The 41,686-nt window shown below is 67.4% G+C and carries 34 protein-coding genes and 1 tRNA gene (1 of these 35 running past the window's edge); 12 read left to right on the top strand and 23 right to left on the bottom strand.

The genetic code is table 11. From position 1 onward, the window contains the following. On the top strand, positions 1-2,141 hold a 2,141-nt coding region (locus tag A9977_RS04900; protein WP_183023766.1), incomplete at its 5' end, for a hypothetical protein. A gap of 75 nt (positions 2,142-2,216) precedes the next feature. Here A9977_RS04900 and A9977_RS04895 read toward each other — a convergent pair. The 3 genes from A9977_RS04895 to A9977_RS04885 all read right to left on the bottom strand — a co-directional run bounded on the left by A9977_RS04895 (position 2,217) and on the right by A9977_RS04885 (position 4,736). Beyond that, positions 2,217-2,792, bottom strand: a complete 576-nt coding sequence (locus A9977_RS04895; RefSeq protein WP_183023765.1) for a DUF2939 domain-containing protein — start codon at positions 2,790-2,792, stop codon at positions 2,217-2,219. Positions 2,793-2,869: 77 nt separating this feature from the next. Next, a complete protein-coding gene (locus A9977_RS04890) occupies positions 2,870-3,832 on the bottom strand; it encodes a tripartite tricarboxylate transporter substrate binding protein (protein WP_183023764.1) in 963 nt (320 codons plus the stop codon). Then, the gene (locus A9977_RS04885) at positions 3,816-4,736 is read right to left on the bottom strand and encodes a LysR family transcriptional regulator (RefSeq protein WP_183023769.1); all 921 of its coding nucleotides are present in this window, start codon (positions 4,734-4,736) and stop codon (positions 3,816-3,818) included. Before A9977_RS04885 ends, A9977_RS04890 begins: the two co-directional genes overlap by 17 nt. Positions 4,737-4,828: 92 nt before the next feature. Between A9977_RS04885 and A9977_RS04880 the strand changes: the two genes are divergently transcribed. The 8 genes from A9977_RS04880 (at position 4,829) to A9977_RS04845 (ending at position 18,301) form a co-directional block, all read left to right on the top strand. Beyond that, positions 4,829-6,268 carry a hypothetical protein gene (locus tag A9977_RS04880; RefSeq protein WP_259651819.1) on the top strand — a complete coding sequence of 480 codons (1,440 nt, stop codon included), beginning with the start codon at positions 4,829-4,831 and terminating at the stop codon, positions 6,266-6,268. Between the two features lie 40 nt (positions 6,269-6,308). Continuing rightward, on the top strand, positions 6,309-7,301 hold the full coding sequence (locus A9977_RS04875) for a tripartite tricarboxylate transporter substrate-binding protein (protein WP_183023763.1): 993 nt from the start codon (positions 6,309-6,311) through the stop codon (positions 7,299-7,301). 586 nt (positions 7,302-7,887) lie between these two features. Next, positions 7,888-11,172, top strand: a complete 3,285-nt coding sequence (locus A9977_RS04870; protein ID WP_405054667.1) for a hypothetical protein — start codon at positions 7,888-7,890, stop codon at positions 11,170-11,172. Between the two features lie 74 nt (positions 11,173-11,246). Continuing rightward, the gene (locus tag A9977_RS04865; protein WP_183023761.1) at positions 11,247-11,753 is read left to right on the top strand and encodes an OmpA family protein; all 507 of its coding nucleotides are present in this window, start codon (positions 11,247-11,249) and stop codon (positions 11,751-11,753) included. 31 nt (positions 11,754-11,784) lie between these two features. Then, entirely contained in the window at positions 11,785-13,503 is a 1,719-nt protein-coding gene (locus A9977_RS04860; protein WP_183023760.1) for a hypothetical protein, read from the top strand. A gap of 45 nt (positions 13,504-13,548) precedes the next feature. After that, the gene (locus A9977_RS04855) at positions 13,549-15,432 is read left to right on the top strand and encodes a peptidase domain-containing ABC transporter (RefSeq protein WP_183023759.1); all 1,884 of its coding nucleotides are present in this window, start codon (positions 13,549-13,551) and stop codon (positions 15,430-15,432) included. After that, entirely contained in the window at positions 15,429-16,766 is a 1,338-nt protein-coding gene (locus A9977_RS04850; protein ID WP_183023758.1) for an HlyD family type I secretion periplasmic adaptor subunit, read from the top strand. The genes A9977_RS04855 and A9977_RS04850 overlap by 4 nt, the downstream gene beginning before the upstream one ends. 8 nt (positions 16,767-16,774) lie before the next feature. Next, a complete protein-coding gene (locus tag A9977_RS04845; RefSeq protein WP_259651817.1) occupies positions 16,775-18,301 on the top strand; it encodes a TolC family protein in 1,527 nt (508 codons plus the stop codon). A 39-nt stretch (positions 18,302-18,340) separates the two neighbouring features. On the opposite strand, the gene A9977_RS04840 is transcribed toward A9977_RS04845, so the two are convergent. From A9977_RS04840 to A9977_RS04750, 19 genes are all read right to left on the bottom strand, one after another. After that, the gene (locus A9977_RS04840; protein ID WP_183023756.1) at positions 18,341-19,723 is read right to left on the bottom strand and encodes a sigma 54-interacting transcriptional regulator; all 1,383 of its coding nucleotides are present in this window, start codon (positions 19,721-19,723) and stop codon (positions 18,341-18,343) included. A gap of 42 nt (positions 19,724-19,765) precedes the next feature. Further along, entirely contained in the window at positions 19,766-21,985 is a 2,220-nt protein-coding gene (locus A9977_RS04835) for a TadG family pilus assembly protein (protein ID WP_183023755.1), read from the bottom strand. 14 nt (positions 21,986-21,999) lie between these two features. Continuing rightward, entirely contained in the window at positions 22,000-22,437 is a 438-nt protein-coding gene (locus A9977_RS04830) for a TadE/TadG family type IV pilus assembly protein (RefSeq protein WP_183023754.1), read from the bottom strand. After that, a complete protein-coding gene (locus A9977_RS04825; RefSeq protein WP_183023768.1) occupies positions 22,434-22,931 on the bottom strand; it encodes a TadE/TadG family type IV pilus assembly protein in 498 nt (165 codons plus the stop codon). Before A9977_RS04825 ends, A9977_RS04830 begins: the two co-directional genes overlap by 4 nt. Positions 22,932-22,957: 26 nt before the next feature. Beyond that, positions 22,958-23,296: a DUF3613 domain-containing protein gene (locus A9977_RS04820; protein ID WP_183023753.1), complete on the bottom strand. Its 339-nt coding sequence runs from the start codon at positions 23,294-23,296 to the stop codon at positions 22,958-22,960. After that, a complete protein-coding gene (locus tag A9977_RS04815; RefSeq protein WP_183023752.1) occupies positions 23,293-24,255 on the bottom strand; it encodes a lipopolysaccharide assembly protein LapB in 963 nt (320 codons plus the stop codon). The genes A9977_RS04820 and A9977_RS04815 overlap by 4 nt, the downstream gene beginning before the upstream one ends. Beyond that, positions 24,252-25,217: a type II secretion system F family protein gene (locus A9977_RS04810; protein ID WP_183023751.1), complete on the bottom strand. Its 966-nt coding sequence runs from the start codon at positions 25,215-25,217 to the stop codon at positions 24,252-24,254. Before A9977_RS04810 ends, A9977_RS04815 begins: the two co-directional genes overlap by 4 nt. Continuing rightward, complete coding sequence (locus A9977_RS04805) at positions 25,214-26,197, bottom strand: type II secretion system F family protein (RefSeq protein ID WP_183023750.1); 984 nt, start codon at positions 26,195-26,197, stop codon at positions 25,214-25,216. Before A9977_RS04805 ends, A9977_RS04810 begins: the two co-directional genes overlap by 4 nt. Next, a complete protein-coding gene (locus A9977_RS04800) occupies positions 26,184-27,497 on the bottom strand; it encodes a CpaF family protein (protein ID WP_183023749.1) in 1,314 nt (437 codons plus the stop codon). Before A9977_RS04800 ends, A9977_RS04805 begins: the two co-directional genes overlap by 14 nt. A gap of 2 nt (positions 27,498-27,499) precedes the next feature. Further along, on the bottom strand, positions 27,500-28,792 hold the full coding sequence (locus tag A9977_RS04795; protein ID WP_183023748.1) for a histidine kinase: 1,293 nt from the start codon (positions 28,790-28,792) through the stop codon (positions 27,500-27,502). 19 nt (positions 28,793-28,811) lie between these two features. Beyond that, on the bottom strand, positions 28,812-30,101 hold the full coding sequence (locus A9977_RS04790) for a type II and III secretion system protein family protein (protein ID WP_183023747.1): 1,290 nt from the start codon (positions 30,099-30,101) through the stop codon (positions 28,812-28,814). A gap of 50 nt (positions 30,102-30,151) precedes the next feature. Next, entirely contained in the window at positions 30,152-31,150 is a 999-nt protein-coding gene (cpaB, locus tag A9977_RS04785) for a Flp pilus assembly protein CpaB (protein WP_183023746.1), read from the bottom strand. Between the two features lie 69 nt (positions 31,151-31,219). Beyond that, positions 31,220-31,726, bottom strand: a complete 507-nt coding sequence (locus tag A9977_RS04780) for a prepilin peptidase (RefSeq protein WP_183023745.1) — start codon at positions 31,724-31,726, stop codon at positions 31,220-31,222. A 3-nt stretch (positions 31,727-31,729) separates the two neighbouring features. Then, complete coding sequence (locus A9977_RS04775; protein ID WP_183023744.1) at positions 31,730-31,906, bottom strand: Flp family type IVb pilin; 177 nt, start codon at positions 31,904-31,906, stop codon at positions 31,730-31,732. 395 nt (positions 31,907-32,301) lie between these two features. Continuing rightward, the gene (locus A9977_RS04770) at positions 32,302-33,666 is read right to left on the bottom strand and encodes a L,D-transpeptidase family protein (RefSeq protein ID WP_183023743.1); all 1,365 of its coding nucleotides are present in this window, start codon (positions 33,664-33,666) and stop codon (positions 32,302-32,304) included. 41 nt (positions 33,667-33,707) lie between these two features. Next, positions 33,708-34,859 (bottom strand): nuclear transport factor 2 family protein, encoded by a 1,152-nt coding sequence (locus A9977_RS04765; protein WP_183023742.1) that lies wholly within the window; start codon positions 34,857-34,859, stop codon positions 33,708-33,710. 148 nt (positions 34,860-35,007) lie between these two features. After that, positions 35,008-35,084: transfer RNA gene (locus A9977_RS04760), tRNA-Pro, on the bottom strand. A gap of 66 nt (positions 35,085-35,150) precedes the next feature. Continuing rightward, a complete protein-coding gene (locus tag A9977_RS04755) occupies positions 35,151-35,855 on the bottom strand; it encodes a glutathione binding-like protein (protein WP_183023741.1) in 705 nt (234 codons plus the stop codon). Positions 35,856-35,931: 76 nt separating this feature from the next. Continuing rightward, the gene (locus A9977_RS04750; protein ID WP_183023740.1) at positions 35,932-37,614 is read right to left on the bottom strand and encodes an FAD-dependent oxidoreductase; all 1,683 of its coding nucleotides are present in this window, start codon (positions 37,612-37,614) and stop codon (positions 35,932-35,934) included. A gap of 140 nt (positions 37,615-37,754) precedes the next feature. On the opposite strand from A9977_RS04750, the gene A9977_RS04745 reads away from it, so the two are divergent. The 3 genes from A9977_RS04745 to A9977_RS04735 are packed head-to-tail and all read left to right on the top strand — an operon-like array spanning position 37,755 to position 41,384. Further along, positions 37,755-38,627, top strand: coding sequence for a GNAT family N-acetyltransferase (locus A9977_RS04745; RefSeq protein ID WP_183023739.1), 873 nt, complete (start codon positions 37,755-37,757; stop codon positions 38,625-38,627). 42 nt (positions 38,628-38,669) lie between these two features. Continuing rightward, positions 38,670-40,907: a polyphosphate kinase 1 gene (ppk1, locus tag A9977_RS04740; RefSeq protein WP_405054666.1), complete on the top strand. Its 2,238-nt coding sequence runs from the start codon at positions 38,670-38,672 to the stop codon at positions 40,905-40,907. A gap of 15 nt (positions 40,908-40,922) precedes the next feature. Beyond that, on the top strand, positions 40,923-41,384 hold the full coding sequence (locus A9977_RS04735; protein ID WP_183023737.1) for a histidine phosphatase family protein: 462 nt from the start codon (positions 40,923-40,925) through the stop codon (positions 41,382-41,384). A 24-nt stretch (positions 41,385-41,408) separates the two neighbouring features. Here A9977_RS04735 and A9977_RS04730 read toward each other — a convergent pair whose 3' ends face one another. Beyond that, on the bottom strand, positions 41,409-41,686 hold the 3' end of the coding sequence (locus tag A9977_RS04730) for a Ppx/GppA phosphatase family protein (RefSeq protein ID WP_183023736.1). Its footprint extends 1,237 nt past the window's final position; the window shows 278 of its 1,515 coding nt (coding positions 1,238-1,515); its start codon lies off the right edge, out of view — the gene reads right to left on this strand; the stop codon is at positions 41,409-41,411.

The raw sequence follows: 41,686 nt of genomic DNA, 5'->3' as shown, positions 1-41,686 counted from the left end.
GGCAGAGCGGCACCTTCACGCTGAGCACGGCCAGCAGCATCGCCTACGGCACCGGCACGCGCTTCAACATCAAGCAGCTGGCCGCGGGCACCTACACCTGTGGGGACCAGCTGTTCGGCGACCCGGCACCGGGCGTGAACAAGTCCTGCTATCTGGTCGACGGCAGCACCACGACGCCGACCCCCACGCCGACCCCGACCCCGACGCCCACGCCCACGCCGAATCCCACGCCGACGCCGAACCCCGGCGTGATCGCGATCAGCGGCGACGTGATGGTCAACGGCGCGGTCTCCAACGCCGAGTACCAGGCGATGGCGCAGAAGATGGGCACCGACGATGCCATCGCGTACCGCTACGGCCCCTCCTCGGCCGACTACGGCACCGCCTCGCAGAGCGGCCTGCCGAGCTACGGCAAGCGCACCAGCCAGCCAATGAACATGGTGTCGATCCAGAACCCCAACGGCCAGGGCAACCGCGGTTGCGGCTGGACCGGCTGGTGCGGCAACTGGCAGGTCGGCGGAGCGCTCGAGTACGACCCGGGCGACTACAGCTCGAGCATCCTGAACTTCGGCTACATCCCCGACGCGACGCCCGACGCCAGCTTCTACAAGCGCTCGTATGCGGCCGGCCTCGGCTCGGTGCAGGCGATCAGCGTGGCGCACAACACGATGTCGGTCGAGCCCGAGGCGAGCTGGACGCGCTACAACGGCCCGTCGAACGACGGCGGCACGATCGATGCCGGTGTGGACATGTACCTCAAGAGCTTCTCGCTCCAGAAGCCGGTGGCGCTGGGCAAGTGCTATGGCCGCGGCGGCTGGTGCACCAACACGCTCGCGGTCTATGCCGACGGGCGGATCGTGGGCGTGGGCAGCAACACGGCGAGCAACCAGGTCAGCGCGCAGCTGCCGGCCGGCAAGGTGCCGACCGCGCTCACCGTCACCAACAGCGGCGAGTTCGCGCTGGTCACGGTCTGGGACACCGCCGCCATGCGCGGTCAGGTCGCCGTGCTGGCGCTGGGCGACGGTTGCCAGGGTTGCTCCATGGCCACCGAATCGCAGTGGTACGGCAACTGGGGCAACTGGAAGCGCTCCTACCCCGGCATGCCCGGTCTGGGCAACTACAACTTCATCAAGCTGATCGGCTTCGTCGACCTGCCGGACACCATGAAGGCGCCCACCGAGATCTCGGTCTCGACCGGTCTCGCGAACAACGACTACCAGCGCGTGCAACGCTACTGGGACACCGACCTGGACAACGCGAGCGTTCGCACGCGCTACTTCAGCGGTGACCTGTCGAGCGCCTATGCCCGCGCCGGCATGGCCGTGGTGATCTCCAAGTCGGAGAAGCGTGCCGCCTTCGTGGACCTGCGCCCGCTGTTCGCCTACTACAAGCAGCAGTACTTCGGCCAGGCGCAAGCCGGCTTCAACAGCATGATCGCCAACCGCGGCATGCAGGCCTCGCAGTGGCCCTACACCTTCGACGTCGCCTCGGGCCAGAAGCCCACGGTGGTCAAGGTGATGGACCTGGACAACCGTCCGACCGCCGTCAAGGTGTCGCTGACCGCGCCGTTCCGCGCCTTCATCGCCACGCAGGAGGGCAAGCTTCGGGTGTTCGACCTGGGTTCGGGCTACCTGAACCAGGCCTCGGGCGGAACGCCGTCGGACATCGTCGAGCGCTTCTCGGTGGCCGTGGGGCGCAACCCGACGGGCATCGCCTACGCCAAGGAGAAGGCCTCGGCCACCCCGGTGATCAAGGACATCTATCCCAACACCGTCGAGCGCGAGGTGATCGTGACCTCGCGCGGCGACCGCAAGGTCCAGTGGGTGCGTTTCGATTCGGGCATCACCTCGGGTTCGGTGGCGCGCACGCTGCAGGAGAGCCGCATGATCGATCCGATCTCGACCGAAGACACGGACAACCACGGCACCGAGAGCTACGTGGTGAGCGTGGCCGACTACGGCGGCAAGGGCATCCACAACTTCCTGTACGGCCCGATCACCTGGCACACCTACGCGGCGTCGAAGGCCTGCTCGGACGCCAAGGGCGGCTGCAAGCTGCTCAACAACGCAGCCTTCGAGTACGGCGGCACCTTCAAGCTGCCGGGCAAGCCCTTCCACGCGATGGGCGCCAACATCAACTGATGGCGTGAGAACAAGCGGTCGCTTCCGACGAGGCGACCGCCCAAAGCCCCTCGGGGCCCGGCGGCCGCTCCCTTTTCAGGGGAGCGGCCGCTGTGCATTCGGCGGCGGCTCGGGCAACTCGACGGCCGTGAGCTTCCACGACCACAGGCCCTGGCGCGTGAACACGAACGCGCCGGCGGCCGAAGCGCCCTCGGCGCGCAGCAGCGCCGTCGACAGGTTCCGGTAGCGCAGCGCATGGCGCCATGCGCTGCCCGGCCCGGCCGCTGGCGCCGCACGCAGCGCCGCCATGTCCACCGTCACCTTGCCTTGCGCGACCATGCGCATCAGGCTGGCCGGCGAGACGAAGCTGTCGACCATCTGACCCAGCAGGCCCACGGCCAGCATCTGGCCCAGGCCCGAGAGGCGGTCGTTCTTCCCGGCGGCGCCCATGGTCTGCGTCATCTCGTGCATCAGCTGCGCCTTGAGGTTTTCCGTCAACGCGGGAAGGTCGACGTGCGCGGAGAAGGCCGCGGCGTCCCGTGCCTCGGCGGCGGCGCGCAGGCGCTGGAGCGTCCAGTAGGGGCTGAGGTACAGCGCGGTGCCTGCCAGCACCACCGCCAGCGCGGCGGCCGTGCCGGCGATCCGGATGCGATTCTTCTCATGCTTCTTCAATGTCTTGCGCCTTGTGTGCCACCTTCGGGCGCTGGATCGTAACGTCCGGCGCGGACCGAAGCGGGCGCGAGGCGCGCCTACCGCCGCGCCTCGCGCGCCACCTGCTGCGCGAAGACCTGCGCGCTGCCTTCGAAGGGCAGGTTGCTCATGCTGCGCAGCCGGGTCTGGAGCGCGGGGGTTTCCAGCGCCGTGGCCACCGCGCGGTTCAGCCGCTCGGCCAGTGCCTCGGGCAGCTCGGGCGGTGCGAACAGGCCGAACAGCGAGTCGAGGTTTGCGTCCTCGTAGCCGAGCTCGGCCAAGGTGGGCGTGTCGGGCAGCACCTTGAGGCGCGCCGGTGCGCCCACCGCCAGCGCGACCAGCCGGCCCGCGGCGATGTCTTCCAGCTGCGCGCTGGCCACGTTGGTGGACAGCACCTCGAAGTGGCCCGCCAGCGCATCCAGCAGCTGCTGGCCGCCGCCCTTGTAGGGGATGTGCACGATCTCGGTCCGGCTGGCGCGGCGCACGCGGTCGAGCACCGCGTAGCCGGTCGTGCCTTCGCCGGTGGTGGCCCAGCGCACGCTGCCCGGCGACTGGCGCGCCCTGTCGACCATGCGCGCGAAGCCGTCGACGCCCAGGCTGCGCGTGCCGACGATCAGGATCGGCGTGCGCATGACGCCGGCCACCGGCACGGCCGCGCGCGACGCCACGCCGCGGCTTTGCGCGGCCTGGGCACGCAAGGCGATGGCGGTGGCGGCCACGAAGCACAGGCTGTAGCCGTCGGCGGGGCGCCGCACCAGCAGGTCGAGGGCCAGCGTGCCGCTGGCGCCGGCCTTGTTCTCGATCACCACCGGCACGCCCAGGTCGGCGGACAGCACCTCGGCCAGCGCGCGTGCGACCTGGTCGCTGACGCCGCCCGGCGGATAGGCCACCGTGATGTGGATCGCGCGCTGCGGCCAGCGCGCGGCGAAGGCGGCGCCGCCCAGCGGCAGGCTCGCCAGCGGCCACAGCAGCAGCGAACGGCGGCGGCGGGAGACCGGGCCCGGGCTAGTCGAAGAGCGCATGGTCTTTGCGGGCGGCGAGTTCGCGCACCAGCGCGATGAAGGCGCCCGTGGGGCCGTTGCAGTCCGCCGCGCGGTAGACCAGCGTGAGCGGCGAGCGCAGGCTGCGCGCGTCCTTGAAGGGCCGGTACACCACGGCCTGCGCGTGCGTGCCGCGCATCGATGCGGGCGCGATCGACAGGCCCACGCCCGCGGCCACGAGGTTGAGGTTGGTCATCATGTGTTCGACCTCGACCGCCAGCTCGACCTCCACGTTCTCGCGCGCGCAGGCCGCGAGCAGGTTGGCGTAGAGGCCGGGCGCGCCGGGGCGCCGGACCAGGATCAGCCGCTCGCCCCGCAGGTCCTTGAGCGTGACCGGCGTGGCCGGGTCGGCCGCCAGCCGATGGTCGATCGGGATGGCGAGCACCGATTCCTCCTCCAGCACCGCCTCGAAAGCCAGGCCGGCCGGGCGCGCCACCGGCACGCGCACGAAGCCGCAGTGCAGCCGGGCGTCGAGCACGGCGGCCGTGATCTCCGCGGCGTTGTCCTCGCTCACGTCGATCTGCAGCTCGGGGTGGCGGCTGCGACACAGGCGCATCGAGGCCGGCGTGAAGGCGTGGGCCGCGGCCGAGGTGGTGAAGCCGATCGCGATGCGCCCGCGCCGGCCTTCGACGAAGTCGAGCATGCGCGTCTGCATGGCGCTGAATTCCGCCAGCAGGCGCCGGGCCTCGGTCTGCAGCAGCCGTCCCGCTTCGGTGAGCTTGACGCCCTTGGGATGCCGGTTGAACAGGTCGGCACCGAGCTCCGTCTCGAGCGCGCGGATCTGCTGCGACAGCGGCGGCTGCTGCATGCCCAGCGCCTCGGCGGCACGGGTGATGTGGCCCGCGTCGGCAACCGCCATGAAATAGCGAAGGTGACGGATTTCGATATGCATTAGGTATGGTAGTCATATTTCAGACATCTTTGCCATATCGTCTTCCTGTTCCCACAATCCGCCGCATACCTACAGGAGACGAGACTTTGAAAGCTATTTGCCATTCGGCCGCGGTGACGGCCACCGTGGTCGCGGCCGTGATCGCGCTGTCCGCTTGCGGCGGCAGTTCCGACAACGGCGCTGCGCCGGTGCCGCCGGTGTCGCCAGCGCCGGTCGACCCCGCGCCCGTCGATCCGCCGGCCCCCCCGCCCGAATCGACCGAAGCGGCGCCCAGCCCGGTCGCCTGCCCGGCGGCCGTGCCCTCGACGGCCAGCTGCCTGGGCGGCGTGGACTCGAAGGGCGCCTACTACCTGATCGCCAAACCCGCCGTCTGGAACGGCAAGCTGGTGCTGCATGCCCATGGCGGCCCCAGCCTCGACGCGCCGACCGCCGAGCGGGCCACCGAAGACCTGACGCGCTGGGCCGTGATGGTCGATGCCGGCTACGCCTGGGCCGGCTCGACCTTCCGCCAGGGCGGCGTCGAAGTGCGCGCCGCCGCGGAAGACACCGAACGCCTGCGCGGCATCTTCCGCCAGCACGTGGGCAAGCCGACGCGCACCATCCTGCACGGGCAGTCGTGGGGCGCGGGCGTGGCCGCGAAGGCGGCCGAGATGTTCACCGCCGAGACCGTCGGCGTACAGCCCTACGACGCGGTGCTGCTCACCAGCGGCGTGCTGGCCGGCGGCACCCGTTCCTACGACTTCCGCACCGACCTGCGCGTGGTCTACCAGTACCTGTGCAACAACCACCCGCGTCCCACCGAAACGCCCTACGCGCTGAACCTGGGCCTGCCCGCGGGCGTGACCATGACGCAGTCGAACCTGTCGGCCCGGGTCAACGAATGCCTGGCGCTCAACAAGGCGGCCGCCGATCGCACGCCGGAACAGAAGGCGCGCATCGCGACCATCGAGAAGGTGATCAGGATCCCGTCCAGCGCGATCCAGTCGCACCTCAACTGGGGCACCTTCCACTACCAGGACGTGAGCAGCAAGCGCACCGGCGGCGCCAGCCCCTTCGGCAACGCGGGCGTGGTCTACAGCGGCTCGGACGACGATGTCGCGCTCAACGCCGGCGTGCTGCGCTACAGCGCCGACCCGGCTGCCTACGGCCGCTTCGCCGCCGACACCGACCCCACGGGCAAGATCCCGGTGCCGGTGCTCACCGTCAAGTGGATCAGCGACCCCACGGCCTTCGTCGAGCTCGACGCGCAGTTCAAGTCGGTGATGCAGCAGGGCGGCAGCGGCGACCGGCTGGTCCAGACCTTCACCACCGACGGCACCCACAGCTACATCAGCGGCCCGACCTACCCGACGCTGATGAACGCCCTGCTGGCCTGGGTGGAGCAGGGCACCAAGCCCACGCCCGCCGGCATCGCGGCCGCCTGTCCGGCCAACGAGGCGCGCTTCGGCACCGGCTGCAGCTTCGACCCCGCCTACACCCCCGCCGCGCTGGAAACGCGGGTGCCGGCGCGCACCCGCCCACAGTGAACGCTTCGACCCTACAACGACAGAAAGACCAAGAACTCCCATGACATCGACGCTGAAGAACAAGCTGTGCCTGGCCCTCGGGGCTCTGGCCCTGGCCGCGGGCGCCCAGGCTCAGAACTACCCCGACGGCAAGGTCATCACGATCGTGGTGCCCTTCGCAGCCGGCGGCCCGACCGACCGCGTGGCACGCGACCTGGCCGAAGCCATGCGCAAGCCGCTGGACGGCGTGAGCATCGTGATCGACAACGCCGCCGGCGCCGGCAGCACCATCGGCAACGCCAAGGTCGCGCGCGCCAAGGCCGACGGCTACACGCTGCTGCTCACCCACGTGGGCATGGCCACCACCCCGGTGCTGTATCGCAAGCTGCCCTACAACTACGAGACCGACTTCGAGTACCTGGGCCTGATCAACGACGTGCCCATGACCGTGATCGGCAAGCCGCAGCTCGAAGCCAACAACTTCAAGGAACTGCGCGAGTGGATCGGCAAGAACCCGGGCAAGGTGAACCTGGGCAACGCGGGCATCGGCTCGGCCTCGCACCTGTGCGGCCTGTTGTTCCAGAGCGAGCTGAAGGCTGAAATGACCACCGTGCCGTACAAGGGCACGGCGCCTGCCATCGCCGACCTGCTGGGCGGCCAGATCGACCTGCTGTGCGACCAGACCACCAACACCACGAGCCAGATCGAGGCGAAGAAGGTCAAGCCGTACGCGGTGACCACGCTCAAGCGGCTGACGACGCCGGCGCTGAAGGACATCCCGACGCTGGACGAATCGGGCATGAAGAACTTCCAGGTCACGATCTGGCACGGCCTGTACGCGCCCAAGGGCACGCCGCCGGCGGTGCTGAAGAAGCTCAACGACGCGGTCAAGGTGGCGTTGAAGGACCCGGACTTCATCAAGAAGGAAGAGGGCCTGGGCGCGGTGGTGGTGACGGACAAGCGCGTGGAGCCGGCGGAGCACAAGAAGTTCGTGCAGGCGGAAGTCGCGCGCTTCGGGCCGGTGATCAAGGCCGCGGGCGTGTACGCGGACTGATCTCGCGCTGCGCTTGAGCAGACAAGAAAAAGCCGCCGGCCTTCGGGCTCGGCGGCTTTTTGCATGGCGCGAAATCCGTTGGAAATCGGCGGGGCTTTCCGCGCCTTTCAATGCTTTTTAAAAATTAAACCTAAAGAATTCATTTGTCGACACATCCGCTTTTTCCAGTCGGACATGGACTTGTCATGTGTGGCGGAACGAGCCTACGGATGTTACGTAACGCCCCACTCAAAACGCATTCGTAACACGTCCCGGACGGCATCCGCCGACCCATTGAATTTCAATCAATTCATTTGAAATCAATGACTTAGATTGAATTCGACTCGAATAGAGAAGAGGTGGCACGCCGGCGGCACGCGAGTTGCGGAAAGAGATGCATCTTTTTGTTCAAGAGGGTGCCATGACCGTTCCATCGACATCGACCGCTGCGTCCACTTCCGTTTCCACGTCCGCCGTGGAGCCCGTTGTCATCGCGCAGGCTTCCGGCCTGCCGACGGCGGCACCCACCGGGGCCGTGGCCTCCGCCGTCGCGGCCGCGCCGACCGGCGCCGGCACGCTGTCGAACGCGACGCCCGGCGTCACGGTGATGCGTGGCGGCGAGACGATCGCCGTGCAGGGCTCGCAGTCGCTGCTGGCCGGCGACCGCGTGATCGTGCCAGAAGGCGGCCAGGCGGCCGTGACCTTCCCCTCGGCCACCGACAAGGCCCCGCTCACCGGCGTGTTCACCGGCGGCACCGACGCGACCATCGCGACCACGCGCCTGCCGGGCGGCCTGGAGCAGGTCGACGTCGACCTCGCCGCGGGCGACCTGGTGGTCACGCCGACCGAAGGCGCGGGCGATGCAGCCGCGGTGGCGGTGACGAAGAAGGTGGCGGCCGGTGCCGGCGGCATCGGCCTGGGCGAGTTCGCGCTGGGCGCACTGGGCGCGCTGGCGCTCGGCGCGGCGCTGAGCAGCGGCGGCGGTGACGACAACGGCGGTTCGACCGTGCCCCCGGGCAGCGGCGAAAGCGACGCCGACGCGGATGCCGACGCGGACGCGGATGCGGATGCGGACGGCGACTCGGATGCGGACGCCGACGCAGACGCAGATGCCGATGCAGATGCAGATGCTGACGCCGACGCCGACGCCGACGCCGACGCCGACGCGGATGCCGATGCCGATGCCGATGCCGATGCCGATGCGGACGCAGACGCAGACGGAGATGCCGACGCCGACGCGGATGCCGACGCCGATGCCGACGCCGATGCAGATGCCGACGCGGATGCAGATGCGGATGCCGACGCCGACGCAGACGCAGACTCCGACACCCTGCTCCATCCCGCCGACGGTGTCGTGGGCGACCTGGTCGACGCGGTCGACGGCGTGCTCGGCACGGGTGGCGCGCTGGCACCGGTGACCCACGTGGTCGACAACGTGACGACCATCCTTGACGGTGCGCTGGCACCGCTGCTGGGTGGTGAATTCACGACCAACAACCCCAATGCGCTGGACCCGGTCGATGACGTCGTGGCCACCGTGGGCGGCCTGGCTGGTGGCCTGGTGGCTCCGATCCTGGACAAGGTGCTGGGCAATGGCGTCACCGACGCGCTGCTCGGTGGTGTCGCCCATCAGGTCGACTACCTGACCGACGGCGTCGTGCACCTGGTCGACGACGTGGTGATCGGCGGCGTGGTCAACGGGCTGCTGGCCAACACGCCGGTGGCCGATCTGGTCAACGGCCTGCTGGGCGACAAGGGCCTGCTGGGCGAAGGCAGCCTGGTCGGCGGCGTGCTGGACGGCGTGCTCGGCCAGGACGGCCTGGTCGGCGGCCTGCTGGCCGAGAACGGCCTGGTGGGAGGCCTGCTCGCCGAAGACGGCCTGGTCGGTGGCCTGCTGGCCGACAACGGCCTGGTGGGCGGCCTGCTCGACCCGTTGCTGGGCGACCAAGGCCTGCTGAGCGGCCTGACCGGCGACGACGGCCTGACCGGCGCGCTGCTGGGCCCGGACACGCTGGTGGGTGGCCTGCTGGCCGAGAACGGTTTGGTCGGCGGCCTGCTCGCTGACGACGGCCTGGTCGGCGGCCTGCTGGGCACGCAAGGCCCGGTCGCCGGCCTGGCCAATGGCCTGCTTGGCGAGAACGGCCTGGTGGGTGGCCTTCTGAATGGGCTCACCGGTGGCCAAACGCCGGCGCCGAGCGGCGACTCGCTGCTGTCGCCGGCCAACACGCTGGTCGGCAATGCCACCGACGTCGTCGCCGGCCTGCCGGTGGTCGGTGAGCTGGCCGGTGGCCTGCTCGAGCCCGTGGGTGGCCTGGTCGCCGGCGCGACCGGCGCGGTGGAAGGCCTGCTGGCCCCGGTGCTGGGCGACAGCTTCACCGCCAACAACCCCAACATCCTCGACCCGGTCGACGACCTGACCGGCGGCCTGCTGGCCACGGCGGGTGGCCTGCTGAGCCCGCTGGCCGACGGCCTGCTGGGCCAGGGCGCCACGAACAGCCTGATCAACCCGGTCATCGGCCAGGTGGACTTCCTGACCGACGGCGTGGCGAACCTGGTGGGCGGCGACCTGCTGGTCGGCGTGCTGGGCCAGGACGGGCTGCTCGGCGGCCTGACGGGTGGCGATCTGCTGGGCGGCGACCTGTTGGGTGGCGTGCTGGGCGAGAACGGCCTGGTGGGTGGCTTGATTGGTGGCGATCTGCTGGGCGGTGACCTGCTCGGCGGCGTGCTGGGCGAGAACGGCCTGGTGGGTGGGCTGATCGGCGGCGATCTGCTGGGCGGTGACCTGCTCGGCGGGGTGCTGGGTCAGGACGGCTTGGTGGGTGGCTTGATTGGTGGCGATCTGCTGGGTGGTGATCTGCTCGGCGGCGTGCTGGGCGAGAACGGCCTGGTGGGTGGGCTGATCGGCGGCGATCTGCTGGGCGGTGACCTGCTTGGCGGCGTGCTGGGCGAGAACGGCTTGGTGGGCGGCCTGCTCGGCGGCGATCTGCTGGGCGGTGACCTGCTCGGCGGCGTGCTGGGCGAGAACGGCTTGGTGGGTGGCTTGATCGGTGGCGATCTGCTGGGCGGTGACCTGCTCGGCGGCGTGCTGGGTCAGGACGGCCTGGTGGGCGGCCTGATCGGTGGCGACCTGTTGGGCGGTGACCTGCTCGGCGGCGTGCTGGGCCAGGACGGCCTGGTGGGTGGCCTGCTCGGCGGCGATCTGCTGGGTGGTGACCTGCTCGGCGGCGTGCTGGGCGAGAACGGCCTGGTGGGCGGCCTGATCGGTGGCGACCTGTTGGGCGGTGACTTGCTGGGTGGCGTGCTGGGCCAGGACGGCCTGGTGGGCAGCCTGCTCGGTGGCGGCGCATCGGGTGGCGGCCTGCTCGACGGCGTATTGGGCGAGCACGGTCTGGTCGGCGGCCTCGTCGGTGGCGACCTGCTGGGTGGCGTGCTGGGCCAGGACGGCCTGGTGGGCGGCCTGCTGGGCGGCGGCGCATCGGGTGGCGGTCTGCTGGACGGCGTGCTGGGCGAGCACGGTCTGGTGGGCGGCCTGGTCGGTGGCGACCTGCTGGGTGGCGTGCTGGGCCAGGACGGCCTGGTCGGCGGTCTGCTGGGCGGCGGCGCATCGGGTGGCGGTCTGCTGGGCGGCGTGCTGGGCGAGAGCGGCCTGGTCGGTGGCCTGCTGGGTGGCGGCGCCTCGGGCGGCGGCCTGGTGGGTGGCCTGCTCGGCGGCGCCAGCGGTGGCGCAGCGGGCGGTGGCCTGCTGGGTGGTGTGCTGGGCGAGCACGGCCTGGTGGGCGGTCTGCTCGGTGGCAACAGTGGCCTGCTGGCCCCGGTCACGAGCGTCGCCGACAGCGCCACGGGTGGGGCCAGTGCCCCTGTCAGCCAGCTGCTGCACGGCATCCTGGCCTGAGGGGCGGCCACGCCCTCCCTCTGAACGCGGGCGCGCACCACGGTGCCGCCCGCGCCCTCCCGAAAGGAAAGCACATGAACCGATTTCTCAGCCTGAGCCTGGTGGCCGCGGCCTCGGTGCTCGCGGGTTGCGCGACACCGAGCGACGGCAGCGACCAGACCACCCACTACTACGCCAACCGTCCGGCTTCGCGTCCGGTCGCGGGGGTGCGCGTCAATCCCGCACCGCCGAAGGCCGAGCGCGGGCCGATCGGCGTGGCACGCATCGTCTACTTCGATTTCGACAAGTCGACCATCCGGCCGGCCGACCGCAGCGTGGTGGAGGCGCATGCCAACTACCTGCGCGCGCGCCGTGGCGAATCGGTGGTGCTCGAAGGCCACACCGACGTGCGCGGCGGCCGCGAATACAACCTGGCGCTGGGCCAGCGCCGTTCGGAATCGGTGAAGAAGGCCATGGGCCTGCTGGGCGTGGACACGTCGCAGATCGAAGCCGTGAGCTGGGGCACGGAAAAGCCGGCCTCCCTGGAACAGACCGAGGCGGGCTACCAGCTCAACCGTCGCGTCGAGTTCAGCTACCGCTGAGTCGGCACCCCCTCACGGAGACCGGAACGCAATGATCGCTTTCAGGGAACGGTTGCGCGCCTGCCGGGACCACCTGCTGTCGCACTGTGCGCCGCTGCCGGCGCCGTACCCGGCCTACGTGTTCTTCTTTTCGGCCACCGATGGCCAGCAGCGTGCGCATGTCGTGCACGCCGGCGGCCCGGACTTCACGACCGCATGGCAGAGCGGCGTCGAGCTGCTCCAGCAGTGGATCGATACGCAGGAGCCCGGCGCGCTGTGGCTGCGCGTCGACTGGGTCGAAGGCGCGCGCGCCGTGAGCTGGGAGCGGCTGACCCATCAGCTGGCGCTGACCAAGCGCAACTATTTCCGCTACGGCATCGCCTTCGACGAAGACTTCGAATGCGCCTTCACCGAGCAGGAGCTCAACGCCAACGCCATGCTGTATGGCGGCTCGGGCATCGAGCATGCGGTGGTCAACCGCGGCAACTTCGGCATCTACCATCGCACGCGCTTCGGCCCGGCCCCCATGCCCGAGCTGCCGCCCGCCGGCCAGGTCTACCTGCTGTCGACCCGCGGCGTGTTCTGCCAACCCGACGGCGTGCCGCATGCCATCGAAGGCACGGGCCTGAACGCCGGCCGCCGGGTCGTCGACCGGCTCGATTCCGAGCGCGTGCTGGCGCTGGTGCGCAGCGGCTCGTCCTTCCTGGCGCAGCAGGTGCGGGACAACGGCGCCTTCGTCTACGGCCACTTTCCGTGCTTCGATCGCCGCATTCCCACCTACAACACGCTGCGTCACGCGAGCTCGGTCTACGCCATGCTCGAGGCCTGGGAACTCACGCGCGACGATGCGCTCAAGGACGCGATCGACATCGCCATCGAACATGTGGCGAAGGAGCTGGTGCGGCAGTACACGCTGCCGGACGGCCAGGAAGTCGCGTTCCTGATCGACACCGCCGACGAGATCAAGCTGGGCGGCAATGCGGTGTGCCTGCTCGCGATGGTCAAGTACTGCGAGCTCATGGACAGCGACCGCTGGCTGCCCCTGCTCGAGAAGCTGGCCCTGGGCATCGCCTCGCTGCAGGACCCGCAGACCGGCCGCTTCAACCATGTGCTCAACGCCGGCGATCTCTCGCTCAAGCAGGCCTCGCGCATCATCTACTACGACGGCGAGGCCGCCTTCGGGCTGCTGCGGCTCTATGCGCTGACGCGCGACGGCCGGTGGCTGGCGGTGGTGGAGAAGGCCTTCGGCTATTTCATCGCCAACGAACACTGGCGCGCGCACGACCACTGGCTGAGCTATTGCGTGAACGAACTCACGCGCTGGCGGCCGCTGGAGGTGTATTTCCGTTTCGGCCTGCTCAACGTGGCCGACCACCTGGACTTCGTGCTGGAACGCAAGACCACGTTTCCGACGCTGCTCGAACTCATGCTGGCCGCCGAGCAGATGCTGCGCCGGCTGCGTGCCATGCCGACCATGCGCCACCTGCTCGACGACTTCGACACCGCCAAGTTCTACCGTGCGCTCGAGCACCGCGCGCACTACCTGCTCAACGGCTTCTTCTGGCCAGAGATGGCGATGTACTTCAAGAAGCCCGCGGCCATCAACGGCTCCTTCTTCATCCGGCACCAGGCCTTCCGCGTGCGCATCGACGACGTGGAGCACTACCTCTCGGGCTTCGTCGCCTACCACCGCTTTCTGCTCCAGACACCGATCGTCGAATCTGTTGTCCCGATGTCGAAACAAGACTTGTCAAGAGTAACAATCCAGTGACAATTTGAGGGGGCGCACGGGCGCGTTCCTCAAAGGCTTTCCGACATGCTTAAGTTCCTATTGCCGAGACAACTCGTGGCCGACACGCCAACGGAGCCGGGCGGCAGCAGTTATGCCGGCGCGCTGCACGAGGCCTTCGGCGCGGCCTATCCGCTGATCCGCACGGCCGCCTGGTGGTCGCTGCCGATCAGCCTGTTCGGCCTGCTGCCCTCGATCTTCCTGCTGCAGGTGTACGACCGCGTGATCTACCGCGGCGGCATGTCGACCTTGTGGGCGCTGGTCTGCGGCATCCTGTGCTTCCTGTGCATCGAGTTCTGGCTGCGCCATCAGCGCTCGCGCCTGCTGCGCGATGCCGGCGCGGTGATCGACCACCATGTGTCGGGCGCGATGCTCGGATCGATGCTGCACCGGCCGCTGCGTGCGCTCGAGCACCGGCCCGCCTCGGCCTGGTTCCAGTACTTCCGCGACGTGGGCGCGGTGCGCGGCACCGTCACCGGCGGCCTCGCGATGTCGGCGTTCGACCTGCCGATGGCGGTGTTCGCATTGATCGTGATCGGCATCGTGGCCTTGCCGGTGCTGCCGGTGGTGATCGCCTTCCTGGGCATCGTGTCCTTCCTCGCCTGGTGGTGGGCCGACGAGGTGCGCGCCGGCCGGGTCGAGGAAGTGCAGCGCGGTCGCAGCCTGGAGCGCATGACCTCCGAGATCTGCCAGGCCCGCGAGACGCTCAAGACGCAGGCCAACGACGCGCCCACGGTGCAGCTCTGGCGCGAGACCTACAACGCCTGGCTGGCCGAGAGCTTTCGCAAGAACGGCGAGATCGAGACCGCGCGCGACGGCACCACGGTGCTGCTGACCATGTTCTCGGTGGTGGTCATCACCGTCGGCGCGATCTCCGTGATGTCGCAGATGATGACCGTGGGCGGCCTGATCGCGGCCAACATGCTGGCCATCAAGGCGCTGCAGCCGGTGGCCGGCCTGGCCTCGAGCTGGCGCTCGCTGGCCGCGGCCTCGGAAGCCGCCAAGCGCCTCGAGACGGTGCTGGCCGAGCCGGTCGAGCGCGAGCCCTCAGGCGTGGCGCTGCCGCAGCCCGCGGGCCGCATCGTGCTCAAGGACGTGTCCTTCGCCTTCGCCGAAGGCGCGCGGCCGGTGCTCGAGCACCTCGACCTGGAGATGGGCGCCGGCGGCCTGCATGTGATCGTCGGCAAGAACGGCGCCGGCAAGTCCACGCTGCTGAAGCTGGTCGCGGGCCTCTACGAGCCCACGCGCGGCAGCGTCAGCCTTGGCGAATACGACGTCTCGCAATTCGCGCGCGCCGAGCTCGCGCAGTGGATCAGCTACCTGCCGCAGGAGGTCTACTGGTTCGGCGGCGAGCTGATGGACACCCTGCGCCGTGCCGCGCCCGGCCAGAGCGACGAGCAGATCCTCACCGCCTGCCGCGTGGCCGGCGTGCACGAATTCATCTCGCGCCAGCCGGCTGGCTACCGCACGGTGGTGGGCGAGGGCGGCACCGGCCTGTCGGTGGGCGAGCGCCGCAAGCTCGCGCTGGCGCTGAGCTTCCTGCGCAACCCGTCGGTGCTGATCCTCGACGAGCCCAGCAACGACCTCGACATCCAGAGCGAACTGGCGCTGCTGGCCACGCTGCAGGCGGTGGCCAAGACACGCACCGTGGTGGTCGTGACCCATTCGCTGCGCATGGTGTCGGCGGCCTCGCAGGTCTACCACGTGAGCGGCAACGGCGGCGTCGAGCAGGGCTCGGCGGCCGACATGGTGCCCAAGCTCTTCGGCGTGCGAAAGCTGGTGGCCGTGGCGCCCGTCCCCAAACCGGCGGAGGCCGATTCGACAGGCCAGGCGGGCGCATCGCCTGCAGCCGATGCCGCGGCGCAGGCCGCGGTCAACCTCGCGGCATTGGCCGCAGGAGCAGAGCGATGAGTGCAGCAGACAACTCCAAGGCCGACCTGCCCAGCGTGCTGCGCGACCAGGCTTTCGTGGCCACGGCCGCGACGGCGCGCGGTGGCGCCGGCCGCCGCCAGTGGCTCATCGGCGGGGCCATCGCGCTGCTGGCCGTGGTCGCGCTGTGCTTTCCCATGGAGACGGTGGTCGTGTCGCCCGGGCGCGTGATCCCGTCGGACCGCGTCAAGTCGATCCAGCACCTGGAGGGCGGCATCGTCAGCGCGGTCTACGTGAAGGAAGGCGAGACGGTGCGCCAGGGCCAGTCGCTGGTCGAGATCGACCTGGGCGGCAGCGGGCTCAATTTGGAAGAACTCACGGCCCGCCATGCCTCGACCCTGGGCGCGCGCGTGCGGCTGATGGCCGAGAGCCGCGGGCTGCCGCTCACGCGCAAGTCCTTCGACGGCAGCATCGACGAGGCGGTGTACCTCGGCGAGATGGGCGCCTTCGAGGCGCGCTCGATGGAGCAGCGCGGCGTGATGGCCGGCGCGGTGTCCGCGATGGAGCAGGCCCGCAGCCGCCAGATGGAGCAGCAGGCCAAGATCTACGGCCTGCAGGAGCGCCTGGCGCTGATGCAGAAGGAGCAGGAGATCTCCGAGCAACTGCTCGCCGAGAAACTGATCGGCCAGGTCGAGGTGCTGGAGAAGCGCCGCCAGACCGAGACCGTGCGCGCCGACCTGGCGGTCGCGCGCCAGATGGCGGTATCGGCCACGGCCGCGATCACCGAGGCCCAGGCCAAGATGGCCGAGGCCGAAGGCCGCTACCGGCGCCGCGCGTCGGACGAACTGGCCACGGTCGAGCGGCAGTTCGCGAGCCTGACCGAAGACCTGGCGCGCGCGAAGACGCAGCGCTCGCGCACCACCGTCAAGGCACCCTCCGACGGCATCGTCAAGGGCCTGCGCAACCCCGGCCCGGGCTGGGTCGTGAAGCCTGGCGAGGCCATCATGGAAGTGGTGCCCGACCAGGACCTGATCATGGTCGAGGCCAAGCTCAGCCCCAACGACCGCGGTTTCGTCGAAGCCGGCCAGGCCGCGCGCGTGAAGATCACGGCCTACGACTTCCTGCGCTACGGCTCGGTCAACGGCCGCGTGATGCTGGTGGCCGCCGATGCCGACAAGGACCCGTCGAGCGCCTCGGCCGCGCCGTACTACCGGCTGCTGGTGAGCACCGACAAGAGCCACGTGGGGCGGCCCGAGAACCGCATCACGGCCGGCATGGAGGCAGAGGTCGATCTGATCGTCGGCAGCGACCCCTTCATCTGGTACATGCTGCGCCCGGTGCTCAAGCTCAAGCGCGAAGCGTTCCGCGAACCATGAGGCCGGCCATGTCATTCCCGCGCACCGCCGTGGCCCTTTGCGTGGCCCTGCTGGGCTGGCTGCAGGCCGCGCCCGTGGCCGCCGCGGCCGAGCCCGCACCACTGGCCGTGGCGCGCCGGCTCGCGCCGCCCGACACCCAGGCGATCGGGCAGGGCGCCCGCATCAAGGCCGCGCTGGTTCAGCTGGCGCGCGAACATCCCGACGTGCAGTCGGCGCAGGCGGCGGCCGACACCAGCAGCTTCGAGATCGATGCGGCCCGCAGCGCGCGCTATCCGCGCCTCAAGGTCGGCACCGCCTCGGGCAGCTACGACAGCGGCGTGCAGGGCACGGGCTCGCGCGCCTACCAGCTGGTCACGGCCGACCTGCGCATGAGCCTGCTCGACGGCGGCGCGATGAGCGCGCGCGTGCGCGCCGCCGAATTCGGCAGCGAGGCCGGCGCCGAAGCCGTCAAGTCGACCTCGCAGAAGGTGGTGCTGGATGCGCTGACCGCCTACCTGCAGGTGCAGCGCTTCGACCTCAAGAAGCAGATCGCGCGCAAGTCCACCGAGGTGCTCGACGAACTCGCGCGCGCCGAGCGCCGTCGCATCGAGCTGGGCGCGGCCGGCGAGAACGATCTGCGCATGGCCACATCGCGGCGCGCCGGCATCGCCGCGCGCGAGATGGACTTCGAGGCGCAGCGCGGCGAGGCCCTGGCCAAGTTCGCGACCTTCTTCCGCTTCACGCCCGACACCGCCCACCTGCCCGTGATCGCTGTGCCCTTGCAATGGCAGCCCGGCTCCGAGGCCGAAGCCCTGCTGCAGGCCGAAGACCGCAGCTCGGAGCTGGCCGAGGCGCGTGGCCGCGTGCAGCGCGCGCAGGCCACGGTCGAGCAGTACGAGGCCAGTGCCTGGCCGACGGTCGATGCGGTGCTGGTGAAGACCAAGGACCCGCGCGGCGTCTCGCCCTCGGAGCCCACGCGCGCGGCGCTGGAGCTGAACTGGAATTTCGGCAACGGCTTCGACCGCCAGGTGCGCGTCAAGGCCGCCATCGCCGAGGTCGCCAACCAGGAGGCCAGGCTCGAGAGTGCGCGGCAGAACCTGGTCGAACTCACGGCGTCGTCATGGGCCCGCACGGCAGCGGGCCGCGAACGCGAACAGCAGCTGCGCGCCGCGGTCACCGATTCGGGCCTGGCCTTCCAGGGCCGGCGCCGGCTGCTGGCCTTCGGCCGCGAGACGCTGCCCAACGTGCTCGATGCGCAGGTCGAGTACTACACGCTGCTGCTGGACTACGTCGACGCGGTGTTCGACCTGCGTGTGACCGAGCTGCGCCTGCAGCGCACCGCCGGCCGGCTGTTCGTGGCGCCCGACAGCGACAACCTCTGGATCGACAGCCTGATCGCGGGCGCGCCGCGCCCGGTGTTGACGGAAGAGAGCCTGCTGGCAGCGCCCTGCATCGCGCGCACCCGCTGCGAGGCGACGTCGCTGTCGGCCGTGGCCGTCGCGGCGCCCACGGCCGGCATGACCTTGCGCCGCAGCGCGCGGCTCGGAAGCTTGTGAGGCGATGGCGCGTGGACCTCGGCGCGCCGTTCGCTCAACTCAATGCTCTTCGGGGATCTCCGGCTCGCCGTCCATGATCTGGTACTTGCGCATCTTTTCCCAGAGCACCTTGCGGCTGATGCCCAGCAGTTGCGCCGAGTCCTGCCGCTTCCAGTCGTTGGCCTCGAGGGCCGCGATGATCCGGTTGCGTTCGCCGCTGTTCCAGCCCTTGCGGTCGACCGTGTTGGGCGCCGCGGTCGCGGGCACACCGTCGGGCGTGATGCGCATCAGCGCCACCGCGCGCTCGATCAGCACCCGGTCCCAGACGCCGAACTGCCGCACGATCACGCCCACGCGTTCGGCCAGGTTGCGCAGCTGCCGCACGTTGCCCGGGAAGTAGGTGTTGGAGACCGCATCGGTCAGCCAGTAGGGCAGGCTCTCCAGCAGCGCTTCGCCTTCGAGCACCTCGGAGAGGATGGCCTTGAAGATCGCGATCTTGTCGACCACGCCGCGCTCTTCGAGGTTGGGAATGTGCAGCTCGATCACCGCCAGCCGGTAGAACAGGTCGGCCCGGAAGTCGCCGCTCGCCACCATCTCGCGCAGGTCGCGGTTGGTCGCGGCCACCAGCCGGAAGTCGAGCCGCACCGGCGTGGTCGAGCCCAGCCGCGTGACCGCGTTGTCCTCGAGCACGCGCAGCAGCTTGACCTGCTGGTAGCGCGGCAGGTCGCCGATCTCGTCGAGGAACAGCGTGCCGCCCGAAGCCTGTTCGAAGAAGCCGCGGTGCGCATGCACGGCGCCGGTGAACGAGCCCTTGGCATGGCCGAAGAACAGCGACTCGAACAGGCCGTCGGGAATCGCACCGCAGTTCACCGGCACGAAGGCGCCGGTGCTGTAGGTGGGATGGCCCAGGTGCAGCAGCTCGGCGATGCGCTCCTTGCCCACACCCGTCTCGCCGCGCACCAGCACGTTGTGCTTGCAGTCGGCGAAGGCCTTCACCTCGTTCAGCAGCGAGCGCATGGATTCCGAATGCGCGATCAGCGTGTTGGTTTTTTCAGGCTGCACCGCGCGTGCGCGCAACTGGCGCACCAGCTTCGCCACCAGCGTGCGCAGTTCGGCGCCGGTGAAGTCGTAGGGCAGCACATAGAGGTAGTCGGGCGGATAGCTGCGCGCATCGCGCTCGCGCGAGGCCGCGGCCACCCAGATCACCGGCATGCCCTGCAGCAGCTCGGTGGTCACCGGCATGCCGCCACCGTCGATCACCGACACACTGATCACCGCCAGCGCCGCGCGCGAAGTCGAACGGTCCTGCGGCATCGGAATGCCATCGGCACGCACCACGCCGACGTCGAAGCTCGCCATGCAGCGCTCGATGCGCTCGACGATGTCGGCCTTGCCTTCCCAGACGTAGAGGTCTAGTTCGTCGAAGTTGAGGGTGGGGGTCATGCGCTTGGAATCGCCAACGATGATGATGGAAAGGTCATTGGCTCAGTACACCAGCTTGGCATTGCCGCAGCCGACGGAAGTGACTTCGACATCATTGAGGCCGAGTTGGATGCCCAGCAAATCTCTCAAGATTGGGCCGGCGAGCAGGCCGCCAAGAGGATCGAGGATCGATGCCACAGCTTTCAACAATGGATTGAGCAATACCTGTAGAAAGTTCGGCTTGCTGCCGGCGGGTTCTTGGAGCATCGCCTCTTTCAGTTCGCGTTCCAGGCACTTGTTGAAGCGTGTGACGTCCGTGGATGTCCCCGCCAATCCAGCCGTCACTCGACCTTCCGGTGTGTTACCCCAGCAGGCTCTGCCGGAGGCGACATTCGCGGACTCGATGTCATTGGCCCAAGCATCCCATTCATTGGTTTGCCAGCAGAGAAAGGGCAGCAGAAGACAAGATTGCGAGGTGCGGTTTATGTCGGTTTTTAGGCGGTTTTTCAGCACGTCGATGTCATAAACCCCAATAGGGCCACGACCGATTCCGATCAGGCCGTCACCGAGATATTGGTTCTTGGGAACTGCTCCGCCAGGATGCGGCGGGTTGCTCAAGCCAAGGTAGTAGTTTGCAAGCGCCGTTGCCGACGTCTCGTTCTCCGCTGGCGTCCAGTCGCCATTGGTCGGTGAGCCTAGCAATTCACCAACTACCCTGAGAAGCTCTTCAAGAAGCTTTTGCAGCGTAGTACCAAGAGGAAGATCATTTCCTGGGGTCTGCCACACATCACCCGCCTTCATTGCTGGCGAACGGTAGGGTGAGGGAGTGGGATTGAGTACCTCGACAGCCACTTTATTTTCGATCTTCACGAGACCCAGCACGCTGATCAGCGTCTCCTTTTGCAGTGATTCGCAGATGGGGGTGCGTTTTGAAAAAGGATCGCCCGTGACCTTGCCGATGCATGCATTTGCTATGGATGCATCTACCCGAATGACCACGGTGCTGTCCTTGATGGGAGCCCTGCACGTCAATTCTTCAACGGTGCCTTTCGCACGAGCCAGATCGATGAAGATCGGCAGCTTGATTCGGGTGCCGAGAAGCTGCAGAAGACCACCAAGCAGGCCCCCGCCCGTATCTACGTCTGCATAGAGCCGCACCTGCGCGTTGTAGGCCGTAGCGCCTACCCCGCCGATGGCGATTGATGGAGGTTCGATGACACCGGCCTTGACCTTCAGCAAGTTGGGCAGCACACCGGGAATGGCAATCTCTAGGCCTGGGACCGATATTCCTCGTCCTGAAGTACCCACGCCGACGGCAGCTGTCAGGATGTCCAAGACGTTCACTTGCACATCCAAAGCTGAAGCCGTGACGCCATCTGGCGCATGGATTCCGGCAAAGATACCGGGCCCGTTAGGGCCGGAGCCTAGTGGAATTTCTAGATGCACTGCATCGATGCCAAGTTGAGTTCCGATCAAGCTCAGCAAGTTCGCATTCAAGCCCAGCAGCTCGGCATGGCCGCCCAAGGTAAGCGCCGTCTCGAGCAGAAATCCCAAGCTGACTTTCTCGGCGGATAGCAGGTTGTTGACATCGCCGATGCTAAGGTTTGCATCGAGAGGAACACCAAGGTCCTTTAAAAGTCCGCTGGCAGAAACCTGCGCACCGACGAGTCCTGCGTATCCGCCGACTGTGACGCAAGGGTCTCCCGCTCCAACGATCTTCAACAGTTGGACCAACGGGGCCAACTGCTGATTGCAGCCGACGCTGACGAGCGTGGTCCCCACGGAAAAAACGGCCAGGGGCTCTTCGCGCATGGCTACCGCTTTGACCGATATGGTGCGACTGCCAGTAAAGAAGGGGAACAGCGTCGGAGCGTCCTCCTGGATGGCCACTCGCACGGAGTTGTTGTCTTCGGACGAAATGCCGTTGAAGTGATCCTCGCTCGTGAACGTGTGGTCCCAGCGTCCGCATTGAATTTGATCATCCCTCAAGGTGTATGTTGAAGGAAGGTTGCGATCTCTGTCGTCTGCCCCCCCTCCATTTGCCGTTCGCTTGGCTCCTGCTCTGGCCGCGGTGCAGGCGGTGGGCTCGACGACTTGCGCGCCTGCGAGTGCGGCAAGGTCAACAGACTTTTGCAACTCGCGTTTTTGATAGGAGAGAAAGCCCAGTTCGACGCCGATCAGGCAGATCACGATGGTGCTGAGCGCAATGGCTGTCGTGACCAGCACGGAGCCTGAGCACTTGCGACGTGCCGTCCATTGGATAGGAAGAACAGTGCGGGGCATGAAAGCCTGCTCGATCAAAGTGAAGATGCCGCTGCCGCGCGGCCCTGCAGCATCTCTGGAAGCCACTCGTCCGCCCAAGGCAGATGACTCAGCAAAGGGTTGCTCTTGTAATTCATGCGGATAACGACAAACACAGGATTGGTCCCAGTGACCTCCGGTGCGTTAGTGAAAGCTCTCAGGTAAGCGCCGAGTGATTCATTCACCGCTTCTTGGACGCGTGCTTTCAGCATGGGCTCATCGGCTCCCGTGTACATGGAGACAACCCGAGCGCCATCCTCGGCCGCCCTTGTCAGCACGTGTTGCGTGTGGAAGAGTGCTCCGAAGGTCGCGATGCCGAGCAGCAGCAGGATCAAGGGGATGAGAGCCGCGGCCAATTCGAGCGCTGCGATGCCGCGCTGTGCTCTGCCGATGCCTCTTGAATCGGACGTCCGGCAATTCTTGCTGGCTGTCATAGGGATCTCCCATCGAGGAGAACACGGGCCTGCACGGTAAGTTGTGATGGCACGGCAATCTGCGGAAGGGGGGGAAGTGCCTGGTGCAGATCACGTGCGGTCACAGTAACAACGATCCGGCAGCGTGCTTCCCAAGTGGAACTGCAGGTCGCCTCGGAAGGTTCGACGCTTGCTTGCACGCAACTCAGCATCGGTGGGGTGCCGGTAGCTGGGCACGTGATAGCAGGTAACCATGGTCTAAGGCGAGATGAAGCCTCGCGGCGGGCCGCGGTCTTTCGATCCGCTAGGCTGATTTGGTAGCGCAAGGCTGCCCGTGCCCCATCTTCTGCAGCGCTTTGCATTCCAGAGCGGAAAGCGAAAAGGATGCCGTAGCAGATGGTCGCGTAGACCAAGCCAAAGAAGATCATGAACACCAAGCCGAACTCGATTGCATACACGCCGCGTTGCCGACGTGGGCCACGCGGAAGCGAGCAGGAGGTGAGTCCGCGCCTCATGACCTGTTGTTGCTGCACGAGCGCGGTTACCGACTGCCGCCACCACTGGGCCTCTGCACCGCCGTGTTGAACTTTTCTGGAATGGGTAACTTGAAGCTGTCGAGGTAACGCTGGTAGCTCAGGCTGGCGACGTCACCGGCCAAGGGGCGGGGTGTATTCGAGGCTTGGGTGCCTTCGCGCTGCAACGCCAGCAGGTTGTGTGTCGCGTCGCCGACCTGCATGCGCACAGTCAGCACTGTTTCCAATTCCGGCTCAGGCGCTGGCGGCGTGGCATTCTCCTGGGCGACGGCCCATGAGGGCAAGACCACCAACACAGTGGCCAGCAGCACGATGGAGTAAGCATGAGAAGAGTTGGGGCGGGTCATGGTTGTGCTCCGGTCGGTGGCGGTACGGTAAGAGGCTCGACGGCGTTGGCTGCGCTGGCTGCCGCAAGGGCGGTAGGCTCGGTTTGAGGACGAACCAGCACATGTACGCGTCGTGGCCAGGGCGAGGTCTTGAGGGCAAGCGCTGGGCGGGGCTCTGTTGACGATGGCGTCGCTACAGGCTGTTGTGGGGCAGCCGTAACGAGGGCCCCTGGCGGAGCTTGAGGCTCCTGCGCAATGGGCGCCGCGGCGGCAATGGTCGGCAGCGTGCGCGCCGCCTCCCGAATTGCGCTACGCGTGGCCGGAGGCATCTTGCTCTCTTCCATCAGCGCCTCAGCATGCGTTGCTTGGCCGCTTGCTTGCAGATACAGCGCCGCGTTGACCTGTACTTGCACATTGTCGGATGCGAGTTGGAGTGCCTGCATCAGAGGCACACGGGCTTGTGCGAGGCGTCCGGCACGCATCTGGGCATAGCCCAGGTCGCTCAACAGCACACCATCGGTCGGCGTGCGGCGTTGTGCCTCTTCGAGCAGACTCACGGCTTGGGGGTAGTCTGCTTCACTGCCGGCGAGCAGGCCAAGCCCCCGATAGCCCGCAGCTTCGAGTGCCGTGCCCATGAGCTTTGCGTAGAACTTGCGACTTTCGCTAGGCTGATCCGTCTGGCGCAATGCGTCGGCGCGCATCCGCAAGGAATCGGGCGATGAGCCCCAGCGCTGCTCGAGTGCATCGATGTGCGCGAGCGAGGCGAACCAGAGTCCGTCGCGCTGCATGCGATCGACCAGCTTGAGATAGGTGCTTGCGCTGTCGGTTACCGCAGAATTTGCATCGAATGTGGCGGCGGCGTCGGAACGCTGCTGTTGTTCTGCGGCTCCTGGGTAGTTGCCCTTGGTGCCGGCACAGCCACCAAGGGAAAGCAGCAGCAGCGCCGCAGCCCAGGATGGGTGTCGTACAAGTGATGTCATTTGGTCATTGCCCCCAGCGAACGGATGACTGCCAGGAAGCCTGGGCCGGCGGTAACGATGACCAGGGCAGGCAGCAGTGTCGTCACCATCACACCTGTCATCTTCACTGTGATCTTTCCAATGCGCTCCTTCAGTTCCATGCGTCGGTGCTCGCGCAAGCGGTCGCTGAACTTCTGCAATGGCTCCTGTACTGCGCCACCATGTCGGTCGACCTGCACCAGCAGCGCGACCAGCCCAGCCAGGTTGTTGTTGTCATAGAGCGTGGCCAACCGCTGCAGCGAGTGCTCGCGCGTGCGCCCTTGGCTGTACTGGCGGTTGGCGATATGCAACTCGCTTGCCAGGATGCGCATCACGTGGCCAAAGTCGGCGGCCATGATCTGTAGGCTTTGATCGAGGCTCAGACCCACACCCTGCAACAGCCTCAGCAAGTCAACGAACAACGGAAGTTCTTGTGCGACACGTTCGCGCCGTCCTGAAGCCGAGTAGCTCAATACCCATTTGGGCAACAGAAAGCCGATGACGAAGGCGAAGGCCATCGCCAACCCGCGGCGCTGAGGCAGAAAGCCCGTGCTTTTGAGAAACAACCACATCAGTAGCGGCATCAAAAGCGCCAGCGCAATGCGCACCACGAGGAAGGCGAGCTGAGCACGCGTCGACGGAAAGCCGCATTGGTCGATGAGCCTTCGATCCTCGTCGGCCACCAGCATGCGACCGAGCTTGGTGTGCAGCCAGTGGGCGGGCAGATCTTGGTCCGCCCAAGCCGGGTTCACAGGTCGCGCTTCTTCGGCCTCGGCCTGGCTCGCGGCGGGTGCAGCAGTGCCGCGGCGGATAGCTCGCCCGATGGCCTTGTCGCTGCGCACGCGGCGAAACTCGCGGATCACCATCAGGGCGCCCGCGAGCGCGAGGCCCAGGGCCAGCAGCATGATGCTGAACGTGGTCAGCTTTTCGGGAGTGACGTTCATGCGATCCGTGCCAGCCGGTAGAGCAGTACTGCGCCGAAGATCTGCAAGGCCGCTGCGCCGAACACCATCAGCTGTCCGGTGGGGTCATTCCACATGCGGATGAAGTACGCACCGTTGAGCATCAAGATCATCGAACCGACTCCGATGGGCAGCAGACCCAAAATCCATGCCGAGAGTCGCGTCTCGGAGGACATAGCGACCAATTCGTGCTGGGCCTGTTCGCGGTCGCGCATGAAATTAGCCACACGCTCGAGCAAGACGTCTGCGCGGCCACCGTAGCGCACGCCCAGGCCAAGGATCGAGGCCAGCAGATACATCTCTTCGATGCGTACTTGACGGGCCATCTGATGCAGCGCTTGGTCGAGTTCCATGCCGGCGCGCATGAGGCCCGTGGCACCTTCAAGATAGCCACGCAGTGGCGCCTTGGTGGTATCCACGGCCAGTTGGAATGCAGCCTGGGTCGAATTGCCGACCGTGATCAGGCGCACCATGGCGTCGATGAAGCTCGGCAACTGAGCGGCCAGTGTCTTGCGGAACTTCTGAAGACGCAGCCAGAGGCCGAAGGACCCCAGCAGCAGCAGCAGGACCAATGCACCGCCCGCTGCAATGCTGCCTGCCAATGCGAAGATCATCACGCACAGCACCAGAATGATCGCCATGCCGGCAGCCACTCCCTGCACCGTGGCGACGTTCGCCAGCCAGTCGGGCAACACGATGGCGTCCAGTCCGGTCTTGCGCGCCACTGGTGTGGTACCAGTCATGAGCCAAGGGTCCGTCATGGCGTTCGCTGGCGAAGCGGCACGGCGAATATCAAACGCGGGCGCGTCTTCTGTACCTCGCTTGTGTACCTGTTCACTCACATGCCGGTCTGCCGTCTGGCGGGCCTGGCGCCGGCCTGCCCAATGCCAGAGCATCAGCGCCGCTGCCACCAGTAGAAGCGCGAGGCTTGCAGGAATCAGAAACGCCTCAGGCACGGGCATCTCCAGCCGCCCGCTGCATGCTTTGGCGGAAGCGCGTCACCTTGGGTGAATGCGGTGCAATTCCCAGTGAGATCCAGCGGTCGCGCTCCTGGCCGTCCGGTCCCACGGCAGGCTCGTAGCGGTAGAGCTCCTGCATCGCCACCACGCTGTCGTTGACACCGGTGATCTCCGAGATCGACAGGATGCGGCGCTGCCCGCCCGAGAGCCGGCCGATCTGCACGATGAAGTCGACCGCATTCGCGATCTGCCGGCGCAGGCTGGTCTCGCTGCCCTGGTAGCCCGCGAAGCCGGCCAGCATCTCGAGCCTGTACAGGCATTCGCGCGGCGAGCTCGCGTGGATGGTGCCCATGGAGCCGTCGTGGCCGGTGTTCATGGCCTGCAGCATCTCGATGACTTCGGCGCCACGCACTTCGCCCACGATGATCCGGTCAGGGCGCATGCGCAGGCTGTTGCGCAGCAGATCCCGGATGGAGATCAGGCCGGCGCCGTCGAAGCCGCCGGGCCGGCTTTCCAGCCGTACCACATGCGCATGGCCGAGCGAGAGTTCGGCCGTGTCCTCGATGGTCACGACGCGTTCGGTCTCGGGAACGAAGGTGGCGAGCGCGTTCAGCAGCGAGGTCTTGCCCGAGCTCGTACCGCCGCTGACCAGCACATTGCAGCGCGCCTTGACCGCGATCTCCAGCAGTTGCGCCATGCCGGCGTCGAAGGTGCCGAGTTGCACCAGGTCGGCCGGCGTGAGCGGGTCCTTGCGGAACTTGCGGATCGACACCGACATTCCGTCGATGGCCAGCGGCTCGATGACCGCGTTGATGCGGCCGCCGTCGGGCAGGCGCGCATCGACCATCGGGTTGGCTTCATCAAGCCGGCGGCCGAGCGGCGCCAGGATGCGCCGCACGATGCGCAGCACATGCTCTTCGTCCGCGAAGCGAACCGTCTCGCGCACCAGCTTGCCCTGGCGCGAGACATAGACCTGCTTGTGGCCGTTGATCAGGATGTCTTCCACGGCCGGATCGTTGAGCAGGTCTTCCAGGGGGCCGAAGCCCGCCAGTTCCTTGGTCAACGCATCGGCGATGAGCTGCATCTCGCGATCGTTGATCGGTACGCGCTGCAGCCGCACGAAGCTGTCGAGCTCCAGCTCGACGAACTGCTGGATCGACGCGCGCGACCAGCGGCCGAACTCTGCCCCGAGTTCCTCGATGCGGCTCAGCAGGTGGTCGTGCGTCCAGCCTTTGATGTCCTGGAACTGCTGCGAGCCCAGGAACGCCTCGTTGTCGTCGGCAAATTCGATATCGGTAGACATGCTCAGTGCTCTCTTGGGCTTTTCCATTTGCCGGCGAACTGCGTCATGAACGCATTCCAGGGCGATCGCGCGGGGGCTGGGGCCGTGACGTCGCCGTATTCGCGGTGCAGCGCGTTCACCATGCCTAGCACAGCCTGCACATAGGGGTCGTTGCGCGCCACGCGCGCCAGCATCTCGCCGCGGCTCGATGCCGCCAGCAGTGCGGTACGCCGCATCGGCAGCACGTGTGCCAGTGGCAGGCGCAGCCGTGCGGCGATGTCGCGCGCCGACAGTCCGACACCGGGGTCGATCTTGTTGATCACCAGCGAAAGCCGCTGCAGTTCGATGCCGCGGGCCTGCAGGTCCCGCAGCAGGTTGGCGGTCGAGACGATGGCGCCGATGCTCTGGTCGCACACCACCCATGTCTTGTCGGCCTCCTGCACCGTCTGGGCGATGAAATCGATAGTGGAGAAGCCGCCAAGGTCGGCGATCTGGAAATCGAAGTGCTCGCTGAGCCGCTTGATCAGCGCCACCGAGTCGGCATGCGAGATCTCGCGCACCTGCGCCAGGCTCGAGGGCAGTGGCAGCACCGCGGTGCCGCCCGTGTGGTGCGCCAGTGCGGTCTGCAGCAGGGTCTGGTCGAGCCGGCGCAGGTTGTGCACGCCGTCGACGAAGCTGAAGCTGCTCTGGGTGTCGAGGTAGAGCAGCCCGTCGCGTGCCGGAAGGCCCAGATCAAGCAGCGCGACGCCGCGTCGCTCGTCCGATGCCGCGTCGTTCGAGGCCTGCGTGCGGTTCGCCACGGCCTGGTTGAACTGGTCCTGCAGTAGCAAGGCGACGTGGGTGGCCAGCGTGGTCACGCCGAGCCCGGCCCTGGCGCCGAGCAGCGCGATCGTGTGGCCGCGCTTCTGCTCACGGTGGACGGCACGGCGTTCGAGCAAGGCGCGCAGCGTGGGCAGCACGTCCTGGGCAGGGGCGGCCATGTCGATGAAGTCGTCGACACCGGCGCGCAGCGCGGCCAGCATGGTCGTGGGCTCGCTGGCCGAGCCAGTGCCCAGCACAGGCAGCGCAGGCCAGTCGCGCTTGAGGTGCTGGTGCATCTCGATGGCGGCGGCATGGTCCTGCGAAAAATCGAGGAACACGGCCCGCGGGCTGATCGTGGCGATCTGCGCATCGAGCGTCTCGATGTTGGGCGTCACCGGCACCACCGTGCCGCTGCGTTGCAGTGCATGCAGCAGCCAGGTGATGTGCGTTCCGCTGTTCGATGCGAACAGGTAGCTGTCCATGCCGATGTCGGGAGCGCGAAGGGGGGCGTTCATGAGAAAGCAGGGATGATGTTCAGCGCGAGAAGCCCGGAAGCGCAGAGCGCGACGCGGCGTCAAGGAACATCGTGCGCCAGACAGGGCCGTTGCGCTGCTCTGCACTGCCTGGCAATTGGTCCGACAGGTCAGTACCGCGCGCGATCGGCTTGACCAGGCGAGGTGTGACCATGATGACGAGCTCCTTCTCGTTCATTTGGTACTTGCTTTGGCGAAAGATGGTTCCCAGCACCGGGATGTCACCGAGCCATGGCACCTTGTCGACGTTGGACGTGGTGGTGCGACTTACCAGGCCGCCAACAATGAAACTCTCGCCATCGCCCAGTTCCACCGTGGTGTCGGCGCGCCGCGTGGAGATCGCCGGCACGGGAACACCGTTCAAGTTCACTTGGTTGGAATAGTCGATGTCGCTGACTTCGGGGGCGACCTTGAGAACGATGCGGTCGTTCGATAGCACGGTCGGCGTGACTGTCAGGCCGATACCGAAAGGCTTGTATTCGATAGTGGTCGATCCCAGACCTTGCGGCACGGGGATTGGCAGTTCGCCGCCTGAGAGGAAGCTTGCACTCTGCCCCGAGGTGGTGACAAGTGTGGGTTCCGCCAGGACACGCGCGAGACCATTGCCTTCCAAAAGACTCAGCGTCAGCGTCATGCCGCGCCCCTTGTTCGCATTTCCGAAGCCCAGTGCGAGGTTGAAAGCATCGGCCAGCACGCTGGCTGGCGTATTGCTGAAGGTGAAGCCATGACTGTTCGCCCCGTAGGAAGACAGATTGACACCGACCTGCTTGAGCATGCTCTTGTTGAACTCGACCACCTTTACATCGACCTGGACGGTATGGCTGCGGACGTTGATGCTCGACCGATCGATCAGTACCGCCTTGTCGGCATGCGATACCGCGAGTGCATCGCGCGCCTGCTGCTGGGCAGGCACGCTATCGAGCGTGCCTTCCAGCACGGCGGTGCGGCGTTGGACTTCGATGGCGTAGGTGGTGGCGGAGCTGCTGCCTCTCTCCCACACCATCAGCGTGGTGCGGCCTGCGTTCTTACCGGTGATGATCAGGCGAGCAGCAGGGTTGCCGACGGTCTTGCGTGTCACGAGGACGGTGGCAACGGCTTCGTCAGCAAGGGCAATACGTTCCACGCCCTTGTCGATCACAAGTTCCTGTTGCGTGCCGGCGACCAGCGCGAGCGCCTTGGGGGCATCGGCAGCAAACAGGGCGGGTGAAGCGACGGTGGTGCTGACGCTCAACGCGAACAGCATCGAGTAAGAAAGAGGGCTGCGTGTCGCACGAGGCGGCTGGTCGGACATGGGTTCTCCGTCTCGGATGGGGGCTGCCAAAGTCTTGTGAAAGGAGGCCATCAGTAGCTCAGCGTTTCGCGCTTGTCGCCGCGGATGAACTCGACTTCGGCACCGCGGGGCCCGCGTGCAGTCGCCGCGGCGCGCGAGGTGCTCGGGGGTGCGCTGCGTACCGGCGTGATATTGCTGCGGGTCTGCGTTGGGGTGCCACCGGTTGCGAGGTCGATGGCTGTGAGACCAGCCTGGGCCCGGTCGATGCTTTCCAGTGGCCCACGTGCCGGTGCGCCAGCCTTGAGCGGTTGCGGTTGCATGGCAGTTGGAAGTTCGGCGAACAGCGACCGATCGGGTTCGCTCAGATCAGTGGGGTGGCGCAACGCCAGCACCAAACGACCTGTCGCCTCGCCCAATGCCAGGCGATTGACATCGGCCACGGGAACGGCGAGTACCACCGTGCGCGCGGCTTCCGCTCGCTGCTGCGACTGCGCCGCTTTTCCTTCCGTCATCTGCGAGGGCGAGCCGTCCACCGAGGCGCTGCCGTAGGCCAGCACACGCATGCGCGAGAGCAACAACCTCGCCTGCGACCGCTCGATCTCCTTGCTGTCCGTCTTGAGCGTGAAGAACACATCGACGAAATCGCCGGGACGGACCCGATTTCCCACGCCCATCATTTCGTCGGCCTTGACGGCCAGCGCCCGCTCACCTGCAGCCACATGCAGGGCCAAGCCCGTCACTAGTTGGTTGGCCAGGACCGGCGTCCCCTCGCCCATATCGGCCACTGGAATGCCGTCGACGGCTTTTGCAACCTCTTGGAAGGCGCCGGAGGGGTTGATCGGAAGACGCTCCACGCGCAGCGACTCTGCCGTCAACGGTTGCCCTGCCGGCACGGCGCGGGTCGTCACTACTACAGGGAACAGTGCTTTCTGTTCTTTGGACGCGGCGGCGGCTGCGATGGCAGTTGGCTGCAGCGGGGCGGGCTTGCGGCTAAGGACCCAGGCATAGATGCCTAACGCAAGCGCCACGAGCATCAGCAAGGCGGCGATGATTTTTGTGAGGTGGATCATGGAGCGGTAGGTGAGAAAAGAACGATGAGGCTCCAATGGGCCGGTCAGCAGGGCCGTGTGTCGTCTTCGCTAGAGAATCGAACCGCGCCAGAGCAACCAGCCCGCAGACGCGATCGAGAGATAGGCCGCGAACGGGATGTGGCGCTGTCGCTTCTTCGGTGCGACGCTGTCATCGTGCTGCGGCGAAACCCCAGACAGAGCCTCGGCGAGCCGCGGAAAACGCTGTGATCGCTGCAGCTGCTGCCATAGGACCGCGTGTGCGCCTGCCAGCAAGCTTGCAGCCAGCCAAATCGGCAGCAGCGGCTGCAGACCGACCCACAGTCCCAGCGCGGCGCCGAATTTCACGTCGCCAGCACCCATCAGGCCCATCGCATAGAAGACCAGCAGAAAGCAGAAACCGCCAGCAGCTCCCAAACCGGCCTGGGTCCAGCTAATGCCGAAGGGCTGTGCATCCACTCCGAGTGCGATCGCACCCATTGCTGCGCCCAGGAGAACAAGCCAATTGGGAACTCTGCGCTGCCGGAAGTCGTGGCTCGCGACCGACAAGAGCCACAACAACCAGACTGCAGCAGTCATGGGTCAGGGCGTGGCGGTCGTGATAGTCCCGCTAATCGAAGTGAAAAGCAGTCCCAGATCGGTGCCAAGCTGCGTCAATGTAACCACCAGCGCGACGCCGATCAGCCCGGCAATAAGGCCATATTCAATTGCAGTAGCGCCTTCTTCATCGCGCAGAAACTTGATAATTGCGTTGGACATGGTTTTTCCTTCAGTAAATGGAAGATGTATTCGAAAAAATTACCGCGATCCACGGTGACTTCATCGTAATTGAATGTAAGCCGAGTGTTCAATTAGGCTGGAAGTACACATTCGGTAACAAACGTCAAATTCGTCACCTTTTGTGATGTTTCCTCACAGGGATGCAACGGACGTGCCGATGTCACGTTTACCTTGAAACGGCAGCGGAAAATAAAAAAGCCGTTGAAAATCAACGGCTTGTGAAAGGATTGGAATGTCCTGCGGTGAGAGTGGGGGTGGGTGTTACGTCGTTGTTACGGTGACACCTTCGGAACACGCAACACCCGAATGAGACGACGGCAGGGTTATTCAGGTCATCTCGGTTCTCGAGCTCAGATCAAATGAATACCAATGTATTACGATCCTGAGACTTCTTCCTGAAGAATTCGCCATTCGACGCCTTGGCGGATCCAGTATTGCCTGCGCTGGCGGCCCGTCCGCTGCCCCGCAGCCACCTCGCCGAATGAGCTGACCATGGTGTTGTCTTCACCGTTCCAGCGCAAATAGGAGACATCCTTGAGCAGCAGGTGCTGCCCATTGGCGGCCCGGATGTCCTCGGTAATTCCCTGGGCGGAATCAATGGTTTTCTTGTTGCCGATGCGCCGGAAGTCCGGGGCATGGAATTTCTGCAGGCGCGCGGTGTCGCCCTGGGCACGGGCGTCGAGCCACTGGGCCAGCGTCTTGTCGAAGGCCTGCTTGTCGCCCTGCAGCTGCGCCGGCGCGGTCCACTGCAGGTTCTGCGCGACCACCACCGGCGTGGCGCCGATCTGGGCGCGCCGGATCAGCTCCTGCAGGTCGTTGTTCGCCAGCACCACGCAGCCGTCGGTCGACAGCGGTGCCCGGGCGTACTGCGTGCGCGGCGTGCCATGCAGCCAGATGCCGCTGCCGGTGCGCCCGCGGCGCACGTCGTAGGGGTTGGGGTAGTTGATGGGCAGCGCGCCGATGCCGTAGAAGTCGCGCAGGGTCTTCGGATCGAGGTTGCTGGTGACGTGGTAGATCCCCAGCGGCGTGCGTGCGTCGCCTTCGGCCTGCTTGCCGATGCCGGACTTGCCGACCGAGATGTAGTAGTCGGCCTTGAGCTGCAGGCCTTGCGGGCCGTTCTCCAGCAGGTACAGGCGCGAACGCGAGGTGTCGACCGCAATCGCGTGGCGGATGCTGGGCGCGAGCTCGACGAAGGCCGAGGGCACGGTGCCGGGCGGCGGCCGTTCCCGCAGGGCCTGCAGGCGGCGACGCGATTCGTCCGCGAGTTCGCTCAGGGCCTGAGGGTCGGCGTCGGGCCGCATCTGCGAGGGCCGGCGCGCGGGCGGCAGCCGGGCTGCGAGCAGGTCGCCGTAGACCAGCTGCGCCAGTTGGAAGTTGGGTTGGTCCGCCACCAGTTTCTGCGCCTTGGCCAGTGCCTCGACGCTCTGGCCGCGGCCGAACAGCCGGTAGACCTCGATCAGCCGGGCTTCCGCGCCGGCGGCCGGGCGCACGGGCAGGGCGGCGGGCGCGGGGCGGGCCGGGCGATCGGCGCGTGCCGTCGGCTTGGCGGCGGGCGCCGGTGGGGTCTTGCCGCGTTTGGCCTGGGCCTTTGCCGGCGGCGTCTTGGCTTCGGCCTGCGCCTTGGTCTTGGCGCGGTGCGGCGGCGCTTGCGTGGCCAGGGCCGGCAGGGCCGTGGCCATCGCCAGCAGCAGCGCGATGCCGAGCCGGTGACGCGGGCCGAGGGGCCCGGCACACGTCATCCCCGGACCGGCTGGCGGTCGGCCACCTCCTGCAGCAGCGTTCACCGGCCGGCGGTTTCCTTGCGGATGCGCCATTGCTTGTCGCGCAGCACCAGCTCGAGGGTCTTGCGGCTGTTCACGTTGAGCGAATCGGCACGGTAGGCCTGGCGGAACTTGGCCGTGGCGGTGTTGCCTTCGACCTCGATCTCGAGGTTGCGCACGTCGACGCTGATCGCGGTCTTGCCCACGATGCGCGCACGGCGTTCCTCTTCCCAGGCCTTGCGGGTCTGGTTGCCGGGCGGCGCGAAGCTGCTGTCGTAGGCGGAGAGGTAGTCGTCCATGTCCTGTGCGGCCCAGGCCGAGGCCCAACGATGCACCGCGGCGCCGACGGCGGCATTGGCCGTCGACGTGGCGGCCGGTGCCGCAGGTGCTGCGGGTGCTGCAGGTGTAGCGGCCGGCTTGGGCGGTGCCACCGGTGCGGCGGCGACGGGCGGCGCCACCGGCGCCGGTGGCGCAGCAGGCGCGGGAGCCGGTGCCGGCGGGGCGGCCTTGGCCGGCGCGGGTGCGGGTGCGGGGCTGGCTGCAGCGACCACGGTCGCGGGCGGCTTCGCCGGCACGGCGGGCTTGGCGGATGCCGGTGCCGCGAACAGCGTGCGGATCACCGCCAGCTTGGTCGGCACGACGCTGTTGCCCTGGTCGAGCTGCATCGCCTTGCTGTAGGCCTCGGTGGCGCGGCGGGCGTAGAGGTCGCCCAGGTTCTCCTGCGCCGTGGCGTAGCTGGGGTTGGTGCGGATCGCGCTTTCCAGCGTCGATTGCGCCTTGTCGAACTGCCCCTGCGCGGCGTAGAGCACGGCCAGGTTGTTGTAGGGCTCGGGCAGCTCGGGCGAATCCTGCGTGAGCTGGGTGAAGATCGCGATGGCTTCGGGGCGCTTGCCGGCGTCGATCTGGATCACGCCCTTGAGGAAGCGCATCTGCGGATCGCGTGGATTGCTCGCCAGGTAGCGGTCGGCCTTGGCCGTGGCTTCGTCGAGCTTGCCGGCCTGGGTGAGCCGATCGACCTCGTCGTGCTCGGCCGCTGCATGCGCGACCGAGAGGCCACCGAGCGCGAGCACGGCCGACAGCAGCGCAGCGGCCGCGGTCGACCCGGCACGGGGACGGAAGGAGGGTTGCGATGCCGCGTGGCGGGCTGCTGCATTTCCGAGCACGTTCTTCATACCTGATCGATCTGATGGATTCACGGATGCGAGCGGTTCCGGTGGGGCCGGCGCAGGAAGTCCCGGGCCCTGGCCACCGGAGCAACGCTCCCCTTCAGAAGCAGAAAGCCCGCAGGGCATGGACCGCTGCGGGCATTCACTTTTCTCTTGGTCGGGGCGAAAGGATTCGAACCTTCGACCCTCTGGTCCCAAACCAGATGCGCTACCAGGCTGCGCTACGCCCCGACAAGCCTGCGATTCTAGCCCGCCGCGATGGCGTTTCCGGGCAGGCATGCCTTAAATACTTTCCGGTCAGCGCTTGGCGTACTGGCTTTTGCCGAAAAGGATGTCGCGCGCCTTGTCGTCGGTGATGGGCTTGCGCCGATCGGCCAGCACCTTCACGCCGCGCTGCACCGCGGGCCGCGCGGCGATGCCTTCGAACCAGGCCTGCAGGTGCGGGAAGTCGCTCAGCACGATGCCCTGGTTCTCCCAGCTGCGCAGCCACGGGAAGATCGCGATGTCGGCGATCGAATAGTCCGGGCCCGCGATGAAGGCGCTCTGCGCCAGCTGCCTGTCGATCACGCCGTAGAGGCGCCGGGCCTCGTTGGTGTAGCGCTCGATGGCGTAGGGCAGCTTCTCCGGCGCGTAGAGCCGGAAGTGATGGGCCTGGCCCAGCATCGGGCCGACGCCGCCCATCTGGAACATCAGCCACTGCAGCACGTCGAAGCGGCCGCGGTCGGTGGTGGGCATGAAGCGGCCGGTCTTGCCGGCCAGGTAGACCAGGATGGCGCCCGATTCGAAGAGCGAGATCGGCTGGCCGTCGGGGCCTTGCGGATCGACGATGGCCGGGATCTTGTTGTTGGGGCTGATCGCGAGAAAGTCCGGCCCGAACTGGTCGCCCTTGCCGATGTCGATGGGATGCGCCACGTAGGGGAGGCCGCACTCCTCCAGCATGATGTGGACCTTGTGGCCGTTGGGCGTGGGCCAGGTGTAGACGTCGATCGGGGCTTGGGGCATGTCGGTCGTTTCGGGCGATGAACAGAGGAGGGCGCCAGCATATAGGCGCGCCGGATTTCCTGCAGCGCGCCCGGCTTCAGGCGCTGCGTTCGTTGGCCGCCAGATGCTGGTGGATCTGTGCCACCACCGCCGCCCCTTCGCCGATCGCGCCGCCCACGCGCTTGACCGAGCCCGAGCGCACGTCGCCCACCGCGAACACGCCCGGCACGCTCGATTCGAGCGGTGCCGCGGGCCGCGCGGGAAAACCGCCGCTGGCGGCCGGCCCCGTCAGCACGAAGCCGCTGCGGTCGACCGCCACCTGGCAGCCCGCGAGCCAGCCGGTCTCGGGCTCCGCGCCGACGAACAGGAAGATGTTGCGCGCCGGGCAGTCGTATTCCTCCGTCGATCCGCGGCGGCGCCAGGTCGCGCCCTCGAGTCCGGTGGCAGGGTCGCCGTGCAGGCTCACCAGCTCGGTGTGCGGATGCAGCGCGATGTTCGGCGTGGCCTCGATGCGATCGATCAGGTAGCGCGACATGCTGGCCGCGAGCGAAGGTCCGCGCACCAGCACGTTGACCTTGGCCGCATGCTGCGACAGGAACACCGCCGCCTGGCCGGCCGAATTGCCGCCGCCCACCAGCGCGACCTCCTGCCGTGCGCAGGTGCGGGCCTCGAGCGCCGAAGCCCAGTACCAGATGCCGCGGCCTTCGAACTCGGCCAGCCGCGGCACGCCCGGCCGGCGGTAGCGCGCGCCGCTGGCGATCACCACCGTGCGCCCGCGCAGCCGGCGGCCGTCGGCCAGGTGCACGGTCATCTCGCCCGCGGCCGCGTGGCTGCAGTCGAGCGAGGCGACTTCCGACGGGATCATCATCTCGACGCCGAACTTCTGCGCCTGCACATAGGCCCGCCCGGCCAGCGCGCCGCCCGAGATGCCGGTGGGAAAGCCCAGGTAATTCTCGATGCGCGCGCTCGCTCCGGCCTGGCCGCCATAGGAGCGGCAGTCGAGCACGACCACGCGCAGGCCTTCCGATGCGGCGTACACCGCGGTGGCAAGCCCGGCCGGCCCGGCGCCGACCACGATCACGTCGAACAGGTCGTCGTGGACGTCGCTGTCGACCATGCCCAGGCAGCGCGCCAGGGCCAGCTCGCTCGGGTTCATCAACACCGACCCGTTGGGGCAGGCCACCAGCAGCGTGGCCTCGCCGTACTGGGCGAGCATCGCGGCCGCGTCGGCGTCCCGGGTCGAGTCGACCACCTGGAAGGGGTGGCCGTTGCGGCTCAGGAAGTTCTGCAGCCGCCGGACGTCGGCGGTGTCGGGCGGGCCGATCAGCACCGGGCCGCTGGCGCCGGATTCGATCAGCGCCACGCGGCGCAGGATCAGCGCGCGCACCAGCCGCTCGCCCAGGTCGGCCTCGGCCACGATCAGCGCGCGCAGTTGCTCGGGCGGGATCAGCAGCGCCTCCACGGCGGTCTCGGCATGCCCGTCGACCAGCGAGGGCTTGCCCGACAGTTGCGCGATCTCGGCCATGAACTGGCCCGGCCCCTGGCGGCCGATGGGCACCACATGGCCCAGCCCGTCGCGCTGGGTGATGGCAACCGTGCCCGCCAGCAGCACGAACATGCCCAGGCCCGGCTCGCCGGCCCTGAACATGCAATCGCCCGGCGCGTAGGTGCGCAGGCTGCCGAAGCGCTGCATGCGTCGCAGGTCGGTCTCGCTCAGCACCGGAAACATCTGGTGGCGCCGGGTTTCGACCTCGACCTCGATCCGTCCTTCGTCGGCCATGGGCGACTCCTGTGGGGGTGGGGCAGGCGCTCATTAGACGACGAAGAAGGGCATTTGGCAGCGTCATGCAATTGCCATGACAGCGACACGGCACTTTCATCGGGGTTCTGGAGACTCGCGCTCAACACGAAGGGTCCCCCATGCAAGAACTGCCCAATCCGATGTTCGCGATCTCCCAACTCGGCTCGCGTCCCGCCTTCTGGCGGGCACCGCCCGCGGCCCGTGTGCCGTCCGCGGTGCCGGCCGTGCCGGCCACCACGCAGCCCGCACCCGCGCGCGCCGCCGGCCCGGGCATCACCGTGAGCTGGGCCCGCCACCAGGACGACGTGCGCGCCGCCCAGCGCCTGCGCTTCGAGGTGTTCGCTGGCGAGATGGGCGCGCGCCTGACCACGCCGCTCGAAGGCCACGACATCGACCTGTTCGACGACTTCTGCGAACACCTGCTGGTGCGCGACGAAGAGACCGAACAGGTCATCGGCACCTACCGCGTGCTCACGCCGGCCCAGGCGCGCCGCATCGGCAGCACCTACAGCGACACCGAATTCGACCTGACCCGGCTGCGCGACCTGCGCGAGCGCATGGTCGAACTGGGCCGCAGCTGCGTGCACCGTGACCACCGGCAGGGCGGCGTCATCCTGGCCCTGTGGGGCGCGCTGGCGGCCTTCATGCACCGCAACAAGCTCGACACCATGATCGGTTGCGCGAGCATTCCCATGTGCCACGAGGGCGCGCGCAACGGCGACGCCGCGGCCAGCATCTGGCGCCAGCTGTCGACGACCCACATGGCGCCGATCCAGTACCAGGTCCAGCCGCGGCTGGCGCTGCCGGTCGACCGGCTCGACAGCGAGCTGGCGGTGGAGCCCCCGGCGCTGATCAAGGGCTACCTGCGCCTGGGCGCCAAGGTGCTGGGTGCGCCGGCCTGGGACCCGGACTTCAACACGGCCGACCTGCCGATGCTGATGCGCATCGACGACCTGCCGCCGCGCTACCGCAAGCACTTCCTGGGCAACTGATCGACGCCTTCCGGCGTCATGTGACAACGTCACGAAAATGTCATGAAGGCGCTCGACACTGTCATATCTCCGCTGACAGCGGTGTTCTCAGTCCTTGCGCCAGAATCAGTGATCATGTTGTCCAAACAGGCCCTTCCGCCGGCCGAAACGCCACCCGCCACCGAAGCGGAGTCCCCACGTCCCGCACTGACCCTGCTCGACCGCGACCTCAGCATCCTGGCCTTCAATCAGCGCGTGCTCGACTGGGCGCAGCGCGCCGAAGTGCCGTTGATCGAGCGGCTGCGCTACCTGTGCATCGTGTCGTCGAACCTCGACGAGTTCTTCGAAGTCCGCGCCGCGCCGCACCTGATCGCGGCCAGCCTCGGCGAGGCCAAGGGCAACGAGACGGTCGCTTCCTTCGAGCGGCTGGCCGGCATCGCTCATACGCTGGTCGACACGCAGTACGCGCTCTACAACGACGAACTGATGCCGGCCTTCGCCCAGCACGGGGTACACATCATTTCGCACGGCGAGCGCAACCCGGCCCAGCGCAAGTGGGTGCACGACTACTTCGAGCGCGAAGTGCGACCGCTGCTGATCCCGGTCGGGCTCGATCCCTCGCATCCCTTCCCGCAGGTGGCGAACAAGTCGCTCAACTTCATCGTGCGCCTGGGCGGCAAGGACGCCTTCGGCCGCGAGAACCCGATCGCCATCCTCAAGGTGCCGCGCGTGCTGCCGCGGCTGGTCCGCATGCCGGCCAAGGTGTCGAGCGGCAAGACGCTGTTCGTGGCGCTGTCGAGCATCGTGCGCGCGCACCTCTCCAGCATGTTCCCGGGCCGCGAGGTCGGCGACTTTTCGCAGTTCCGCGTCACGCGGCACTCGGACCTGGCGGTCGACGAAGAGGACGTGAAGAACCTGCGCACCGCGCTGCGCCAGGGCCTGGAGCACCGGCACTACGGGCAGGCGGTGCGGCTCGAGGTCTCGGCCAGCTGCGCCGAGTCGCTGGCCAGCTTCCTGCTCGCGCAGTTCAACCTGCCGCCGCAGTCGCTCTACCGGGTGCACGGGCCGGTCAACCTGGCGCGCCTCACGCAACTGATCGACCTGCTCGACGAGCCGCAGTTCAAGGAACTGCGCTTCGCACCCTACAAGGCCTCCTACCCGATCACGCTGTCGCCGGGCCAGTCCTTCTTCGACCGCCTGCAGCGCGGCGACGTGCTGATCCACCAGCCCTTCGAGAGCTTCGACGGCGTGCTGGCCTTCCTGCGCGAGGCGGTGCTCGATCCGCAGGTGCTGGCCATCAAGCAGACCATCTACCGCACCGGCGCGGACTCGGTGCTGATGGACCTGCTGCGCGAGGCCGTGCGGCGTGGCAAGGAAGTGACCGTGGTGGTCGAGCTCAAGGCCCGCTTCGACGAAGAGGCCAACATCAACTGGGCCGAGATGCTCGAGTCGATCGGCGCCCAGGTGGTGTACGGCGTGGTCGGCCTCAAGACCCACGCCAAGATGCTGCTGGTGACGCGCCGCGAAGGCAAGCGCATGCAGCGTTACGGCCACCTGTCGACCGGCAACTACAACCCGCGCACCGCGGCGCTCTACACCGACATCAGCCACCTCACGGCCGACCCGCTGCTGACGGCCGACATGGAGGCGGTGTTCGTGCACCTGGCCAGCCAGAGCCGGCTGCCGAAGCTCAACCGCATGTCGCTCGCGCCCTTCGACCTGCACCGCAACCTGGTGGCGCAGATCGACGCGCTGGGCCTGGCGGCCGAGCAGGGCGATGCCACGCGCATCGTCGCCAAGATGAATGCGCTGACCGACGAGGCCCTGGTCCATGCCCTGGTGCGGGCCGGGCAGAAGGGCGTGAAGATCGACCTGATCGTGCGCGGCGCCTGCACGCTGCCGGCGCAGGTGCCGGGGCTGACCGAGAACATCCGCGTGCGTTCGGTGATCGGGCGCTTCCTCGAGCATTCGCGGGTCTTCTATTTCCGCAACGGCCAGGACGAGTCGCTCTACCTCTCGAGCGCCGACTGGATGAACCGCAACATGATGCGACGCATCGAACTGTCCTGGCCGGTGACCGATCCGGGCCTGCGCCAGCGCCTGATCGACGAATGCCTGGTGGCCTACCTGCACGACGGCAAGGACGCCTGGGACCTGGGCGCCGACGGCGTGTACCGCCGCGTCCAGGGCGACACGCATCCCGGCGAGGAGGGCGCGTCGCACCGCATCGAGGCGCATGGCGCCCAGGCCGCGCTGATGGGGCGCTACGCATCGCGCGGGCTGGGCCGCGTGCGCAACTGAAGGAGAACGCTCGAAATGGACTTGATCTTCTGGCGCCATGCCGAAGCCGAGGACTGGACCGAAGGCTGCGACGACATGCAGCGCGCACTGACCGCCCGCGGCGAGAAGCAGGCCCGGCGCATGGCGAGCTGGCTCGACCGCCAGCTGCCCGACGGCACGCGCATCGTGAGCAGCCCGGCGCGGCGCTGCGAGCAGACCGTGATGGCGCTGGACCGCAAGTACAAGCTGCGGGACGACCTCGCGCCCGATGCCGGCCCCGAGGCGCTGCTGGCCGCGGCCGGCTGGCCCAACGGCAAGTCGGTGGTGCTGGTGGTCGGGCACCAGCCCGGGCTGGGCCAGGCGATCGCGCAACTGCTGGGCATGGGGCACGACAGCTGCCCGGTGCGCAAGGGCGCGGTCTGGTGGATCCGCACGCGCGAACGCGACGGCGACGTGCAGACCGTGGTGGTGACGGTGCAGGCGCCCGAGCTGATGTAGCAGGGCGGGGCGTCGCGCGGCGCCTCAGTTGCCGAGCACGACCTTCCAGCCGGTCTTCTGCCAGGCCAGCACCTCTTCGCGCAGCAGGTGGGCCGATTGCGGGAAGGTGTCGGCCCAGTCGGCACGGTGGTTCACGCTGAAGGTGCGTGCATCGCTTCGCGCGAGCTTCAGTGCCTGCGGCTCGGGATCGCGCCGTGCGTGGCACAGGATCACCGCCACGCGCAGCGCGAGCAGCTGGGCCGCGAAGGTGTCGTCTTCCAGGGCCGTCTCGATCTTGCGCAACTTGCCGCGGTGGCCCAGCA

Origin of the sequence: Variovorax sp. UMC13 (genome assembly GCF_014170375.1) — a bacterium.
Lineage (GTDB): Bacteria > Pseudomonadota > Gammaproteobacteria > Burkholderiales > Burkholderiaceae_C > Variovorax.
Note: the sequence above shows the minus strand (reverse complement) of the source record. Positions and strands in the feature narration are given on the sequence as shown.

What these genes read in the sequence shown, in the direction of transcription:
- A9977_RS04890 (WP_183023764.1), bottom strand. Translation starts at nt 3,832, where the DNA reads ATGCGCTCTTCGACTAGCCCGGGCCCGGTCTCCCGCCGCCGCCGTTCG.
- A9977_RS04875 (WP_183023763.1), top strand. Translation starts at nt 6,309, where the DNA reads ATGACATCGACGCTGAAGAACAAGCTGTGCCTGGCCCTCGGGGCTCTG.
- A9977_RS04870 (WP_405054667.1), top strand. Translation starts at nt 7,888, where the DNA reads ATGCGTGGCGGCGAGACGATCGCCGTGCAGGGCTCGCAGTCGCTGCTG.
- A9977_RS04865 (WP_183023761.1), top strand. Translation starts at nt 11,247, where the DNA reads ATGAACCGATTTCTCAGCCTGAGCCTGGTGGCCGCGGCCTCGGTGCTC.
- A9977_RS04860 (WP_183023760.1), top strand. Translation starts at nt 11,785, where the DNA reads ATGATCGCTTTCAGGGAACGGTTGCGCGCCTGCCGGGACCACCTGCTG.
- A9977_RS04855 (WP_183023759.1), top strand. Translation starts at nt 13,549, where the DNA reads ATGCTTAAGTTCCTATTGCCGAGACAACTCGTGGCCGACACGCCAACG.
- A9977_RS04850 (WP_183023758.1), top strand. Translation starts at nt 15,429, where the DNA reads ATGAGTGCAGCAGACAACTCCAAGGCCGACCTGCCCAGCGTGCTGCGC.
- A9977_RS04845 (WP_259651817.1), top strand. Translation starts at nt 16,775, where the DNA reads ATGTCATTCCCGCGCACCGCCGTGGCCCTTTGCGTGGCCCTGCTGGGC.
- A9977_RS04840 (WP_183023756.1), bottom strand. Translation starts at nt 19,723, where the DNA reads ATGACCCCCACCCTCAACTTCGACGAACTAGACCTCTACGTCTGGGAA.
- A9977_RS04835 (WP_183023755.1), bottom strand. Translation starts at nt 21,985, where the DNA reads ATGCCCCGCACTGTTCTTCCTATCCAATGGACGGCACGTCGCAAGTGC.
- A9977_RS04830 (WP_183023754.1), bottom strand. Translation starts at nt 22,437, where the DNA reads ATGACAGCCAGCAAGAATTGCCGGACGTCCGATTCAAGAGGCATCGGC.
- A9977_RS04825 (WP_183023768.1), bottom strand. Translation starts at nt 22,931, where the DNA reads ATGAGGCGCGGACTCACCTCCTGCTCGCTTCCGCGTGGCCCACGTCGG.
- A9977_RS04820 (WP_183023753.1), bottom strand. Translation starts at nt 23,296, where the DNA reads ATGACCCGCCCCAACTCTTCTCATGCTTACTCCATCGTGCTGCTGGCC.
- A9977_RS04815 (WP_183023752.1), bottom strand. Translation starts at nt 24,255, where the DNA reads ATGACATCACTTGTACGACACCCATCCTGGGCTGCGGCGCTGCTGCTG.
- A9977_RS04810 (WP_183023751.1), bottom strand. Translation starts at nt 25,217, where the DNA reads ATGAACGTCACTCCCGAAAAGCTGACCACGTTCAGCATCATGCTGCTG.
- A9977_RS04805 (WP_183023750.1), bottom strand. Translation starts at nt 26,197, where the DNA reads ATGCCCGTGCCTGAGGCGTTTCTGATTCCTGCAAGCCTCGCGCTTCTA.
- A9977_RS04800 (WP_183023749.1), bottom strand. Translation starts at nt 27,497, where the DNA reads ATGTCTACCGATATCGAATTTGCCGACGACAACGAGGCGTTCCTGGGC.
- A9977_RS04795 (WP_183023748.1), bottom strand. Translation starts at nt 28,792, where the DNA reads ATGAACGCCCCCCTTCGCGCTCCCGACATCGGCATGGACAGCTACCTG.
- A9977_RS04790 (WP_183023747.1), bottom strand. Translation starts at nt 30,101, where the DNA reads ATGTCCGACCAGCCGCCTCGTGCGACACGCAGCCCTCTTTCTTACTCG.
- cpaB (WP_183023746.1), bottom strand. Translation starts at nt 31,150, where the DNA reads ATGATCCACCTCACAAAAATCATCGCCGCCTTGCTGATGCTCGTGGCG.
- A9977_RS04780 (WP_183023745.1), bottom strand. Translation starts at nt 31,726, where the DNA reads ATGACTGCTGCAGTCTGGTTGTTGTGGCTCTTGTCGGTCGCGAGCCAC.
- A9977_RS04775 (WP_183023744.1), bottom strand. Translation starts at nt 31,906, where the DNA reads ATGTCCAACGCAATTATCAAGTTTCTGCGCGATGAAGAAGGCGCTACT.
- A9977_RS04770 (WP_183023743.1), bottom strand. Translation starts at nt 33,666, where the DNA reads ATGACGTGTGCCGGGCCCCTCGGCCCGCGTCACCGGCTCGGCATCGCG.
- A9977_RS04765 (WP_183023742.1), bottom strand. Translation starts at nt 34,859, where the DNA reads ATGAAGAACGTGCTCGGAAATGCAGCAGCCCGCCACGCGGCATCGCAA.
- A9977_RS04755 (WP_183023741.1), bottom strand. Translation starts at nt 35,855, where the DNA reads ATGCCCCAAGCCCCGATCGACGTCTACACCTGGCCCACGCCCAACGGC.
- A9977_RS04750 (WP_183023740.1), bottom strand. Translation starts at nt 37,614, where the DNA reads ATGGCCGACGAAGGACGGATCGAGGTCGAGGTCGAAACCCGGCGCCAC.
- A9977_RS04745 (WP_183023739.1), top strand. Translation starts at nt 37,755, where the DNA reads ATGCAAGAACTGCCCAATCCGATGTTCGCGATCTCCCAACTCGGCTCG.
- ppk1 (WP_405054666.1), top strand. Translation starts at nt 38,670, where the DNA reads ATGAAGGCGCTCGACACTGTCATATCTCCGCTGACAGCGGTGTTCTCA.
- A9977_RS04735 (WP_183023737.1), top strand. Translation starts at nt 40,923, where the DNA reads ATGGACTTGATCTTCTGGCGCCATGCCGAAGCCGAGGACTGGACCGAA.